We start from the raw sequence: 57,348 nt of genomic DNA on the forward strand, positions 1-57,348 counted from the left end.
CCGCCAGCGTTCGTCCTGAGCCAGGATCAAACTCTCCATAATGGTGTTTGATGACTCATTTCGTTGTATCGCTTTTCCATTAATCCGTGCGGATTAACGGGGCAGTTTCACTCGTTGTTCAGTTTTCAAAGAACAATCTTTTGTTGCGTGTCGGCAGCTGATTGTCAGCGGCGACTTTTATAATATATCACATTCGCCCACTTCATTGCAAGCACTTTTTTCGATTTTCGACATTTTTTTCGTTTGCCGAACGTTCGTTCAAGCGCACTGCAGAAGCGGCGAGTTATAATGTATCACATGGCGAATAATGAAGTCAAGGGAATCGCCCGCGTTTTTGTTTCCATATCAAAAAAGCGTCTGCACGTCGCTGAGCGCAACGATCGCAAACGCTTAGAAATAGAGTGAATCGTCAGTTGGCGAGCATATACCTCAATTCCAGCGCTCCCGTATCTCCTGGCTCGCTCATGACGGCTACCTCACGAATATATTCGCGCTGAACCAATTTTTGCAGTACGAGCGATAAATCGACATGCATGACGTTGATCAGGGAGTGGGACTGGAGCTCCGCTATGCTCCACGGCTCTTCCCGGCTCCCGAGTATATCGAAGAGCAGCGAGCAGCTTGTCTTCATTTTGTTCATGACGGAGAATTCGCATCCGAGCATGACCAGTTGCACTCTCTGCTCCAATGTCTCGGGGCTCACGGTGAGTTCTTCATACAGCTTGTATATGCCCGGATGAACCCGCTTCAGCTGTTTCCAAACCGTTAGTTCGGGATGACGCCCTTCCTCGATCAGAACGATGTGGGCCCAGTGATGCAGTGCGGTAAGCACATGACTGTACGCGTCCAGCAGGTTTCCGTCGAGCAAGTCTTGCTTCGCTTGCAAATACGTTCTAAGGAAGCCGGCAAATTCAGTAAAACGCTTCTGCTCCCGCATCGAATCAGGAAACTGAAGCAGCCGCTCACGAACGTTATTCAAATAGCCGTCGCGATCCAATAAGATCTCCCCCCGAACAAGCCATTCAATGATATTTCGGTTCTCTCCGCCGGAAATCCATTCGTTCAGACCGACGGAATCGATCTTGCGCACGAGTACGCGCTCTCCTTCGATTTGGACATGCTCCGTTTCATTGATCGCACCGTCCTTATCCAGTATGACGAGTACCAATAAATCGAGGCCGTCGATTAAAGGATTGTAGGGGTATGGATTTTCAACTACGGCGATTCCGACCAGGCCGGGTTCGTCGCGATAGCTGTCCGCGAAATGTGCTTTTATAGGTTTCACTTGATCCTCCATATAGCTAATCGCATTTTAATAAGCTATAATAATAATCTACAGTTTTAATCTTTTCGACAAGTTGAGTCACATTCCTGCTTGCGTAAGCAGAAAAACAGCCGATATTCATAAGCCAATAGTAACAGGAAGGGTTTGAAGGCATGACTAAATTCTTTTTTAAATCCGCCAAAATCAATGAATTCCGCCTGTGGGGACTCGTATTCACGCTTGTAGGCATGGGCGTAATGATACTTGGCACCGCCGGCATCGTGTTCTGGGGGCAAGCCGGCAAAATCATCGCCGCCATCTTCATGGTCATCGGCATGATCTCCTTATTGATCAGCGTGGCCGTTTATTTCTGGGCCGGCATGATGTCGACCAGCGCCACGATGCTCCAATGCCCCGAATGCGGGCGCCAGACCAAGATGTTGGGCAAAACGGACCGATGCATGTATTGCAGGACGATGCTAACGCTCGATCCAGCCCAAGCGACGGAATGCACGGCCGAACAACAAGCGTGACCAAACGAAAAAAGCAGCGTTTCCGCAACTGGAGTGCCCGCGGAAACGCTGCTTTTTTTTATATCCTGGATAAATGTATTATGGCCGTAATTTAATGGCGTCATCGATCGTTTTCCAAATCGAGGACGTTTGAAACGCGCGCTGCCAGGTTGCAACCCCGGCCAAATCATATTTTCGAACGAGCGCGACCCGCGCCTTCATGGACAAGTCGTCCTCAATCCATATGCGATTCCTTGCATCCGCTTCCGCATACTCGACATAGTTTTGTCCCGCTGCCTGGTCGACGACGGGCTTAAGCTTCTTCTCCGCGACGATTTCCTTGATCCTGTCCATCCCTACCGCTTTGGAAGAGACCTTTATGCTTCCGTCATCCGCCTTTTGCTCCGTCCATATTCGCGTATATAGGGGCATACTAAGAATAAGCTTGCTTGCCGGTACGCCGTCCTCCTCCAAAATTCGGGTAATCGACGTCTCCGTCCAAGGCAGAGAGGCGACCGAGCCCGCTTTCGGGCTGGAAGCCCAATGCTCGTCGTAGGCCATCACCATCATATAGTCGACGATTTTGCCAAGCGCGGCGCGGTCCAGGAATAGGGACCACATCTCGCTGTTTGATTTCGGCGTCACGTCGATGGAGACGACCAGTCCTTGTTCGTGAAGCAGCGGCGTTAGCTCGCGCACGAACTGAACGAGGTTTTCCTTATCGGCCGTGTACACATTCTCGAAATCGATATTGATGCCCTGCAGGCCGTACACTTTGGCGAAGCCGAGCAATTGCTGGATCATCGAGAACCGGGTCTCGACGGATGCGAGCGCCTTCGTCGTCCGCTCCGGTTCAAATCCGTTGCTGAACAGCGCCCAGATCTGCAAGCCCTGCTGATGCGCCCATTTCACATAGGCGGGATCGGCCTTTCCTTTGATTGTGCCTTGGCCGTCGGCGAGCTCGAACCAGGTCGGGCTTACAACGTTCACACCCTGCATGGGGGCAATCTTGGTCGTATCGATCTTGCGCTCGTATACCGCTTCCCACGTTAAATTGATTTTATTGCCAAGCACCTTCCATGCAATGAACGGGGCTTCCCGCTCCGGTTCGGGAATTTGCTCGATCGTGGTCAGCTTTACGTCCTTCTTGTTCATGAAGCCGGTCAGCCCGCTCTCTCCTTGCACGAGCAGCCAGCCGTCCTGCTCCTCCCATATTCGCACCGTCTGCGAGGCGGGGGTCCTCTCCATAAAAGGAGCCCGAATCGTCGGGCCGGTCCGGAGGGCGGCCCCCTTCTCCTGCACAACCTCGGCCAGCTGGATCGTCTCTCCCGCTCCGAGAAGCGTCACGGTTCCGGAATCTTGGGCGAGTTCGGCCTGCAGGCCGTAAAGCTCCTTGAGCGGGGCAGCAGGAATATATACCGTGTCGTTGCCGGTCTCTGCCGCGATCGTCAAATCGTAAGGCTTCTGATTAATCGTTGCGTCGAGCGAATTCGTCTTTAGATGAAGCACCTTGTTCGCCGTCGTGAAGATGACGGAGCCCGAATCCGGTTCATAGCGGATAGGCTTGTCCGCCCCAAGCACCTGTTGGACAACGTCAAGCGGAAGCTTTACTTCATTATTTTCAAGGATGGCCCCGAGCTCGGCTTCCTTCCCGTGAACGAGAATCGGATATTCCGACGAATAGCCCGGGCTAACCTGTTCTCCGTTCGGAATGAACCGCATATAGCCATACCATGCAAAAACGGCCAAAAAGGCGATTATAAAAAGAAAAAACAACCCTCGCACGCCTGCTCCTCGTCTTCGGCGCGGCGCGCGGTTGTACATCGTTTCCAATTCATCACGCTCCCGTTTGAATAAAAAACGTGCTGATTAGCGCATGACGCTTCACGGCACGTTTCGGATAAGCTTGTTATTTCCCTGTCGCGTTGCAGCTCGCGCATATCCCGTATATCTCCATGCGGTGCCCTTCGACGACAAAGCCGGTCACCTGAGACGCGGCGCGCTCCACCTCGAGGAGCGGCGGGTAATCGAAGTCGACGATCGAGCCGCAGTTTTTGCAAATGGCGTGGTAATGATCGGATAAATCCGAGTCGAAACGGCTGGAATCATCCCCGTAAGTCAATTCACGCACTAAGCCGGCTTCAACGAATAAACGCAGATTGTTATATATGGTCGCAACGCTCATACTCGGGTACGCCGGGGAGAGCGCTTTATGGATTTCATCTGCAGTCGGATGCGACATCGAGTCCATCAAGTAGCTTAAAATGGCGTGACGCTGCGGGGTCATCCGGACGCCGTTCATCTTCAGTTGCTCCAATGCTAGGTTAACGCTGGCCCCCATATCCCCTCACGCCCTTTCGTAGTAGTTACGACTATTGTACGTTCTCGTTTAAAGATTTGTCAATGAAAGCGCCTCATTGTACGGGCCCAAAACGACGGATCGTAATACTGTTCGTCGCGTTGATTTGTACGCGGTAAGTGCCTGCGCCCATTGTGCCTCTTACGGTTTTCTTGCTGGCTTCGAGCGGCAGATCGGTCGTGATATTGCCGAAAGTTACCGATCCGTACACCGTATAGTCCCCGTCTTCCGGCATCGTCAGGCGGATCTCGCCGACCGAGCTGTCCAGATCCCAATTGCCTCCGACCGTGTCGCTAATTAACTCGATGCCGCCATTGAGCGTATCGGCTTTCACCGAAGCTCCCGCGCTTTCGATTTTGATTTTGCCGTTCTTGGTCCCCGCTTCGATATCGTCCCGTATCCGTTTAAGGTCCAAGCTTCCGTTAAGCGTGCTGGCATAAAGCTTGCCCTCGATGTCGGCGGCGGCAATGGCGCCGTTCTTCATTTCGACATTGGCGTCTCCGTCGATCTCGCTGGCGCGCACTTCGCCGATGTTTCCTTTCACCGTGACGGGACCGATAATGCCGCTGACCGTTACTAAGCCGCTGCTGCTCTCGATCGCAAGCCCACCGGGCAGCGCCAGGCCGGCGACTTCCACCGAACCGTTATCCGCATCTATCGACATCTTCAGGGCAGGCTTCTCGACTTCGCCCGGATCGGGCGTAGCGGGCAGTTCTCCATCCGCTTGATCCTCGGTCACTTCGGACAGCTCATTCCCTTCCGTTGCCGAAAGGCCGTCCAGGCGATGATCCTCGCCCGGCGATTCGGCTTCGAGCGGCGGCGGCTCCGATTCGATAGGCGGCTCTTCGGTTTCTTCAATGTGCAGGCGATCCGAGAGCGACATCGGCACGGTTACGATCATATTCATGCGCGGCTTTTTGCTGCCGTTCGCTCCGTAGTCCTTTCCCTTGGCATCGAGCGCGACTTCGGCGCCGGGATTGATCTTGACGGTCGATTGCTCCGCCACCTTGTCGGCCTCGGTCTTGTCCGGCAAATCGACCCATACCGTCGTCTGCACCTCGATCTCCTGCACGTCGCCGGAGCGAACGGTGATATGGCCATTCGGATTCGTAATCCCGATGAGAGACACGTCATCCTCCAGCGGCACCTTCATGACCGGCTTATCGTACCGAAAGCCCTTCTCCTCGCCGTAGTCCGCCGCCCCGTTCAAATCGACGTTGAATTGATCGAGCCAACGGAAAGGGATATCCGCGTATTGCGTTACGACATAGGCGGTCATCGTAATGACGAGCGCAATCGCTCCTCCCGTTACGTCCAGCCTTAATTTTTTTTCGGCCCCTTTAAATCTTATGCTGAAAACAATGACTTCAAAGCCTAACATAATAAAAATAACCGGCCACCATTGTCCAAGCAGCGAGATGTCGTTGCGTCCTTGAATCTGATCCCACAGCAGCAGCCCCCCGACCATCAGGACAAGCGCCGCTGCCGTAAACCTGCCTAGCTTAAACATAGACACCGATCCTTTCCGCGCCTGAAGCAGCAGCCATACTGCGGCAATGATAATAAACGGCCCGACGCTCAGCTCCGCGAGCTCGTTCATCCACGGGAGCAGCGCCTCCGGCGGCTTCACCAGCAGAAGCAGGGCGAAGCCGGCGAGCGCCAGCAAAATACCGTGCGCAAGACCGAAAGCGACTGACTCCTCGGCCTCCGCCTCCATGCTTTGCAGCGAATCGAACACGCTGATGAAATAGAAGACCGGAAGCATGATGCCCAAATAGACGATCATCAGCAAATGCCTGCCGCCATCCGAATCCGCCAGCCTCACGATCGCCGTGAGATCAAGCAAATAGGAGGCGATCAGCAGTAGGCCCTTCGGATGCTGACCCGCATACATATGCCCGGCCCCGGGCAGGCCGAAGGCCAATAATACGGCCAGCAGCCTGCTTTTTCGCCGTTTTATTCCGAGCTTACCCAACGTACGCCCTCCAAATGCTTAATTTGATCGAGTATAGAAAGAAGCGGCTCCGATTTTTTGGATTTCGGCAGCGTAATATAGACCTGAAGCATGACCTGCTCTTCTTCCCCTTCGTCCTTGCACTCCTCCAGCTGGATTTTCCGAAGCACGATTTTTTTCTCCGCCAACAAAGCATTCAGGCCGCGCATCGTACGGGATACTTCGCAAGCCTTGATCTTGATCAAATATTCTTTCTTGGCGCTGATATAGCGTTTCTCCAGCTTGTTGAACGCCCACAGCGTAACGAGCACCATGATCGTCGTGACGCCCGACGCGAAATAAAAGCCCGCGCCGACGGCCAGCCCGACGGCGGATACAACCCATAGCGAGGCCGCGGTCGTAAGCCCCGTTATCGACTTGCCGGTAAAGAGGATCGTGCCCGCGCCCAGGAAACCGATGCCGGTAATGACCGCCGCCGCGAGACGGGCGGGGTCGACTCTGACGTTCGGCTCATCCACGAATGCGGCAAAGCCGTACATCGATAAAAGCATGAGCAAGCATGAGCCCAGACAGACAAGGATATTCGTCCGGAAACCCGCCGCGTGATTGGACTGCTCCCTCTCGAAGCCGACGAGTCCGCCCAGCAAGACGGCGAGAAGCAGCCGAATCAAAATGTGCAGCTCGCTGATGTCCCACGGATTTTGCAACGAATTCATTAGCATGCGACCCCGACCTTTCTCATCCATGTCATTGTATCATATTTGTATGCGCCAATCCGAGCCCGCACGCCATGTCCCGTTCGGGACAAAATAAAAACGCGGCTCATCTGCGCGCGATGAACCGCGTTTCTTCTTACTTAAGGCGCTCAAGCAGCAGCTTGTTGACGAGCGCCGGATTCGCTTTCCCTTTCGTTTCTTTCATAATCTGGCCGACGAGAAAGCCGATCGCCTTCTCTTTGCCGGCGCGGTAATCCTCGACGGATTGCGGATTCGCTTCGACGATTTGATTCACGATCGCCGCGATCGCACCTTCGTCGCTAATTTGGACGAGTCCTTGCTCTTCCACGATTTGCTTCGGAAGCTTTCCGGTTTCGAGCATCGCTTTGAAAACTGTTTTGGCGATTTTACCGCTGATCGTGCCTTTCTCAAGCAAGCCGATCATCTCGCCAAGCCCTTGACCCGTAATCTTCACGTCGGTCAGCTCGAGCCCGTTCGAGTTCAAGTAGCCGAGCAAATCGCCCATGATCCAGTTCGATACCGCTTTGGCGTCCTTCGTGTACGATAAGCTCTCCTCGAAGAAATCGGCCAGCTTCTTGGACGAGGTGATCACCTCCGCATCGTAGGAAGGCAAGCCGTACTCCGCCGTATACCGCGCTTTGCGGGCGTCCGGCAGCTCCGGAATCGTGGCGCGGACGCTTTCTTTCCATGCCTCGCTAATATGAAGACGGACAAGGTCAGGATCCGGGAAGTAGCGGTAATCGTGCGCCTCTTCCTTGCCGCGCATCGGAAACGACTTGCCGGCTGCATCGTCATACCGGCGCGTCTCCTGGACGACTTCTCCGCCGCTGTCCAAAATTTCCGCTTGGCGGAATTGCTCGTACTCAAGGCCGCGCTGCACGCCGCGGAACGAGTTCATATTCTTCAGCTCGGCGCGCGTTCCGAACTCCTTCTGCCCGTATGGGCGAAGGCTGATGTTCGCGTCGCAGCGAAGACTGCCCTCTTCCATCTTCACATCGGAGACGTCGCAATACTGCATGATGGCTTTCAGCTTCTCGAGATAAGCTTTCGCCTCTTCGGGGGTGCGGATATCAGGTTCGGATACGATTTCGACGAGCGGCGTGCCGACGCGGTTGAAATCGACGAGCGACGCGTAGCCGCCCTCGACGTGAGTCAGCTTCCCCGCATCCTCCTCGAGATGCAGACGGGTAATGCCGATGCGCTTCGTCTCGCCGTTCACTTCGATGTCGATCCAGCCGTGCTCGCCGATCGGCTGATCGTATTGCGAAATTTGGTACGCCTTCGGGGAATCCGGGTAAAAGTAGTTTTTGCGGTCGAACTTGCTAATATCGGCGATTTGGCAGTTAAGCGCCATCGCCGCTTTCATCGCGTATTCGACCGCCTGGCGGTTAAGCACCGGCAGGACGCCCGGATGGCCTAAGCATACCGGGCATGTATGGGTATTCGGCGGCGCGCCGAAAGCCGTGGAGCAGCCGCAAAAAATTTTGCTCTTCGTATGAAGCTCTACGTGGACTTCCAGCCCGATGACCGTCTCGTATTTGTTCGGTTCAGACATTCCTATCGTTCCTTTCGTAACGTGAATAACCGCTTAGAGCTGCGGGCGCCGCTTATGATGCTCGGTATGCTGCTCGAAGGCGTGGGCGGCACGAAGCACCGTCGGCTCGTCGAACGCTTTGCCGATAATTTGCAGACCGATCGGCAGTCCGTCGGCCGAGCCGCACGGCACGCTGATCGCCGGAACGCCCGCCAGGCTGACCGGGATGGTGCAAATATCGTTCAAATACATCGTAAGCGGATCGCCTACCTGCTCCCCGATCCGGAAAGCCGGCGTCGGCGCCGTCGGTCCGATAATCAGGTCATATTTGCCGAACGCTTGGTCGAAATCCTGCTTGATCAGCGTCCGCACCTTCTGCGCCTTCAAATAGTAAGCATCGTAATAGCCCGAGCTGAGCGCGTAGGTGCCAAGCATGATGCGGCGCTTTACCTCGGGTCCGAAGCCTTGGCTGCGCGACTTGCGGTACAAATCGATCAGACCCGACGGGTTATCCGCGCGGACGCCGTACCGCACCCCGTCGAAACGGGCCAGGTTCGAGGAAGCTTCCGAGGAAGCCAGCAAATAATACGTCGCGATCGCATATTCGGTATGCGGCAGCGAAATTTCTTCCCATGAAGCGCCAAGCGATTCGTACACCGCAAGCGCCTTAAGCACCGCTTCCTTCACGCGCGGGTCGATGCCTTCACCCAGGTACTCCTTCGGAACGCCGATGCGCAGCCCCTTGACGTCTCCCGTCAAAGCCGAGACGTAATCCGGAATTTCGACGTTCGCGGACGTCGAATCGCGTTCGTCGTAGCCCGCGATCGCCTGAAGGACGTAAGCCGAGTCCTCGACGTTCTTCGTAAGCGGCCCGATCTGGTCGAGCGACGACGCGAAGGCGACAAGGCCGAAACGAGAGACGAGACCATACGTTGGCTTCAAGCCGACGATGCCGCAATAAGCGGCGGGCTGGCGGATCGAACCGCCGGTGTCGGAGCCGAGGGAGAAGTAGACTTGCCCCGCCGCGACGGAAGCCGCGGATCCGCCGCTCGAGCCGCCCGGCACGTAATCGGTATTCCATGGATTGCGCGTAGGATAATAGCTCGAATTCTCGTTCGAGCCGCCCATCGCGAATTCGTCCATGTTCAGCTTGCCGATCGTGACCGACTGCGCCGCCTTCAGCTTGCGGACGGCGGTCGCGTCGTAGATCGGATCGTAGTTGCCGAGAAACTGGCTCGCGCAGGTCGTCAGGAGCCCTTCGGTCACGATATTGTCCTTCACGCCAGCGGGCAAGCCGAACAGCAGTCCGCGCTCGCCGCCTTCTTTTAACTGCTTGTCCAGCTCGGCGGCCTGCCGGCGCGCGTTCTCTTCGTCCAGCGTAATGAACGCCTTGATCGCAGGCTCGGTCTCCCCGATTCTCGCATACGATGCGCCGACCAGATCCGAAACCGACAATTCCTTGTTGTTAAGCTTGCTATGTACATCCTGCAGGCGCAAATCAAACAGTGCCAACAGTAGTTCCTCCCTTCATCGTCAACCCACTCGTATTATTCAAGCACCGCAGGCACTTTAAATTGGCCGTCCTCGTCGTCGGGCGCATTCAGCAGTACCTTCTCGATCGGCAGAGACGGACGATTGTCGTCTGCGCGCATCACGTTCATAATCGGCAGCACATGGCTTGTCGGCTCGACGCCGTCCGTGTCGAGGCCGTTCAATTTCTCCGCATATTTCAATATGGCGTTAAGCTGCTCCGTAAATTGCTCCTTCTCCGAATCGGTCAGCTCCAGCCGCGCCAAGTTGGCGACATGCTCCACGTCCTTGGTCGTAATGCTCATCGGTGTCCCTTCCTCTCCAAGCGTAAACGGCCGACGGTTCGAACGGCGGCGGGCCATGTCCGAGAGCCCTGCCCCGTGCTTTTATTCCAGCCGAAGGTCCGTTTCGCAATGAATATTAGTCATTCTTCCTATTATATCGCACATACGGGACGAACATCAATGTAATCGGAGCTAGTCTCAGCAAAAGAAAAAGACCGCGCCGCTGTCAGTCTGCTGACTAGCGAAACGGTCCGCGATAAGTCCGCCGAACGTTAAATCCACGCCTTCAAATTCACCTGGCGGATAAAATCGGCCGGGCTGAGCGGCTCCTTGGCTGCGGAATCCTGCTCGGGCTCCGGTTCCCCGCCGTTCATAATGCGTTTGAACAATGCCTCGTTGTGGGTAGCCAGCGCATAATCGATCAGCGCTTCCCGCTCGATCCGGTCTACCTCGTCCTTGATCAGTACCTCTTCGAGCTCGACGTCCTCGTCCGGAATAAGAAAGTTGCGATTCGCCGAAGGCACGCGCAGCACGTAATCGAATACATTGTCCGCGTTGCGGTCGTAAGCAATTATATAGCCATATTCCCCGACGGGAAGGTTTTGTTCATACTGGTCGGCCACTATGACGACCTTTGTACCAAGCTGTAGCATCGTCCTCAACTCCTGTTTCGCTGCCGCTATTTCTATCACTATTATCCTACTAAAAAATGATAGCGGTGTCCAATCGAAGTAGAGGTCGATATCGGAATTTCTCCTCAATCGACTGCGGGGCTCCTGCCAAGCAGCGCCGCGGATGCCGCCAAGGCGAGCGCAATGAGGAGCGCGGTTGCGGAGACCGCCCACCAAAGCTTATCCGGGTTCCTTACGCCATCCGCCGCAAGTTGATAGGCATAACCACTCAGCGCTCCCGGATTCCACCCGAGCTGCTTAGGGAAAAGGCCGGACAAGAGCGACAGCGCCGCAGATAGGCCGAGGGAGGAGAAAGCGGCCGCGGCCGGGCTTCGCAGCATCGTGCCGAACAAGAGCGTCATCGTCGTCGCGAAGGAAAGCCATAGCCCATACGCTAGCAGGCTGCCGAGCACCTCGCCCGGTGCAACTTCTCCGATAAGCAGTCCGGTATAATACCAGGATGCAAGATAGCCGGCGCTCAGGGAGCCCCAGGTTAAGAGCAGCATGGACGTCCACTTCGAGCCGATGTAGGACAGCGTCGATACGGGCTTCACCAGTATAAGCGAAGCGGCTCCGCTGTTCCGCTCTCCAGAGACGACGCCCATGGAGGCAAGCGCGAGAATGAGCATGCCGAGCGTGCCGAACTGCCGGAGCGTCTGCGCCAGAACTTCGGAGCCGAGAGGCATCGGAATATCGATGACCGTCCCGTCCGGCAAATTGCCCGCCGACTCGAGCAGCAGAGGCATATAATAGATCGAAACCGGCTGCATAATGCCAAGCAGGACGAATACGAGCGGCACCCAAAGCAGCTTGAAGCTGCGGACCAGCTCAAGCAGCTCCTTCTGCACCATCACCAGGTAAACGGGCAAGCTGGCCGTTCTCATGCGGTCACCACCTTCATGAATAAATCCTCGAGCGACGAATGGCCGACTTCCAGCCTGGTCAGCTTAATCCGATCCTTCGCGAGCCGCTCGAGCAGCAACTGCCGGGCCGCGTCCACTTCCCTTACCGTAAAACGGACGGAACCGTCCTGTACGTGAATCGCTTGAATCAAGCCAGCCCCGGCCGGCTCGCCTGCCGCATCGCCGAAATGCGTCTCGCAGCTTTGCAGCCATCGCTCGGACGCCGCGTCCCGCTCGAGCCGAAGCTCGATTACCGGACTGCGGTGCTCCGCGCGGATCGCGGCGACCCGGCCTTGCAGCGCGATTTGCCCGTCCCGGATAATGATGACGTCGTCGCATAGTTCTTCGGCATCATGCAGGACATGGGTCGAGAACAGCATGGTCGTCTCTCGCTTCAACTCGCGAAGCAGTTCCAGCACCTCCCGTCTGCCAAGCGGATCGAGCGCGGATACAGGTTCGTCCATGACCAGCAGCTTCGGCCGGTGCATGAGCGCTTGAGCGAGTCCCAGCCGCTGCTTCATGCCGCCCGAATAGCCGCCGATCCTTCGCTCCGCCGCGCCGGACAATCCGACGAGCGCCATTAATTCCTTCGCCCGCTCCCTTGCCGCCTTGGCTGGCAATCCGCATAACCGGCCCGCGTAAACGGCGTATTCGAACCCCGTCATCCAGTTGTAAAATGCGGGGGATTGCGGCAAGTAGCCGATCAGCCGGCGCTCGTCGCCGGAGCTGCCCGTGCCGCTGAAGCGCAGCTGGCCCTCCGTCGGTTTTAACAGCCCCGTGATCATGCGGATGGTCGTCGTTTTTCCCGCTCCGTTCGGGCCGAGCAGCGCGACGCAGCGCCCCTCTTCGATGGCGAAATCCAGTCCTTTCACCGCATGGACGGCGCCGAACGACTTTGCCAGCCCTTTCACTTGAAGCAGCGCTGTCATGCCTCGTTCCTCCTCCCGGCGATAAAGAAGGCAATCGGACCAACAACGTTAAGGAATAAAATAATCAATATCCACATCCATTTCGGCCCCCTCGTCTGCTCCGCTTTGGCGCAAAGCGCAAGCGCGATTACTGCCAGGACCAGCTGAATAGCAAGCATCGGCGCAATAATGGCCAGCACGCGCGACAATTCCAATGGCTCGTTCATGACGACTCCCCCTCCGGCAATTTGCGATTTATAATTTTTACCGCTTCTCCCGCTTCCCGTTGCCTGTACCCTTGCGAAACCATCCGCTTCTGACGAACACGAAATAAAAGACGAGCGGCATCGGCGTCTGAATCAATCCCCATATGCCCCAAAACCACGGCATGCTCTCCCGTTTCCGGGCGTCGATAAATAACCACGTGGACTGGGCGGTCAGAACGCAGCCAAGAACAATCCAGCCCCAGAGCGGCATTGCGTTCAGCTCTTCCATTTGCTCCACGTCCTTCTTCCGAAATTACAGGCGACGAAGCCGGCTCCGCCCGCCGCTGCCGCGACCTGCAAGGCGGCGAACCAGATCCAGTTCCGCTCCAGCACCCACGCCATCGAACCGAATACGAAGCAGGCCGTCAGCCAAAACAGCGTCAGATCCCTCCACAGCCGCTTCCGCGCTTCGCGCTTCCTCGCTTGCACAAGCCGTTCGAACGCGTCAAGCTCCGGGACGCCCGGCGAGTGGCTTGCGTCGAATCGGGCGATCGCGTCGCCCATCGCCTCGTCGAACCACTGCTGATCCGGATCGTTTGCACTATGCTTCTTCATGTTTCGCTAGCTCCTTCCGCAGCTGCTTAAGACCGTTATGCAACCTTGATTTTACGGTGCCGACCGGAACGTCCAGCATGGCGGCGATTTCCTCTTGTGCGTAACCGTAGTAATATTTGAGCAGCACCGGCATCCGGATTTCGCCGCTCAATTCGCCTAGCGCTTGAAGCGCCTCCGGCCATTCATCCATCTTATGCAGCGTTTCGTAGCGGATTGCGCGCAGCGACTGCTCCTCCCGGAGCCAAGCCTTCTCTCGCTCCTTGCGTCTGATCCGGTCCGCGAACAGCCGCGACGCAATCGAGAGGAGCCAGGTCGAAAACTTCGCTCTCCCTTGGAAACCCGAAATTTTCTCAATGGCGCGCAGCATCGTCTCCTGCGTAATGTCTTCCGCCTGCATCTTGTTCATCGTCATCTTCAGCGCGTATTGGTACAGGAAGGAATAATGCTCCCGCAGCAGCTCCGAGAGCGCCCGGGAATCGCCACGAACCGCTTTATTGATCAGCTTCGCTTCGTCATGCACGGGCGTATATGCCCCCTTTATTTTGTAGCGGTTATCGATAGGACGTCCGGAGGCGCCGTTTCGTTCACTCCCGGCTTAAACTTTTTTTGCGCAATGAAAACAGCCGCAGAAGAACTCCCATCTGCGGCGTCTTTGCCTCGCTATTATTCCCTACCATGGCTGCGGCTGTACCACCGCCATACCGGCTCCACGTCGGCGCGGTCCAGACAAGCCACGCTATAGTCGAAAGGACTGCCCAGCGCATGCACGGATAGAGACAGCAGCTTCTTGCGCTGCTGCCGGGACGAGCGGTTCACCCGCATCGTGACGATTTGCGGCCGCCTGATCAAATAGGTTGATCTGGCAATGAATCGGCGGCGCAGCGTCAGCTGGCCGTTCGCGAGCAGAACGCCCGCAGCGCCGTGGCAGCTTAGCCGCCAAGCGGCGACAAGGGGGATAAGCAGCAGCGACCAGAGGCCGGCTGCCTTGAACAATACAATGAGCGCGACGCATAGGATCACGACGATCAGCAGCGCGATTCTCATATAATAGAGCAGCGCGCGCTTCGGCGCTCCCTTCAGCTCCTCGCTCGCGGGAAGCTTCAGCTGCGGCACGAAATCGGCCAGCGCTCCATGCACGTCCGCCCTTTTAATGAAAGGATGCAGCATAAGCTGCTCCTTCTTATCCGACGAAATGACCTGCAGCTGGATCTCCGCGTAGCCGATCGCCTGGCGAAGCATGCCTTCCTTCACAATGACCGCCTGCACCTTCTTTGGGTCGAAGACGAACGATTTTTTCTCCAGCATCCCGTAGGACACCGTAATTTGCCTGCCGTCTCGCGCGACCGAAAAGCCGCTGTACTTGAGCAAATACAGAACGACGGACAGCAACCAGGCAAATACGAGCCCGATCAGCGCAATCGCCGCGATCAAGAAATAGCTCGGCATCAAGCTAACCGAGTCCTCGACCACTTGCTCGAAAAAGTGTTCCGGAAGCATCGCGTCGATGAAGTCGTCGGCGAAAGAATATAAACCGGCGACGAAAGCGGCCACGAGACCGAAATTCATCGAGGTTGCCGCCGCTTGAAGCAGCTGCGCGGAGGTGAGACGGAATGCCGGACCGTCCGCGGCGACAACCGCAGTCGCAACGAGTCTAGTGTCGTCTGCGGCGTCTGCGCTGTCTGTCGGCCGCTCCCCTGACGCCGCCGTAATCGGCTCCGGCTTAACCGTCTCCGCTTCGCCTGACCCGGCCATGCGCTGCGCATGGCTTTTGAGCATTTGTTGGATGCGGGTTGCCTCCGCGAGGGAGAGCGCGGGCAGGACCCCGTCCGCCTTCTTGTTGCCGCCGGGCGTCTCGATCTTGACTTGGGCCACACCCAGCAGCCGCTGAATGAGCGGCTGCTCCACATTGACCGAATGGATGCGGGCGTAATAAATCGTCTTCTCGTCGCGGAACAGCGAGCCTCTGCGGATGATGATCCGGTCCGTCTCCAGCCAGAACCCGAAGCGTTTCCATTCGATGAAGCTGAACACGAGGATTACCGCCGCCAAAGCGGCCGGCCCCGCATACCAATACCAGCGCAGCTCCGACCACTCGATGCCTTTGAATAAAGCGATCAGCAGAAACGGAAGAAAGCCTTGAATCGTGTTCACCAGGCCGAAGAGGATATAGACGGGATGAAGCTTGCGGCGCTCACTCATCCTGATCATCCACCTTAGCCAGAGTGCCGATCCTGCGCTTGAGCTGCTGCGCTTCTTCCAGCTTCAAGCCGCTGATCCGGTGCGTCGTCGCGGCGGTTACGATCGACACGCTCGCCAGTCCGTATTTGCGCATCATCGGCCCGCTCTCGAGCTCGACGTGCTGGACCCTGACCATCGGCACAAGCACATTGCTCAGAAAGACAAGCCCCTTCTGGATTTCGAGTTCCTCCTCGAACAGCTCGTACAAAAATCTGGCATGCTTCATCTTCGGAATAATCCACGTAAACAAAATGAAGGTTACGATGAATAGCGCAAGCGCGATCCACCCCGGCCAAAGCGTCCAATCCCATATCAAAGCCATTGTAAAGTACGCGGCTATGACGGCAAAAATTAGGCCGTGCGTAATAAGGCTGCTAATTCGGTATACCTTTATATAGTCGCGATGAAGCCGCTTCGTCAGCTCCCGATCCATATGGATGCCTCCCCTTCGTTATGGCAGCACGATAAGCCCCGTCTTGGAACGGGTCAGCGCTCTCGGTCCTTGCTCCGTTATCAAATAGCTGTTCTCGATGCCCACGACGCCTTCGCCCGGGAACGTAAACTTCGGCTCCACCGCGATGACCATGCCGGGCTCGAGAGGGATGTCGAAACCTTTGGCGAGAACGGGCCATTCGTCGATCTCAAGTCCGATGCCGTGCCCTAGAAATTTGGCCTGATCGGGTCCGAAGCCCATAAAATGGTCGGCAAGCCCCTCCGCCGCGCAGCCGGCAAGCGCATCCTCGTATAGCTTGGAGCATAGCGCGCCCGGCATCATTTGCCGCTCGGCAGCCTGAATGAGCGTCTCCGATACTTCGTACGCCTTCATGAGATGCGCGGGAAGCGCGCCGATGACGGCCGTACGCGTCTGATCGATGACATAGCCGTCGATGCAGCAGCCGACGTCGAGCAGAATCGGCTCGTTCCTGCGAATGATGGAGCGGCTTACGCTTTGCGGCGACGCCGCGCCGAGGCCGAGGCCGCCCGCGGGACCGTCGAAATAGGACGGTACGGCTGCGGCCGCGCCCGAGATCACCATCCCGGTCGCGATTTCCTGGTTGTAGCCGCGCATTCGCATCAAGCCGATATGTCCCCGGCGCCGAAGCTCATATTCCACGCGCGCCATCCAATCAAGCTCGCTCACGCCCTCGCGCAGCTCGTGGAGCGACGCGTCGAGCGCTTCGGCGACGGCCTGCGCAGCCGCTTCGATGCGGCCGATCTCCCACGCCGATTTGATCATCCTCTGCCTGCGGATATAGGCCGATCCGTCGATAAGCTCGCATCTTCCGGATGAGGTGAGCAGCTCGCTCAGCTTCAGGAAGGTCTGGGCGGGAAGCACGTCCAGATCCGCCGCCATACGGACGGATCCGGCTTCCGATTGCCCGAATAACGCCCCGTAATCGTTCCGCAGCGTTTGCCCGAAATGACGAAAAGCACCAAGCTCCGCTACCCGCACCGCCGTTTCCAGCTTCGCGCGCTCCACGCTGCGCCGCACGTAGAAGGTAGCCTCGCCGATGCTCGGAATAAATAAATACCCGGTTTGCATGGACCCGCTGTAATAATATAAATCGACGTTTTGCGTCATGAGGAAAGCGTCGATGCGACTTGCCCGCATCTCCGCCTGCAAGCCCCCGATCCGCTGCCGTACCAGGTCGGCCGGAATATCCGCCACGATGTTCGCCACTTTCGATGATCAACTCCTATATCATTTCTCTCCTCCTATTACACCAATTTTCCATTTTTCCGTCAACCTGCCGTTAGCTCCGCCGCCCCCTTTATATGCCACTCGATCGGATCCAGCAGGCCGAAGGCCCGCGGATAGACGACATGCGCGATCAGGACGATGCCCGGACGCTCCAATGTCGCTTCGTATTGAAACGCTTCGTTCCGATACGTATACGGAAAATCGCGATCGTCGTTTATAATCTCGAAAACGACGATTTGGACCGGATGCTTCAGGAAAGACTGCGGCAGCGGCTCGCCTGCAGAGTCCAGTAGCAAATTCGCCCGCAAATAACGGATCGCCTCCGCTTCCGCCCGGTCCGGCGCGATCCGAAGCTCCCCTTCGCCGAGCGCTTCGGAATCAAGCTGCTGCGCCGCCGCATGCGCAGCCCGGTTCAAGGCATGCTTGCCGAGAAACAAAGTCCGCATGGCCAGCTCCTCTTCCACCTGGAGCAAATGTGACGAAATCCATACGGACATCATAATGACGATCAATAGCAGCTTGTGCACCCGGGTTCAACCGCCTTTCTTTGTCTACGGCACGTATTCGCTCATCTTCATTCCGGTTGCCTTCATCCTTTCGCTTGGCGACGGAGGCGCAAGTCCGATCAACCGGTCGATTTCGAACAGATTTTCATACGGGTAGCTCATCGTCAATGCGATGCCTACGCCGCGCGGCACGGGCGCGTACGGATTGGACGCCTCGGCGCCGCTCGTCGTGGACAGCTCGAAGACAATATCGTCCGGCCGCATGCCGAATCGCGCGAGCCGCTCTCTTGACTGCTCCTGCATCGCGGCGCTGATGAAGCCGTAGCTTCCGCTCGCGCCGACTTCGAGCAGGTAGTCGACCTCCTGCTGCAGCACCGCCTGCCTGACGATAAGCACATGCTTGTAAATCGGCGAGAACATGAGCCAGCAGAGCATGGCCGCGAACAATACGAAGACGAGCAGCTGCTTCATGGACTCATGCTCCTGATATGGTCGCTGACCGCCTTGCCCGCTTCATGGACTTGCCGGTTCATCCCCGTCTCGCCCGCCGCGACCGCTTGGTAGATCACGATAACGGTTATGAGCAGCAGCATCGCGATAAGAATGCTTCGCAAGAAGCGCCACCTCCAATTTCATTGCGCTTGCTGCCCGTCCATTACGGAAGCAGCTGGCCGATTTTCGTATTCGCCGCCGAGCCTTGCGATTCGATCTGGCTCCGCGTGCCCGTCGTATCCTGGGCGATGATCGTATTGAAGAGTACGATGACGACGACAAGCATCATGACCGTCATTAATATGTTGCGCATGCATGACACCTCCCTTCATGAACAAGACTCGCATTCACCCCAGCGACTGGAACAGCTTCTGCCCCTCCCGCACCCACGGATAAATAAACACCTGGAACGTGTACAAAATCGGAATGCCGGCGATAACGAACAACACGTAGGAAGTCGACTCCTTGCGGCTTTCCTTGGCAAGCTCGATTTTTTCTTTGTAATCGCCGATCCTGGCCTTAAGCAGCTCGTAGTAGTGTCGGCTTTCATGAAGCCTAAGCGCATCGAGCGTCTCGACGAAGCTTAGCGCCTCGTCGGTGCCGATCCGCTGCTTGAACCGCTGCAGGGCGCCGCCCGCATCGTGATACCACTCGGCCAGCAGCGTCTCCAGATCGCCGCGCAGCACCCGCGCGTACGGCACGCAGCGCTGCAGCTTCGCATGAATGTGAAGCGAGGAGTCCGACAGGTATAGCAGCTGGTTGCTGACGACGAATATTTCCTTCGTAATCTGCAGCGCGCGGACTTTGCGGAAGGCCCTCAGCCAATTCAGATCGACGAAGATCAGCAGCATAAGCAGAAGCAAGCCGGGGCCGACATAAGTTACGGGCAGCAGATCGCCGATCCGTTTATGCAGCAGTCCGATTATAATGACAAGCGCGCCGGCCGCGGCGAGCAGCAGTCTCCTGGCCATCACGTACCAGGCGGCGTCCGACGTCACGCCGCATCCGGCAAGCAACAGCTCCCTCTCCAAGTAGAATGGGGCTGCCCGCTCGATGCGAAGCAGCTTCAGCCAGCGATCCGGCGCTTGCTTCGTCCGCCAGTTCCACACGGCTAGATGCTTCCACCTGGCGGCGCGTCTCGGCAGCAGCTGCAGCAGGGCATAGGCGGCTACAGCACCGAACACGAATTGCAAAAGGAATACCGCAAGCCGGATCGCGGTTTCGATCCATGCGTACATGCGCAGCCCTCCTTCACATTTTTTTGCGCGACAGCCACAGCCCCATCAGGAAGGAGGCGAATATAAGCACCGCCGCGTTGAGCAGCATGTCCCTGCCCTGCGGATCCATGATGTAATAGTAGTAAGAATTGTCTCTGTTGTACCGGAGGTTGATGCCGATGAACAAAGCAAGGAACAGCAGCGGCGAAAAATTGGCTACCCGAATTTCCAGCAGCCGGTTCCTCTCCTGCTCGTTCGCTCTTCTGGCTCTGCGCATGTCCGTCAGCAGCTCCTTCAGACTGTCGGTAATCGACACGCCCTCCGAGAGCGCCACTCGAAGAATATTCGCGAAATAATCGGCCCACAGATGGCCAAGCGACGCGGACAGCAGCCGCAGGCTCGCTTCATCGTCCCCGCGTACAGACAAGTTGCGGTACAACTGCTCGAATACCGATTGCATCGGCCCAAGCAGCCGTCTCTCCTCCACCGCGCGCTGCAGCGCGACGCGAACCTGCCGCTCGCCCGTAACGACGTAGCATTGATAGAACAGCTCAACCGCCGGCAAAAAATCGATCTGCGTCTGCATGCGCCGATGAACGAGCATCGCTCGCAGCACCGTGTACGGCATCGCTCCCAAAAGCCCGCCGAACAACAGCGTGCCTTTCGCGCTTTGAAAGAAAAAGCCGCCCGCCGCGATCCCGGCAAGCATAAGCAAGCCGGAGAGCCACGCGAAGGAGCCAGGCGTCAATCGAAGCCGGAGCGCCTCCATTAATTCCGACAAGTGGCGGTACGGCCGCTCATACCGCTTAATCCGTTCCGCAAGCCGGTAGCGCCAGCCGGACTTCGCCCGGTACGTTAGCTTGCTTCGAAGTTGACGGTCCCGAGCCCAAACGAGGAACAAATGGTAAGCCGCAATAAATAATAAACAAAACAGCAAGACGGCGGCGGCCGCGGTCGATAGCTTACTCATGCAGCGCACCCGTGCCGGCCAACTTGGCGGACGCCCTGGCCGACGGCCGGGACGGATAAACCCAATCGTCCAGCGCGGCGTTATAGACCGCCCAATCCTTCACGCGGGCCTGCCCGTTCTCCCAATACAGCTCTCCGAGCCGGCTGACGACTCTTCGCCCGTTCAAATAACGCATTTCGATACCGAGCTCGGCGACGTACTCCGTAATTCGTTTGGCCAGCCTTTCCGCGTTCATGCCTCTTCCGTCGAGCATGCACATGTCGGTGATCGCTTCGGGCACGTCCTCGAGCCTGCCTGCATGCACCGTCGTCATGCTGCCCGAATGTCCTCTCGTGCAGGCGCGCACGTAAATATTGGCGTCGCTGTCGCGAATCTCGGCATGGATGATGCGCTGGGGCGATTGCCTTAAGGCCAGCTTGAACGCCTGATCCGATCGATGGATCGGATCGTCCTCCTCCGACTCGTACTCCACGACGTTTTTGGCCGGAAAATCGCGTCCAAGCATCATCTCGAATCTTCCTTCGATCGTAATGATCCGCTCTTCGTCAGGAAGCTCTGCGATAAGCGCCTTCATCAGATTCGTCTTGCCCGAATTGGTCGCCCCGATGATAACGATATTGAACCTTGCGTCAAGCGCCGCCATCAACATTTCCTTCAGGCGCGCGTTCATCGTCCGGTAGGTCGGGGAACATAAGGCGTCCAGGCTGAAGCTCTTTACCGTATAGAATCGGATCGTGAGCGTCGGGCAGGCCGTGAAGCCGAACCCGGTCATTGTGACGCGCGAGCCGTCGCGCAGCATAACCTCCGCCCAGCGCTTCCGCGGGTTAATGCGGTCATTATTGTAGAGCACCAGATTTTGCTGGATTCGCTCCACCTCGCGCACGCTGTCGAACCGGTATGCGGACGGCATCGTCTTGCCGTCCCGAACGATGAAGATCCGCTCGCCAACCACTTGGATTTCCTCCAGGCCTTCCTTGTCGGCAAGCACCAATTCCAGCACGTTAAGTCCGATCACTTCGGCAAACAACGCTTCCGCCAGCGATTGATAAGGATGCTGCAGCCCTGCGGCTTCATGAATGCGAAGGCGGATCAGTCGGTCCGTAATAACCGCGAGCACCTGCTCCCTTTCCTGCGCGTAGCCGAGTACGGCGCGGTTCAACGTTTCGCCGTAGCGCCTGCGCTCTTCCTCGCCGAGCCCGTGCGGCGCGCTCAAGTAAGCTCGCATATCGTCGGCCAGCCTAGCGAATTCGCCGCCGCCCGCTTCCGCCGGCACATCGTGCGCCGCCGCCTCTTCCTCCCGCCGCAGCCGCTCCGCCTGCATCCGCGCCGCGAAGCCGGCCGGCGAGAACCTGCTCTCCCGCGCAATCATGAGCTTGTCCCGTTGCGATGGACCAGCAGCTTGCGATACCACGGCTGAACCGCAAGCGCCGGCCGCCCCCGCAAGCCGTGGCGCTGCATGAGCGCTTTGGCAGGCTCCTGCATGGCGTTCTTGCCCGCCGCGTCCGCACGCAGCCAGCCCGCGTAGGCTCCGTTGTCCAATTGACTGAAGATCGGCTCGCTTAATTGGAATTGTCCGAGCTGCGACGCACCGAGTTCTTTGCAAATATGCTTCATTTGATACCCTCCGTTCCTCCAAGGACCATTGATCGTGATCAAATCGTATTGCTCGGGCGTTACCCCGAATAAAGGCGATACTTGCCCGATCCAGCGGCGTCCGTCCTCTTGGAAGTGGGACAAGGACGGGGTCGTGACGAGGACGCGCGAGCTTGCCCGGCGGACCGAGCAAATCGTCGCCGCGTTGTCCCAGTAAGCGCCAACGTCCAGCACGACGAGCGCGAACGCCTGCTCGGCGGCCGAGAGCAGATAATCCGCTTCCTCGGGCGTGAAATATTCGGCCTGGTCTCGCATAAGATTGCCGAACAGCACCTGCAAATTCGGCATTCCTTCCACGGGATGCGCCGCTCTTCGAAGCATTTCCGCAGTCAGCGTCCCGGAGCGCAAATCCGGGCGGAGCTTGTCCAGCGTCACGGCCGGCTCGTCGACCCCGATGTACCGGTGGATCTTGGCGCTCTTCAAATTAAGGCATAAGTACCCGACCGGCCTGCCGCTCATCTCCGCCATGCGGAAGGCCGCCGCGAACGCGGCCGCCGTCGTTCCGATGTTCGGTGTCGTGCCGATGAAGGCGACAAGCGGCGATGCGGCTCCGTTCACGGCGCATTCGCCTCCTCCGGCGCAGGCAGGTCAAGCGATTCCGGACTGTAAGCGACGACAAGCTTCGTCTCCCCGCTTTTGCACAAGCCGTCGATGCGCAGCCATTGCGCCTCCGTCAAATTCAAATTCAAATATTCGATCATGCCGTTCGCGTCGCGCCTGGACGCATACATTTGCTCTTTGTCGCCTTCGGCGAGCGATAGCAAGTTCGGATTCTCGACGTCGTCGATTTCCAAATTGCCCGACGTCTTCACCGACGAGACGAGCACCGCCTCGTCGAAGAGCCTCGTCGACGGGGACGCATCGCCCGACGCGTACAGCAGCACCTTGTCTCCCGCCCGGATGCCGTTGGAAATGGAGCGGATGTACTCCTTCGGAATTTGAAAGGTCGATTCGCTACGCTTCGGCTGCAAATAATACCGGTCCACCTTCCAATTCAAAATCGGTTCGCCGCGCCCAAGAGGGATAATCGTCTCCTTTCCCGCGGCCTGCTCCGAATCGACGAGCATTTCGGGAACGAAGGCCGCTTGGGGCATCCTTTTGTAGGTCAAATCGCTCTCGGCGAGCCGCTCTCCCGCGCCGATGAACCGCTTCGGCACCAGCACCTCGACCGTCTCCTGCTGCTCGATCTGGATTCGCTGCAGCTTGTACATGCCGTAGACGAGGCAGCCGGACAGCACCGCGGCGGTCAAGCTGATGATAACATTTCTTCTCCTGTTCATTGCCACTCCCTTCCGAGCATAAAAAAAGAACGCACCTAAGGCCATCTAAGGCCTCGCCTGTGCGTTCTTCGCAATAATAATGCTCTCGTATATTAGTTCAAATCCTTAATTGAGTTCATAATAGCAAATAGACATTTCGTTTGTCTATCCCTTTTTTTACAAATGGCATCAACTTTCCGTTAAAATCGACAAAAAAAGCCATTTAGCACAATAAAGGGATGCTCCTTCCATTTGCCAAACAGCTTTTTTTTAAAAATCGATTAAGCCTACGCTGATCAATAAGGCGTCGTCCACCTTGCGCATCGTTTCGTCGTCCAAGTGCGTAATTTTGTCGGTAAGGCGTTGCTTGTCGATCGTACGTATCTGTTCCAGAAGCACGACGGAATCCCTGTCGAAGCCGTGCGCGGCAGCGTCCATTTCTACATGGGTGGGCAGCTTCGCCTTCTGGATCTGGGCCGTAATGGCCGCCACGATCACCGTCGGACTAAAGCGGTTTCCGATATCGTTCTGAATGACCAGCACGGGGCGAACGCCGCCCTGCTCCGATCCGACAACCGGCGATAAATCCGCAAAAAACACATCTCCGCGTTTTACGATCAAGCTCTACACCCCGCTTACGAGACGGCCTAACGTATGGTCTGCTTCTTCCTCCGCTTGAAAAGCTTCCGAGGCCATGTTCAGGTTGATTTTCGCCATTTCCATATACCCGCGCTGCATGGATTCCCGGATTTGACGTTTTTTGCGTTCCACCAAATACAGCTTCATGGCTTGCCGGATAAATTCGCTGCGGTTGGAGTTTTCCTTGGCAACAATCCCGTCAACCTCCTCCAGCAAATGATCGGGCAGGCTAATCATGATCCTCTTGGTATTTTGTACATTGGCCACCGAACTCGCACCCCCAAAACTTTTCCATTCCCCTAATACACATTATGACATTTAATTGCCGCCGCTATACATCAACATATCTATGATCGTCGTATATCATTTATGCTGTATGTTTTCATGTATAGCCTCTACAGAACTTCCGCCATACCTATTTCGTGCTTTTTGCCGAAAATCCTCTTCTCTTACGCAAAAATTGCGATTTGAAACAATTTCCAGCCGATGTCGGCTCAGGCAAGCGGATTGCTGACAGCGGCAATCGCGCCGTCCTTCACGTAGACGCGCGGAACGCGCGCGGCAACCATGCACGTCACCTCGTAATTGATCGTGCCGAGCTGATCGGCCAGCTCATCGGCCGTAATGACCGCGCCGCCTTGGCGCCCGATCAGCACGACCTCTTCCCCGGCCTCGACCGGCTTTCCTTCCGTCCCGTCGACATCGAGCGCGATCATGCACTGATCCATGCAGATCGTACCGCGTATCGGCATCTTCACGCCGCGCACGAGCCCGTACGCCTTGCCCGTAAGCATGCGGCTGTAGCCGTCCGCATAGCCGATCGGAAGCGTTCCGATCCGCTCCTCGTCCGCCGTAAAGTAGCGGGTGCCGTAGCTGATTCCCCAGCCCTTCGGCGCTCGCTTCGTCATGACGACCTCGGTTTTAAGCGTCATAACCGGCTCAAGCTCGATCCGCTGCGCATTGACCTCCGCCGACGGATACAGGCCGTACATGCTGATGCCGAGCCTTAGCATGCCCTCTGCCCATTCCGGCGTATCGATGCCGGCAGCGCTGTTGGCGGCATGAACGATCGGGACCTTGAAGCCTTGCCGCTCCACGCAGTCGATCGTTTCCCGAAACCGGTCGTACTGCAGCTTCGTGTAGCTTTTGTCGGCCTCGTCCGCGCGGGCGTAGTGCGTGAACAGTCCTTCGATCTCAAGCTGGGGCACGCGGAAAGCCTTCTCGATGAAAGCCGCCGCCGCGTCCGTCCCGATTACGCCGAGCCTTCCCATGCCGGTATCGATCTTAATATGCGCCTTGAGCTTCCTCCCGGACGCTTCGGGCAGCCTGGCCGCGGCGGCCAAAATATCGTCTCGGAACAGGCTGATCGTCACGTCGTTATCCCTGGCGACAGACAAAGCATCCGCAGCCACGAATCCTAGCACGAGAATCGGGGTACGGATGCCTGCCCGCCGCAATTGCAACGCCTCATCCAAAAATGCAACGCCCAAGTAATCCACGCCGAAGCGCTCCGCCTCGCGGGCAACCTCCACGGCGCCATGCCCGTACGCATTCGCCTTGACCGAAGCCATCAGCCTGCATCTACCCGGCATCGCGCCGCGGAACGCTTGTAAATTGCGCCGCAGCGCATCCAATGATATTTCAGCCCTGGTCGGGCGATAAAACGAATCCAAGCCGTTCACCTTCTCCTCGTCTGACAGCCACTTCCGCTAAGGTTCCGAGCAGCAAACATCAATAGAAACAATGTTAAACGCTGCCGCAACGACTGTCAATGAAGGATGCCCCGGATTTGGCTAGTACGTCTTGGTAATTCGCCTGTTAGCCCGCTTTATTTGCCGATTTCGCCCTGTACCGACTGGGCGATTTTGTACATCTCGGTCTCGGGCAGATCCGCGCTCGCCAGACGGAATTGATGTCCTTCGTACGTCCAGATGAGCGTCTGCTGCTCTTCGCCCGAGATGAGCTCGCCCCACGTAAAGCCAAGATCGACCATCATGCCCGGCGTAAGCGATGCGGCCACGTCCTTCGGCTCCGTCTGAACGAGCGTGTAGCTGTACTCGCCCGTATAACGGATCATGAGGCCGGGGTTGCCGCCGAATACGATATCGACCATATCCTGCTCGGATACGCCTTCCGGCATGTAGCTCGGCTTCATGGCCGCAAAGTCGGAATCCGCTTCCGCCTCGGCCGATGCGTCATCCTCCGTCTCCGCCGCATCGTTGCCTTCGCTTGCTTGATCGTCGCCGTCGACGGCGCTGTCGTCCGCCTGCTCGTTGCCGCCGGCGTCCTCATTGCCTTCCGGCGCTGCCGCATCGTCTTCCGGCGCAGCCGAATCGTCTCCCGCGTTGCCGGCCGCCGCGTCGCCTTCCTCCTGCTCGGGCAGCGTCATGGTCGGCTCGTCGGTCGACTGGCTGGAAGGCTCCGCCTTCATATTCGCTTCCGTCTCGAATACGGCTTTGTCGAACTTCGGTCCAAACTCGAAGCTGTCGAACTGCACCTGCACCATGACGGCGGCGTTCGTGTCGCTTACTTCCACCTGCACCGGCTTGTAGTCTGTTTTGTCCAGCCATATTTTTTGGCGCGCGAGCGAGCCGTTGTTATAGTTTGCCATTACGTCGAAAACATACGCGTCGTCGTTCACGACGAATTGCCGCGAATTGTCGACCAGAATGCTCTGGATCAACGTTTGGTACAAGTAGACCTGGCCTTGGTTTTGCGGCCAATCGCTTTGGAAGCGGAACACTTTGTTCAGCTTCGGCGTGAGCACGAAAACGCCGTCGTCGTTGCGAAGCACGATTTGCGTAATGTCCTTCTCCTCATTCGTCAGCTTGATCCGGTAATAATGCGGCTTTTGATACGAAACCTCCACTTTGTATTCGAGCGGCTGCTGGCTCGTATTCAGCGTCATCGTCCCGCTTCCCTGATAGCTTTCCATGCTGTTGACAACCTTGTCGAGATCCTTCACCACGGACTCGGCGTCCTTCGTTCCGCAGGCGGCCAACACGAGTGAAAAGCATAATAAAATTGCCGCGGTCCATGTCATGCGACGCATGTGATCATCCCCTCTGAACAATAGTTTTTTACTGGCTGATAACATGTCTATGAGGGGACTTGACCAATTATGCGGACTGGCATAAGCTTGGCTAAATTTAAAAATTCGCGGCAAAAAGGCCGCCTCGTCATCAAGGCGGCCTGCTTGCTTCCTAGGGGATTAATTAACCGATTGCTTGTTCAAAAGCCGTTTCAATTCTTCGTCGACGCGCGCGTTGCGGCGCTCCGTCTGCTGATCGGATCCGAAGTCATGCGGGGCGTACGCGCTCTTCGACAGCTCGCGCTGCGCTTCCCATTCCATCACCTTTTGCTCGATCCGCTCGAAGCCCTTCGAAGCTTCACTGCCATTCAGCGCGTGCGCCGAATGATTCCCGGCCGGGCCGCCGCTTTGCCTTACGCGGGCGACAAGCTCCGTGCGTTTGCTTTGCAGGCGGGTCTTCTCCTCCTTCAGCGTTTCGATGCGCTGCGCAAGCTCGGCTGCTGCCTCGCTTGCGATTTGCAGCAGGCGAGTCTTCTCCTCTACCTGCTCTTCGTACAGCAGCTTCGCCTCCAGAGCAAGTCTGGCGTCCGCTTCCCGCAGCTCCGACGCCGCTTGCGCGGCTTTGCCTTCGTAATAAGCGGCTTGTTCCTTCAATTCGTCAAGCTTTGCCTCAAGCATGCGAGCTTGTGCTTGCTGCTGCGGCAGCGCGTGCTCTGCCTTCGCGATTTCCTCGTCCAAATCCCGCAAATAATGATTCAGCATCATCACCGGATTCTCGATCTTATCCAGCATCTCATTGGCCGCGGCCTTCGTCATGCTAACAACGCGTTGCAAAATACCCATTTTGGTCAGCTCTCCTTTTATATGTGTGATAAGCGATACGAATTAGTAGTGATCGACGAATCGGAAATCGGGGTTCGCCTTAGGGACGATCAGCGTGGCGATGAAGTAGATGAGGGCCACGGCTCCGAAGCTGAAGAACGAGGCGATGACGACCAACAACCGCACGATCGTCGAATCGATTCCCAGCCACTCCCCGATCCCGCCGCATAGCCCCGTTAACTTGCTGTCCGTCGTCGAACGAAACAGTTTTTTCATTGTTCAATCATTCCTTTCTTGTCTCTTAAGCTATGTCCTTATTGTAAAGAGAGGCGGCGGCCTGCGTAACGGTCCCCGGTCGGTTTTGGAAACTGGGCTTAAGGCGGGGGGCGGCTGCGACGTCTGGCGGGGAGACGAGGCCGCGGGGGGAGAGGGAATGTCGGGTTGCCTTTCTTTAGAGGCAGCATAATAGAAAAATATCCTTGTTGAAATTCGTTAATCATGTTAAGTTCTATTACACAAATTTCCGAAATCCGCTCTGACTATCCGTTATTCCCGTCAGTAACGCGTTGTTTACTTTTCAATTCAGGTTAAGGAGCGATACAGATGACAAGCGCGAACAATTCGGCAATTCCGAAAGAAAAGCTCGTTCTAGCCAAAAAATATCCGATCCAGGTCGACGACACGATCGGGGTCACCTCCTACTACCAGAAGCTTCATTGGCACGACGTCCTCGAAATCAACCTGATCAAAGCCGGAACGGGCTACTACATCATCAACGGCCGGACGTTCGAGTTTCAGCAAGGCGACATTCTGCTCATTAATTCCAACGACCTTCACTGCGCCTACGAGACGAAGGATTTGGTCATGCTGGTCGTTTCGTTCGACGCCGGCTGGTTTTTGAACAGCCTTCGCACCGATCCCGCCATCCTATCGCCTTTCAAGGAAATGGGGGTATCCTATACGAACTTGCTGGATCGGGACAATCCGCGGATCGGGCTTCTCCGCTCCCTTCTTCTGGAGCTTCAGGATGAACACCTCCGGCAGGAAAGCTCCTACGAATCCGTCGTCTTCGCCCTCATGCTTCGCTTCCTGGCCACCGTCAACCGGCATTTCCGCACCGAGATCCCCGGCCGCACGGCATTGGCGGTGAACGCCCGGCAATTGGAGAAAATCCGCGTCGTCATCCATGCCATGGAACAAAATTACGCGCACGCCTGGACGCTAAGCGAGCTCGCCTCGCTCGTCTATCTCAGCCCTTCCCGCTTCAGCGATTTGTTCCGGCTTGCCGTCGGCATGCCGCCTATGCTTTATTTGATCCATATCCGCCTGGAAAGCGCCGTCGCCATGCTGGAGAGCAACACGATGAAAATCACGGATATCGCCCATGAATGCGGCTTCCGCAGCCTGTCCAATTTCAACCGCTTGTTCAAGAAGCACATCGGCGCCCCTCCTAAAACCGCAAGAAACAAGAGTAGCTAATCAACCCGTAAGATAGTATCAGTGTTTGAGAAATTTGATGAAGAAAAGCGGTACTCGCCTCGTTACAATGGAGAAGGAAGAAACGGTGACATGCATCTAACTCGATTGTTCGTAAACAGGAGGGCCGATCCTTTAGAAAATTCTCGAAAATCACAGGCACAGCCGGAACGTCTGGCTCGACCAATAAATCCACTATTCCTATAGGAGAGATCATATTTTGAATTATTATTTGGGAATCGACGGCGGTGGCAGCAAGACGCTGGCCGTCGTTTGCGACGGGGACGGACGGGTGATCGGGTGCGGCGCAAGCGGCCTTGGCAATCATCAAATCGATGCCGGGGCGGCCGAGGCCAATATCCGGACCGCCGCGCTTCAAGCGATGGCAACGGCGAACGTGAAGCACGAGGATATCGCCTATGCCGTGTTCGGGCTGGCGGGCGCGGACCGCGAGGCGGATTTTCGGATTTTGCGGCCGATGATCGCGAGCATGGGCTTTGCCGGCTGCGATATCGTGTGCGATACCGTGATCGGCCTTCGAGCCGGAACGAAGCAGCCGGACGGTGTCGTCGTCATTTGCGGCAGCGGAACGAACAGCTACGGGATCAACCGGCGGGGCGAAAGCGTGCAATGCGGCGGCTTCGGCTACGCATACGGCGATTTCGGCGGCGGAGGCGATCTGGCAGTCGAAGTGTTCCGGACGGTAATCCGGGCTTGGGAAGGCCGGGAGCAGCCTACGCGGCTTTCGGAATCGACGCTTGAATTGCTCGGTTATGGTTCGGTCGAACAAATGTTTCATCATTATCTGGACGTCGGAGGCCGGCCTCCCCTTGCGCTTGCCAAGCTGCTATTCGAAGCGGCGGAGCATGACGAAGCGGCAAGGCGGATTTTGCGGCGGCAGGGCATGGAGCTGGGGTTAGCTGCAAGCGCTGTCATTCGGAGGCTCGGCATGGAGAACGACGCGTTCGACTTGGTTCTGATCGGCAGCGTCCTCACGAGAAGCGACAGCCGCTTCGTCGTGCCGTACATCGAAGAGCAGGCGAGGCAAGCCGCGCCGAAATGCGAACTGAAGACGCTCGCGATGGAGCCCGCGGCAGGAGCCATCCTTTTGGCCATGGAAAGAACGGGCCGGCATGTCGAAGAAAGCGTATACCGGCACTTAAATGCGGAGTTAGCCGTCAAGGAGGATCGGAAGCAATGGACGCTCGATTGAAAATTGCCGTCATCGGCGGAGGCTCGTCCTATACGCCCGAGCTGATCGAAGGATTTATTCTGAACCATAACGCTTTGCCCGTGGACGAAATCGTGCTCGTCGACGTTCCCGAAGGGCGGCACAAGCTGGAGGTCGTAGGCCGGCTCGCGCAGCGGATGGTGGAAAAGTCGGGCCTCCCCATCGACGTAACGATGACGCTCGATCGTCGCTCCGCCCTCAAGGGAGCGGCCTTCGTGTCGACGCAGCTCAGGGTCGGGCTGCTCGAGGCTCGGGGCTGGGACGAGACCATCCCGCTCAAGCACGGCATGATCGGCCAGGAGACGACCGGCCCCGGCGGCATGATGAAGGCGCTGCGCACGATTCCGGTGCTCCTTGACATTTGCAAGGACATGGAGGAGCTTTGCCCGGACGCTTGGCTGCTCAATTTCACCAATCCGGCCGGCATGGTGACGGAAGCGATCCACAAGCATTCCCGCATCAAATCGATCGGCCTGTGCAATTCCCCGATCGCGGCATACAAATGGCTCTCGTCCTTGTACGGGGTGCCAACCGGGCGCATCCGCTGCGAATTCGCGGGTCTCAACCATCTGCATTGGATCAGCGCCATAACGGTCGACGGGGAATCGAAGCTGGAGGAGCTGCTTGGCGACGGCGGCGGCTATTCGGCCGGCAACGTGCCGCAGCGCGCATGGAACCCGAGCCTGCTGCGCTCGCTCGGGGCGATTCCTTCCTATTATTTAAAGTACTTCTATCTAAGGCGCGAGATGCTGGCCGAGCAGCGGGCGGCCGCCGCAAGCGGGGAAACCCGCGCCGAAACCGTCAAGCGGCTCGAGGACGAGCTGCTGGCCATCTACGAGGATCCGAATTTGTCCGAGAAGCCGAAGCAGCTCGAGCAGCGCGGCGGCGCTTACTATTCGGAGGCCGCGGTGAGGCTGATGAATTCGCTCTACAACGACGCGAGGGACGTTCAGACGCTGAACGTGCGCAACCAAGGCGTGCTCGGCTTCCTGCCGGACGACGCCTGCATTGAGGTCAATTGCGTCGTGACGAAGGACGGCCCGATTCCGCAGCCGGTCCACTTGGTGCCGGCTTCCGCCATAGGACTCATCCACGCCGTCAAAGCTTACGAGCAGCTCGCGATCGAGGCGGCGGTCACCGGCAGCCGGGATACCGCCTTGCTCGCGCTGGCCGCGCATCCGCTCGTCGATTCCGCGAACGCGGCGGAGCGGATGCTGGACGAAATGCTGGAGAGGAACAGGGCGTATTTGCCCCGCTTCTTCCGAGCAACGCCATAGGCAACAAACAAAAGGGCGCCCCGTCAGCGGCTTGAACCGCTGGCGGAGCGCCCTTCCCCTTACCAGGCGTTTACGCCAAGCCGGTCGAGCGTCTCCCGAATGAACGCCGGCTCGTCCTTCGGCGAGCGCGAAGTGACCAGGTTGCGGTCGACCGCTACCTCCTCGTCGACGAAACGGCCTCCCGCCGCTTCGACCTCGCCGGATATGGAGGAGTAACCGGTCACGGTCCGTCCGTTCAACACCCCGGCTGCCGCCAATACTTGCGGACCGTGGCAAATCGCCGCAATCGTAATGCCGGCTTGGTCGGCTTCGCGGACAAATCGCTGCACGTCGGCGTCGTTCATCAGCTTGGAGGGCGATGAGCCGCCGGGGACGATGACCGCCGCGTAATCCCGCGCGTTCGCTTCCTTGATGCCCAGATGGGACGTATAGGCGATCGTTTCTTGCTTGCCCTTCAATTTGTCGTTCGCCTTCAGGCTGATGATGACGGCCTCGTGGCCGTTTTTCACCATTTCGTCATACGGGTTCGCCATCTCGGAATCCTCGAAGCCGTCCGCGAGCAGGAAGGCGACCTTCTTGCCTTTCGTCATAGCGCTCACTCCTTTCTATCAAGGGATTACCCTAATTATGGTTAACTGAAACATCCTTTTATTTTCCCGGATCCCCCGAATCCTATACGGTTAAGGCGAAGGCTCGGCGAAAAATTGCTGCTGCACCAGCTTGCCGTACAGCTCGTGGCTCTCCATCAGCTGGGCGTGCTTGCCCTGCCCGGTTATTTCCCCTTTTTCCAGCACGATGATTTTGTCCGCGCCGCGAATGGTAGACAGCCGATGCGCGATCACAAGCGTCGTTCTCGCCTTCATGAGCTGCTGCAGCGCTTCCTGGACGAGCTGCTCCGAATCGCTGTCAAGATGCGCGGTCGCCTCGTCCAGCAGCAAAATCGCCGGATCGCGCAGAATCGCCCTCGCGATCGCCAGCCGCTGCCGCTGCCCTCCCGACAGCTTCACGCCACGTTCGCCCACCTCCGTCTCGTAACCGAGCGGCAGCGATTCGATAAAGCCGGCCAGGTTGGCCCGGGCGGCCGCCTCCTTCATGCGGGCTTCGTCCGCACCTTCGAGCCCGTACGTCAAGTTATGGCGGATCGTGCCGGCCATCATCGGGCTGTCCTGCGATACGTAGGCGATTTTGCTCCGCCAATCCTCGAGCCGCAGCTCTCCGATCGGCTGTTCCCCGTACCGGATCGTGCCGGAGACCGGATGATAGAAGCGCTCGATGAGCGAGAACAGCGTCGTCTTGCCGGTGCCGCTCGGACCGACGAACGCCGTCACCTGTCCCGGCTCGGCGCGGAACGAGATACCCTGCAGCAGCGGCCTGTCTTCCGAATAGCCGAAGCCGACCTGCTCGAACGCGAGCGCCGATTTGGCGAGGCCCCACGTACTCCCCGCGCCGTCCATGGCCGCCTTCTCCGGTTCCGGCTGTTCCTCCGCTTCGTCCAGCAGCTCCCGGATCCGGTCCGTCGCTCCCATCGCTTTCTGGAATTGCGTGAAGAAGGAGGCCATTTGGGTGAACGGCATGACGATCTGGAACATGTACAAAATAATCGCGACTAGCGCGCCGCCGCTTAGCGAGCCCTGCGCCACCCTGACGCCGCCGTAGCCGATGAGCAGGACGAGGATCAGGAGCATCACGCTCATCATGAGCGGCGTCACGACCGATACGATGCGGGCCTCTTGCAGACCGAACGCGAACAGCCGGGTAATGCGAAGATTCCCCTGCTTCCGCTCGAGCGGTTCGGCCAGCGACGCCTTCACGAGGCGGATGTCGGACAGCACGCGTCCCAGATCGCCTTGGAACAAAGCGGTTTCGTCCTGCATCGCCTTGGATACCTTGAACATCCGCGTGCCGAGCGGCCATAAGATCAGAAGCGCGGCAGGCACGGCGACCAGCATGAGCAGCGTCATTTTCCAATCGATGAACAGCAGCAGCGCGACGCCGCCAATAATGGAGACGATGCCCCCGACGAACGAAATGACATGTCCGATAATAAAGTCCTTCACGACGTTCGTGTCGTTCGTCACGCGGCTCATCGTCTCGCCGGAATGGTTGCGGTCGAAGAACGGGACCGGCAGCCGCAGCACGCGCTCCCATACTTCGCGGCGGATGCCCGCAATGATATGCTGGCCGACGTAAGACATCGCGTACACCGAGAAGCCGGACATCGCCGTCTGCACCAGAAATACGGCGCCAAGCCCGATTACGGTCATCGTCTGCAAGCTGGCGGCGGACAGCTCGTCGACCAAATTTTTCGTCAGCAGCGGAATGAGAAGCGACAGCAGCGTCTCCCCGAGCCCGAGCGCGACCGCAGCGGCGATCAGAACGTTCGATGGGCGATGCCTCGCGATCAACGAAAAAAACTGCGATACGTTAATGGCAGCGGCCGGCTTCCCCGCTTCGGCGTTATTGTTCATGACTCTTCCCCTCCATCATTGTCCGATAAGTGCCTAAGTGCTCAAAAAGCTGCTGCAAGAAAGCTTCTTCTTCCTTCGCGAACAGATTCGGAAACAATACGGGATCGACGCCGGTTGCCGGATCGCCGAGCGCCTCCATCTGCGCAAGCTCCTGCTCGCTCAGTCCGCTCATGACCGGGCCGATCAGCTGCTCGAGCAGCGCAGAGAGCTCCCATCCGCACGCCAGCACCTCTTCGTCATTCAGATGCCTGCCCTCCCTGTAGTGCTCCTTCAGCCGCGCGAGCAGGACGGTCATGCGCCGCTCCAGCTCCAGCCTTTGCTCCTCGGGCAGCTTCTCCATGAAGATCGCCTCCACCATCGATGGCGGCATCTGCCCGGACAGCCAGCGCTTCTGGCGCTCCTCGTGCTGCAGGTTATGGATCAGCAGGAGCAGCAGATCGTTATCGACCTTGCCCGCGCCTTCCAGAATGCGCCGCATGCGCCCGATCGTTACGAGCACCTGCTCCAGCTGCCGCTTCTTCTGCTCCAGCAGCTCAAACTGCATGGCCAGCGTATGCTGCAGTTCCTCCTCCGGCCGCTGCAGGTAAGCGTTTATGTCCTCCAGCGAGAAATCCAAATATTTGAGCGTCAAAATTTGCTGCAGCCGCATCAAATCCTTCTCCGTGTAATAGCGGTGCCCGTGTTCGTTCCGGCTGGACGGCGCAAGCAGCCCCTTCCGGTCATAGAAGCGCAGCGTTCGCTCGGTCACCCCGGTCAGCTTCGCGAACGCGCCGATCGAATACAGTCCTCCTTGTTCCCCGACCATCCTCATCCCCCCAAAACATTGATGCCGTCCTTGAAAAAAATATAACCCTTGACGTTGCGTCAAGGGCAAGCAAAATTTTATGAACGTTTTGTTGCAGAGCATTCGATAACGGCTATCGCTCGAGATGGACCTTGTACGAATACCGGTCCGAGCGGTAATAATTGCAGCAGTATTGAATCGCCTCGCCCGCGGCGGTATACGTGGTCCGATGGATGCGTAGCAGCGGCATGCCGGATTTGATGTTCAGCTGCTGCGCCTGTTCCTTGCTCGCGACGACGGATGAGATGACTTCTTCGGCGTGGCTCAGCTTGTAGCCGAGCTTCTCCAGGACGGGATAGAAGGCGATTTCGTTCAAATCCTCGCCTTCATAGAGCTTGCCGATCTTAAGCGGCCAATACGTCTCTTCGATCGAGATCGGCTCGTCGTCCGCGAGCCGGACCCGTTTGACGAAATATACGTCCGCCTCGCCCTGCAGCTTTTCCTTGATCGTCTCGGACGATTGCACGACGCGCGCCTCGATCAGCCTGGCGCCCGGCTCGAACCCGAGCATCGAAATCCGCTCGGTGAAGCCCATCAGCCTTCCGAGCACCGGCTCGATCTTCGGCTTGCGCACCATCGTCCCCCTGCCCTGCTTCTTCTCCAGCTTGCCTTCGGCGACAAGCGAGTTGACGGCCTCCCGGACCGTCGTCCGGCTTACCTGATAGTGCTGAATCAGCTCGTTTTCCGTCGGAATGAGCGTTCCGTTCTTCCACTCCCCCTCTTCGATCTTCGCCAGCAAAATTTCCTTCAGCTGGTAATAGAGAGGGATCGGAGACTTGGCGTCGAGCGTTTTGGCCGTGTTCATATGCGTTACCTCCAAACGGAGAATCGTAATCGTCATTCATCTCTTCATAATGACGTATGTAAGCTTCAAAAGCAATACCCGCACCTAGCAAACGATCCCCCGGAGGCGGCCGGAGGATCGTTTCGAGATAAGGGAAGGCAGCGCTTGGCGGCTATCCTTCCCCGTATATATAGGTTCTAACGCCCTGGAGCAGATCATCGGTCCACTCCGTCTTTCCGAATACGGTATGGAATCTGCGAACGTCGCGGTTATACGCCTCGACCGTCCGCAGCGTCCGCTCGATCTCCTCCCAAGCGACGCCGATTCGATCGGGCTCGTACATGACCCGCGCTTCGTCCAATGCCCTTCGCAGCTCGATATGGCGGCTGTCCGCCATGTGCCTCGCCTGCAGGAAGGAAGCGATGACGATGCCTAGCGCCACCGTCTCGCCGTGAATCAGATGCTTCTTGGTCACGAGCTCCAAATTCCACGAAAACAAATGCTCGGAGCCCGAGCCGATCGGCAAGCGTAAATTCGCCATATAGAGCTCGGAGGAGATCCGCGTGTTCTCCATTAGCGCGCGGATCCCGGCTTCCGTAATCGCCCCGATATCGCTCGCGCCGGCGATAGCCGCGTTCACGATGCCGGTAATTTGCCCGGCGATCTCCGGTAGGAGCGGTTCGCCGATGCCGGAACGGGAGCTGATGACCCAGTCGTTCAGCGTCGTTTGCATGTAGAGCAGGTCGCCGTATCCCGCCCGGTTGAACCGGGGATCGGCCATCTGGATGAGCGCGGCGTCCACGACGATTTTTTTCGGATAGCCGTCGACCTTGAAGCCGAACGGCCCGCCGCCCCGGCGGATCGAGATGAAATCGGTAAACGGCGCGTTGGTCGACGTAATCGACGGGATCAGGACGGGAACGGTGCCTTGCCGGTAGGCAAAATATTTGGCCGCGTCGAGCACGGTGCCGCCGCCAACGCCGACGATAATCGGCTTCCCGGACGCTTCCTTCTCGAGACGCCGGGCGTAGACGCCGTTCAGATAATCCTCGTCGAGCGAATCGATCTCGACGACCTCCCGCGGAGGCTTGCTCCGAAAGCGCGGCTCGCACAGGCGCCACGCCGGGTCCGTCGTAACGACGATATAATCGCCCAGCCGCGATAATTGCTCTTCGATCTTGCCGTATACGGTTTCAACATGTCCCCTCATAGGGCAGCAGCCTCCTACTATAGGTTGCGTCAGCCCGCGATGAAAGGGCGGATCGCCTCTTCGTCCACTTCGACGCCGAGCCCCGGTCCGGACGGAACCTCCATGTACCCGTCCTTGACGATAAGCGGATTTTTCAAAATCTGATTGCCGAGCGGATTGTCCTGCCACCAAAATTCGCTGATCAGGAAGTTGGGAACCGCGGCGCATACGTGGGCGGTAGCCGCGAATTGAATATAGCTGCCTTGGCTGACGTGCGAAGCGAACGGGAGGCCGAACCGGTCGGCCATGTCGGCGATTTGCTTGCATTCGAGAATGCCGCCGGCCTTCAACACCTCCGGCAGGAAAATGACCCGGCCGCCCCGCTGGAAGACGTCCTTGATCAGGCCGCCCGTCCATAGAATATCGTTCGCCACCGGAATGGTGACGCGCTGCGACAGCTCGATATAGCCCGCAAGATCCTCCATCGGAAGCGGCGCCTCGAACCAGAAGACGCCGCGCCGCTCCAGCTCGCCCGCCAGCCTGAGCGCCGTTTGGAAATCGTATATGCCGCCGGCGTCCACGAGAATCGCGTACGAATCCCCGACGGTCTCCCGTACGATGTCCACGCTCCTCAAGTCCGGTTCGATGCCGGCGCCGATCGCGATTTTGACCGCCTTGAACCCGGAATCGACGACCTTCCGCGCCAGCCCCACCAGGCGGGCGATATCGGCGTCGTTCCACACGGCCGGCAAGCCGGGCAGGCCGGAGGCGTAGATGCGGATCTGATCCCGGAACGCCCCGCCGAGCAGCGAGGAGATCGGCAGGCCCGCGTACTTGCCCTTGATGTCCCAGAGCGCGATTTCGACGCCGCTGATCGCGTCCTGGTAGTAGCCTTGGATATGGCCGCGGATCCGCATCAGGCCGAGCAGCTTCTCCTTGATCGGCGCGATGTCGAGCGGATTGAGGCCGATCAGGTTCGGCTTCACGACGTCCTCGATGATCGCCTTGGGCGCGCCCGGCGCCACGACCGCCTTCGATTCGCCCCAGCCGACGAGGCCTTCATCCGTCGTGATTTTGACAAGTAAGGTCGTCAGATCCTGCGTATAGTGCGGCTGGGTTCTCATTCGCAACGGATAAGCGATCGAATAATCGCGGAAAAATTCATCCTGCGCTTCCTCGCGCAGGTGACCGGTCGTCGCCCAGTAGGCCTGCTCTCTCGGAGCCCGTAAAATAAAGGTCTCGATGCTTGCGATCTTCATGCTTCGTTATCCTCCTGTTGCGCCGAAACGGCGGATTTGATGATCAGCACGTCCAATCCGCCGATCTCGGCTTCGCCGGTTACTTCCTCGCCTTTGATGACATCGAGGCCCGGATAGTCGAGCTTGACCGTTACCGGCTTCCGGTTGACATTAATGAAGAACGTGAACCGGTGCTCCTTGTTCACGCGGTGCGTGACGTAGATCTCGTCCGGAATCGGAGCCATCCTGATTCCGCGTTCGCCGGCAATGTCGTTCAGCAAATGTTCGATCAGCTCGGTGCTGCCCATTACGCCGACGTAGTAGACGGTGCCTTCGCCGAACCGGTTTTTGGAGATGGCCGTCCGGCCCGCGTAAAACTTCTCCGTATAAGTGGCGACCGTCTCCGCCGTCTTCGTCTCCAGCATGTCCAGCCATACTTTGACCCGGTATTCCTTGCCTTTATACGCAATCCCGTTCGAATAATGGTCCGGAAGCACCTCGAATTCGTCGATGGCCACGCCGGCAAGCTCGGTCAGCAGACCCGGCCACGGCGTCACGATCGTCGTGTTCGCCCATGTTTTCATGCCGCTTCTCGCGCCGATGACGAGGCAGCCGCCGTTTTTGACATAGGCCTCCAGATTTCGTTGAATATCTTCATTGACCATGGCCATGGACGGCGCGATGACGAGCTTGTATCGGGACAAGTCCGCCTGCGGCTCGACCAGGTCGGCCGTGACGCCGTTTCGGGCAAGCACCTTATGATAGTCCATAATATGCCTGCGGTAATCGAAGTTCGTATACTGCTTGTGCGCCTCGTAGCCCCATATTTGATCGTAGCTGTGAATAATCGCGACAGGCGCCTCCACCGAGGCGTCGACCAGCTCGCCGCCGAAGCCGCCAAGCTCGGCGATCATTTGCTTCATTTCGTAATACGCCCTTCTCGGCGTGCCGTCATGCCGGAATATGCCGTTCGGGTTCTGCTCCCAGCTGAACCGGTTCGAGCGCCAATTATAGAACAGGACGCCGTTCGCGCCGCGGGCGATGTCCTGGTAGGCCCACAGCCGGACCAGACCGGGCTCGATGGCCAAGTTGTAATTGCTGTAGTTGAAGTAGCCGTTCTTCTGCTCCAGCACCCAGAACTTATCGTTCGAAGGCTTGACGCTCCGGTGCAGGTCGTGACCGATGCAAATGTGATGATTGTCGGAGTCCACGTCGGGATACGAGTCCCACCCCATGAAGTCGAGCTTCTCGGCCAGCCTGTTCAGATCGAGGAACAAATACCAATAGCCGAGCGAATTGTGGGTAACGAAATGATGCGGCGCATATCCTTTGATGATATCCGCTTGTCGTGCGACGTGATTGACCGTCGAGTCCGACGCGAAACGGTAGTAATCGACGACTTGGCTCACCGAAATCGTCAGCTGATCGGCTGAAGGCAGCTTCACCTCGTCCCAGCTCCGGTACTCCTGGCTCCAGAACACGGTACCCCACTCGTCGTTCAGCCGCTCCAGCGTGCCGTAGCGGCTGCGCAGCCACGCCTGGAAGCCGATCAAGCATTCCTCGCAATAGCAGTGCACCGCCCGAAGCTCGTTGTCGATCTGCCAGCCGATAACCGCCGGGTGCCGCGCGTAGCGCGAAGCCATCCGGTCGACGAGCCGCTCCACGTAGAAGTGAAGGGCGGTGCGGTTATGGCAATGATTGCCCCGTTCGCCGTGAATGCGGCCGAACTTGTCGGTTCGAACGACCTCGGGATGCTTGTGCCGCAGCCATACCGGAGACGCTTCGATCGGCGTCGTAAGAATAAGGCCGATTCCCGCTTCGCCCGCCATGGCCATAAACTCGTCCAGCCAGCCGAAATCGAATTTGCCGTCCTCCGGCTCAAGCCTCGACCACGCCAGGTCGGTTAGCCGCAGCACGTTCACGCCCGCTTCCTTCATATACTGCACGTCGATCGGCCATCGGTCCTTCGGCCAATGCTCCGGATTGTAGTTGGACCCTACGTAAATTTTTCGTTCCATCGCTTATCCCCCCGGCCTCTATAGATTGAAAACGACGATGCGTTCTTCGGTCATTTCCGCTATCGCGTATTTCGGACCTTCCTTGCCCCAGCCGCTCTGCTTCACGCCGCCGTAAGGCATATGGTCCGCCCTGAACTGCGACGCGTCGTTAATCATGACGCCTCCGACATGAAGCTCCTTCGCCGCCCGGAAGGCGACGTCCAGGCTTCGCGTGAATATGCCCGCCTGCAGGCCGAACCGGGATTTGTTGACGGTGCGGATGCACGCGTCCAAATCCGAATAGCCGGTAATCGTAACGACCGGCGCGAATATTTCTTCGCAGACAACCTTCATTTCGTCCGTAACGCCCGTCAGGACGGTCGGCTCCATCAGCGCGCCTTCGCGCTTGCCGCCGCATTCGATTGCAGCGCCCGCCTCGGCCGCTTCCCTCACCCAGGCTTCCGCCCTGGCCGCTTCCTTCTCGCCGATCATCGGTCCGACCTGCGTGGAAGCGTCATACGGGCTTCCGGTCTTCAAAGCGCGGGCCTGCTCGACAAACCGGCTCACGAAGCGGTCCTTGACGCTGTCATGAACGTAAATCCGCTGAACCGAGATGCACACCTGTCCCGCGTTCGCGAAGCTTTTGGCGACGCATAGCGGCAGGGCAAGCTCCAAATCGGCGTCCTCGTGGACGATGACGGCCGAGTTGCTGCCCAGCTCCAGCAGCACCTTGCGCAGGCCGGTATTTTGCTTCAGCTGCAAGCCGATCTCGGGACTTCCGGTGAACGTGTACAGCGATATCCGCTCATCCCGAGCCAGCCACTGTCCGATCGTGCCGCCCGGGCCGACGATGACGTTCAAATACCCTTTCGGCAAGCCCGCCCGCTCCATGAGCCGCGCAAGCTCCAGCGCCACGAGCGGCGTTGCGCTCGTCGGCTTCAGCACGACGGCGTTGCCCGCGGCTATGGCGGGCGCCACCTTGTGGGCGACCAGGTTCAGCGGCACGTTAAACGGCGTGATCGCGCAGACGACGCCGACCGGCACGCGGATCGTGAACGCCATCCGGTTCTCCGCGCCGGGGGCGCTCTCAACCGGAATCGTCTCGCCGTGAATCCGCTTGGCCTCCTCCGCGGACACTTCGAATGTAAACGCTGTCCTTTCGATCTCCACGGCGGCCTCGCCGATCGGCTTGCCCGTCTCCCCGGTCATCAGCTCGGCGAGCTCCCGCTTGTTTTGGAGCAGCAGCTCGCTCGTTCTCTTCAAGATCGCAAAGCGGTCGTAGGGCGATAGTTTGACCGTTTCGAATGCCTCTTTCGCCGATTCGACCGCTCGCGACACGGTTGGCTCATCCGCCGTCGATACGGTCGCCATCACCGTCCCTTTGTATTTGTCGCATACGTCCAGGCTTTCGTCCGTCGTAATCCATTCTCCGTTAATATAGAGCGGATAGTGGCTGATTGCCATTGCTTCATCCCTCCTGATTCTAGCATAGATCGGGCCGGGCGCCCCTATTCGTTCGGTTCTTTCTCCCCGCCGCCCGATTCGTGCAAGCCTTCTGCGGAACTATACGCGTACCAGACGCCATGCTTCATTAAGAAGCCCTTCGTCACGCCGCTATGAAGCTCGACCTGCCGCATGTACTCGCCCGGATCGGCCGTATTCTCGACAAACATGCCGAAGTGCATCGGAATGGCGAATTTCGGCTGGATATGCGAAGTCAGCCGGACGGCGTCCGCGATATTCATGCAGCCCAGCCTGCCGTTCATGCAGCTCATCATCAGCTCGGGGCGCTCCTTGGCGACCTCGATCAGTTCGTCCGAGTAGACTGTGTCCCCTGTCACGTACACGTTGCACTCGCCGATCGTCAGCAAGTAACCGACGCTGTCGTCGGTATGGACCGCCAGCACCGCCCGAATCGCGATGCCGCCGATCGTCCGCGACTCGTTCCGTCCGATCGGGACAAGACGCCCGCTCGCGATGCCAAGCCCCCGCAGCCGGTCGATGCAGGCCGGCGGCCCGATGAACATCGCGTCCGAATTGTTCGCGGCGATAGCGGGCATCGAATCGTCGTCCAGATGATCGCGATGCTCGTGCGTAAACAGAAAATAGTCGCCCCGTATCCGTTCGGCCGTCACCGGAGCCGGAATAGCCCGGTGATACCCGACGAACCGGGAGCAAATATCGGAGAGGTACGGGTCGATATGATAGACCGCACCCGTCGCGTCCTTGAACGAAAACCCCGCTTGCCCGGTCCACGCCAGCGCGAAGCTGCCCGGCGCGGGCTTCAAACTATGCTGCGTCTCCGCAAACCCCGTCAAGATATCCGCCTCCCCCGGGCGCCGGCCGCCGCCAGAAACTTCTCGGCTTGCCGTCGCAGCCCCCGCCAGTCTTTGCTTGCCACAAATTCGTCGCCCAGCAGATGTACGCCGAGTCCGATCGCGTTCACCCCGGAGAGGAACAGCTCCTCCACCATATCAAGCCGAACGCCGCCGGTGGCCATCAGCGGAATGTCCTGCAGAGGGCCTCGCAGCTGCTTGATGTATTCCGGACCGACCACGTTCACCGGAAAAACTTTGACGATATCGGCGCCGCACTCCCGCGCATGGATGATTTCCGTTGGCGTGAAGGCCCCGGGTATCGAATGCAGGCCGAGCCGCTTCGTCGTCCGGATGACCTCTTCGTTCGTATTGGGCGAAATGATGAATTGGCCGCCCGCTTCCGACACCTCGCGCACCTGCTCCGCCGTCAATACCGTGCCGGCCCCTATCCGCACGCCGTCGCCCGCCAGCTCCGCTAGCAGCCTGATCGCATCGATCGCGCCCGGCGAATTCATCGTCACTTCGAAATGGCGGATGCCGGCCTCCGCGAGCGCTTTGGTCATCTGAAGGCAATCCTCCGCTTGAACGCCGCGGTAAATAATGACCATCGGACTTTCGTATAACTCCTCCAAAAAACGGTTACGATGATTTCCCACTCTGTCTTCGCTGCCTTTCTACGCATATTTGTAAGTTTTACAGCCGCGGCTCCTTGAAACGGTTCGAAAAAAACGCATGAGCCAGCAAAGCCGACGGATGCTGCAGCAGTATCGCGATCATGACGGGCACCGCCACCGCGGGAGGAAAATAGAGCTGGGCCAGCACAAGTCCCGCCGTGTAATTACGGACGCCTCCCGAATACGTGTACGCCACCTCCATGCCGCTCGTTATTCCAAGGCAAAAAAGGATCGTCCAATTGAGGACATAGCCGGCAAGAATAACGGCGCCGATCAAGATGGCCGTCTTCATAAGCTGATCGCCGATTTGGCCGATAATTCCCATCACGGCCGCCGCATTCAGCATGACGATCAAATAGAGCGATGCCTTCGACGCGAGCGACGCGGCCAGCTTGAAGCCGCCCGTCCGGGGGACGAAATGGCCCAGAACAATGCCCGCCGCGCAGGGGAGAAGCACTAATTTCACCAAGCCGGCCACCAGGCTTGCCTGCTCCGTCACGCCGATTTGCGATCCCCATGCGAGCGTCAGCGCCCCCGGCACGAGAAGCGGCGACAGCAGGGTGCTCAGGGACACCATCGAGACGGCCGCGCCGACGTGGCCGCCGGTTAAGGCGACCCACGCGATCGAAGTAATCCCGATCGGCATCATCATGGCGAGAAGGACGCCTTGCCGCAAGCTTGCATCCAGCTCGACCAGCTGCAGGACGAAGTAGCAAAGAAGCGGAAAACCGATATGCGCGATGAGCAGTACGGCGAGCGCCGGCCTGGGATGTCGGAAGATTCCGAGTAAATCCTCCTTCCTCAGCCCCATCGATGACAGCAGGGTCAGCAGCATGAACAAGTACTGCACCAGCCACGACGCGTCATGCAGAGGCCGATGAAGCAAGCAGCCTGCAAGCATGAACAAGGGCAGGATGAGCACGATGTAGCGGTCCAATTTCCGATTAAGCGTCGACATGCCGGACGTCTCTTCCCATCGCAGCGGTTATGATCCGATAGACGTCTTCCTCCTCCCTTCGGTACGCGCATAACGTACAAATCGAACGATCGTTTAACCACATAACATTATAACATCATGATCTTTTGAACTAAGCGTAATTCATCTCTACCCCGCTGTCAAGAATAAAATGAGGAATGAAAGCCGACCGAACGTCATATCGTTTCTTTGCGGGCAAAAATGGAATGGAACGGCACCTATAACGTTCAAAATCGATAATACAATCTGAATTCGACAATTAACTTTATAATTTTTATAAATATTTAGGACAAACCTATCCAATTTCGCGTTTTTTGAGGTTAATTTTTACAAATAAGGGTTGTAATCCAATGAAAACTCTATATAATGAATTTTGAACATAAGGTTGCATCAACCGATCGAAGGAGAGAAACGAATGGAAAACTACCAACAGCCTCCGGCTTATCCGCAACACGACGGGTACGGTTACAATCCGAATCAGCCGGTCGCTCCGGTCATTACCGTCAAAGAATGGATGCTCACGATGCTGATCATGATCATTCCGATCGTGAACATCATCATGATGTTCGTATGGGCGTTCGGCGACGGCAATCCGTCCAAACAAAACTATTTTAAAGCTTCCCTGCTATGGGCGGCCATCATACTCGGATTATACGCCATCATCGCGATTATCGTTTTTGCCGCGGCAGCTTCGATGTCGTTCAGCTAAGCAGAACGAACGAAAAAGACGAAAACGGAAGCCCGAAGGAATCCCTTCGAGCTTCCGTTTTTTTTCTTGACGCTATTCGACCGCGCGGAAACGATATACCCGGCTGGCGAAGTCGCCGTGGAATTGCGGAGCCGCAAGGCCGGCGTACATCAGCTCGTCGCCGCCGTATGCGGCGTCCTGGCCGTCAAGCTTGTAGTCGCGGTTCGGATCGAGCCCCTTCAGGCGCAGGCGGCCAAGCTTCGGATTCGGCTCCTGCAGGACGGAGACGTAGACGACGAACGCCTCGCTTTGATCCTTGGAGACGAACATCCATGCCGTCTCGTTGCCCTCGAACGGGCTGAGCAGGCGGTAGAAATCGCCGAACTGCACGAGATGGCGCACTTCTTTGTAGAGCGCGACCTGTTCTTTAACAGTCTCCTTCTCCTCGTCGGTAAAGCGGGTCAGGTCGAGCTCGTAGCCAAAGTTGCCGGACAGCGCCACGTTGCCTCTCGTCTCGAGCGAGGTGATCCGGCCGACCTGGTGATTCGGCACGGCCGACACGTGCGCGCCCATGGCGCTTACCGGATAGACGATGCTCGTGCCGTATTGGATCTTGAGGCGCGATACGGCATCCGTATTGTCGCTCGTCCACGTCTGCGGCATGTAATACAGCATGCCCGCGTCGAAGCGGCCGCCGCCGCCGGAGCAGCTCTCGAACAAAATATGCGGGAACGCGGACGTAATGCGCTCAAGCACGTCGTACAAGCCGAGCATGTAGCGGTGAGCGGTCTCCCGCTGGCGCTCCGCTGGCAGCAGCGCCGAGCCGATTTCGGTCATGTTCCGGTTCATATCCCACTTCACGTACGTAATCGGCGCGCTGGACAAAATGTCCGAAACCGCCTTTACGATATAATCCTGCACGTCCTTGCGCGACAGGTCGAGAATGAGCTGATGCCTCGCCTGCGTCCGTCTGCGCCCTTCCACGTGCAGGCACCAGTCCGGATGCGCGCGGTACAGCTCGCTCTCCGGCGAGATCATCTCCGGCTCGAACCAGAGCCCGAACTGCATGTCGAGGCGTTTCACCCGGCCGACCAGATCCTCCAGCCCGCTCGGCAGCTTGCTGCGGTCCACGAACCAGTCGCCGAGCGAGGTCGTGTCGTTGTCCCGCTTGCCGAACCAGCCGTCGTCGAGCACGAACAGCTCGATGCCGAGCTCTTGGCCGGTGCGCGCGATCGATTCGATTTTGTCCGCATTGAAGTTGAAATACGTCGCTTCCCAATTGTTCACGAGAATCGGGCGCGTCTTGTCGCGGAACGTGCCGCGAATGAGGCGCGAACGGTATAAGTCGTGGAAGCTGCGGGACATGCCGCCAAGGCCCTCGGAGGAATGTACCATGACCGCTTCCGGCGTCTGGAACCGCTCGCCCGGCTCCAGCCTCCAGCTGAAGTCGAACGGATTAATTCCGATGAACAGCCGAGCCGTATGAAATTGGTCGACCTCGACGCCGGCCGTGAAGTTGCCGCTGTATACGAGATTTACGCCGTACACGTCGCCGTGATCCTCCGTCGCGCCTTCCGACAGAAGCGCCACGAAGGGATTTTGCATATGGCTGCTCGAGCCCCTGCGGCTCTCGACCGACTGCAAGCCGGGCTCGAGCTTGCGCTTATGCGCGTAACGCTCGCGCGTCCATGCTCCGGACAGCTGGAGCATTTCGAAGCGGTCATGCGCGAAGTCCAGGCTCAGACTGAAAGCACGCTGCAACTGCAGCGTATCCTTGCCGTTGTTCACGATTCGGGCCGAGCGCGCAATGGCGTCGAACGACTCGAACACGGTATACGAGAGAATAACGGCAAGCCCGGTCGGCTCGTCCTTCAGCGTCACTTCCAGCGTCTGCGCTTCCTTGCCGCTCTCGGCATAGGTCGCGGGCAGTCCTTCCAGCGCCGGCTTGCCGCTTACGATCTCGTGCGATGCGTAGCGCAGATCGGTAACGGTCGTTCCGTTCGGAAGCATGACCTGGTAAGCGGGCATCCGGAAGTCCGAATTGCCGTATCCCGGATATTCCTGCGGAAGCGTATCGAGCGACAGCGCGAGCTGGTCGAGCTCCGTGCTCGGGGAGAACGAGGCCCGCTCCTTCAGCTCGAGCAGACGGTCGAGCTGCGTGCCGCGAACCTTCCGTCCCCAGTACAAATGGGGGAGATAGCCTTGCTTCGTTACATGAAACACATAGCTCGTATCGCGAGCCTGCAGATGGAAGACGGAACGCTGTTGATCATACCGAATAGCCAAAATAAATTCCTCCTTGATTTGCGTAAATGAATGTCAACGTTGCTGCTTAAACCCGCTGCCGCAGCTCTCCCTCACGATCAGGGTCGTATTCAGCGTCATGTGGACGGCCGCTTCCCGCCCTTCGATCCGCTCCAGCAGAAGCTGCACGGCAGCCCTGCCCATATGCTCCGTATGGACGCGCACGGTCGTCAGCGGCGGATTGAGGAAGGCGGATATTTCAATGTCGTCGAAGCCGACGATCGCCATGTCTTCCGGCACCTTCACGCCGTGCTCGTGCAGCGATCGCAAGGCGCCTACCGCCATCGGGTCGCTGCCGATAAAGCAGGCGGTCGGACGCGGCTCTCTTGAGAGCAGTCCGTTCATCGACTCGTAGCCGCCGTTCGACGACCAATCCGCCTCCATGACGAACCGTTCGTCGTAGCGGCCGGCCTCCCTCAGCGCCTTCTCGAAAAAAGCGCGGCGCGGCTCGACCCCGGCGATATCCGCATCCTGTCGGCTAAGCCGGTGCACATGGTCGCTTCCGCCCACGTAGCCGAGCCTCGTATGTCCGAGCCCAAGCAGGTGGCCGACCACCGCTCTCGTCGCCTGCTCGAAGTGAAGCTGCACCGTGTCGAAGTCATTCAGCTCGCGCGAATGATTGACGAATACGAGCCTGCCGGCATGCGGGTACACCTGACTTACGTCATGCTCGTCGATCGAACCGACGACGATCAAGCCGTCCAGCTCGTGCAGCGGCTGGATATCCGCGCGGCCGTTGCCGCGAAGCACCTTCACGATGCCGATCCCAAGCTCCTCGCAGCGGAATTCGATGCCTCTGCGGATGGCCGAGAAGTAGGGATCGCTGTGCTCGTCCTCCAGCGTCGACCACATGAGCAGGCCGATCTGCTGGCGGGACAGCTTCTCTTCCTTCTTCATTCTTTTCAATCTCGACGGTTTATACCGCAGCTGCTCGGCAATGCTGAAAATGCGTGCCCTCGTTTCCTCGCTAACCGCTAGCGTCGCGTCATTGTTAAGCACCCGGGATACGGTGGCAGCTGAAACGCCGGCCTGTTGCGCAATATCTTTGATCGTAGCCATGCCATTTCACTCCCCCGTATTTTTAGTTAATAAATTTACTGAACAAACTCATTCTAACAGACAGCCGTCAAGATCTCAAGCGCTCGCCCGCCTTTAGAATGGCATTCGGAATAGCTTTGAATGGATTTCATCCAATCAAACGGCCAGTTCCGCACCCAGACCTGCGTTTTGATTGGAGACTATACAGGCAAAAGCGAACAATAACCGCTATTTAGACCCTCAGGAAGCGTTTTGGCTGTACGTTTTCCATTCAAAGATCCGCCCTGAATTGTAATCAACTCATTTCGCTGGATAAAGTACAGGCAAACATGCGGACAGCCGGCTTGAGGGTCGTTGAAAGCGGCAGGGGCGGCGGCCCGCGATTATCGCAACAACGTCAGCGTCGCACACAAGTAACAATAAAAAAAACGCCTCCCCCTCAAGGGGAAGGCGCAGGGCCGTTCAAGAGCCCGTTGCCCGGTGCTCCGTATAGATTTGGGCGAATTTGGCCGCGGGTACGGGCGGGCTGTAAATATAGCCCTGCACCGCGTCGCAGTTATGCTCGCGGATGATGCTCATTTCGTCCTCCGTCTCGACCCCTTCGGTCACGACCTTCAGGTTCAAATGATGCGCGATGACGATGACCGACTTATAGATCATCTGCTTCTTGAAATCGCTGACGATGTCGCTTATAAACGATTTGTCGAGCTTGAGCGTATGCAGCGGAATGTTTTGCAGGTAGCTGAGCGACGAATAGCCCGTGCCGAAGTCGTCCAGCGACAGCTTGACGCCGAGCTGTTGAAGCTCGTGCAATATTTTGAGCGTATGCTCCGGATTGTCCATGAAGATCGACTCGGTAATTTCCAGCTCGATCTGCTCCGGCCGTATGCCCGCGGCCGCGATCGCCCGCTCGATCGTATGTACGATTTGCTTCTGCTGGAACTGAATCATCGACATATTGACGCTCACCGACAGCAGCGGCAGCCCCATCCGTTCCCATTCGCTTATTTGCATGCACGCCTTCCGCAGCACCCACTCGCCGAGCGGAATGATAAAGCCCGTCTTCTCCGCCAGCGGGATGAACTCAAGCGGCGATACCATGCCGAAGTCCGGATGCCTCCACCTAATGAGCGCCTCTGCGCCGTAGATGCGGCCCGTGGCGACGTCGATTTTCGGTTGGTAGAACAAGGTGAACTGCTCTTCCTCCAGCGCTTTGAACATGCTGTTCTCGAGCATCAGCTCCTTCTTCGGCACGTCGTTCATCGAAGGGGAGTACAGCTTGCACGTGTTCCTCTCCTTCTTGGCCACGTACATCGCGATATCGGCTTCCTTCACCAGCTGATCGCCCGTGTTCGGCGTAAGCTCGCGGTGCACGCTCATGCCGATGCTTGCCGTCATATAGAAGATCCGCTCCCGCAAATAAATCGGCTCGGCGATCGTCTCGAGGACATCCTCGGAGACGAGCTGCGCTTGATGGAGATGGGGGATGCGCCCCATCAGCGCGATAAACTCGTCGCCGCCGAAGCGGAACACCTTGCCTTTGCCGCCGACCGCGTTCGCGATCCTCATCGCCACCTCCTGAAGCAGCTGGTCCCCTAGCGCGTAATCGAGCGTATCGTTGATCAGCTTGAACCGGTCGAGATCGATGAAGAGCAGCGCCATGTGCCCGTCTTCCTGCGCCGTCTCCTCCATGGCCTTCGCCTCGAACAGGCGGTGGTACGCGTAACGGTTAGGCAAGCCCGTCAGCAGGTCGTGCGTCGACTGGTATTCGATCAGGCTTTCCGCTTTTTTGCGCTGATCCATCATATCGTTGAAATGCTTCGCCATCGACTCGAATTCGTCGTTCGTTTCGATGATCAGCCTGCCGCGTTCGCCGCCGTCAAGATCCTCCGAAGTCGCCCGCACGACCTTCTGGATGTTGACCAGAATGATCCGCTGAACGAGAAGCGTCATCATGACCGTCAAAAAAACCAGCGCCAAGACGGCAATGACGATCGATTCCTTCAAGCTTTTATAATAATCCGACAGCATGTTATTCTTCGGAATGACCGTCTCGATATGCCACAGCGAATCCTTGATCGCGATCGGGTGAAACATCCGGAGCACGTTCCCTTCGCCATCGTCGCCCGGCGTATAGGCATGGCGCGGCTCCGCCCCTTTCAACGCTTCGAGCGCGCGCTCGTCCGACCACATTCGATAAGGCTGCATAATAAGCTCCGCATTGCCGCCGCACGCCAAATACTTGTTTCCGGCCGTAATGATGTTAGCATATCCGCCCAGCGGCCGAACCGCCTCGATGTCCTCCTGCACGCTGGCCAGCGAAATATCCGCGCCGACGATGCCCAGGAAGCGGCCCTGCCCGTCCAGAATCGGCTTCACCAGCGAGGTCATCAGGACGGACCGGTCGACGATTCGATACGCGTACGGCTCGATCAACGAGAACCGTTTGGTCCGCTTCGGAACCTGATAGTAGCTACCGAGCTCCTTGTCCTCGTAATCCGTCAGCGGATACATGCGGATTTCTCCGTCTTCGTGCACCGCGTAAGGAATGAAGCGCCCCGTCCCGTCGTCGTAGGCCGTTTTGTTCCGGTTCGCGGCATCGTTGCCGTCGAAGGCGTCCGGCTCCCAGAGCGTATAGACGCCGAGCAGCTCCGGATGCTCCCGCAGCGATTGCCGCAGCATGTCCGCGACGAGTTCGCGGTCTCCCCTGTTGTCGCTATGCATTTGACGAAGCGCCGCTTCGAGCGAATCGATCATCGCGGCCGTCCGGTCCATCGATTTGGAAAAACGGTAGATGTACTCCATCGATTGCTGCCGGGCGAGCAGCTCGCTTTCTCGCAGGTTTGTATCGTAAAGCTTCATAAGATGAGCGGTTACCAACGCGCCAAACGAAAGAATGACAAGCAGGCTCAGCGAAAATATTAATTTTTGGGCGATGCTTAGCCTCATCCTTCTCATTGATCGGTCAGCCCCTTGTCTTGGCGAAGCGAAAAACGACGTAATTTGCCAAAATACGATATGAATCTAGTATACTTGACACTCACATTCAAGCACAATGACAATAATAGGCCGATTTGACTATATAATTCGACAAAAACCTACAATCTCTCCGTTGAATGGATAAAGCAAGGGTCCGTCGTTCCCATTACATCCGCATCCAACCGGTAAGTTATTCCACAAGCGTAAACGGCTGACGCTACGCACGAACCGCTAGCTGCATCTTGCTCAGCTCGGTTCTGTGCCGCCCTTTGGCGGCATAAGCTCGTTTCACGATGAAATAAATGCGATTTTATAAGTGCGAAAACTTACAAATTTTTATATTTTGAAAAAATAGAAAAAGGCCGCTTACCGGCATGTGCTGCCTCGGAAAACGGCCTTCCTATGTTCGGCTTACACTTCGTTTTTCTTGTTCGTTTGCTGCTTGTTGTCCGCATCTTCCTTGTCGGTGCGATGCTTGCGCTTTTCTTTGCCCCCGTGCAGTTCAAAAAGCTCCCGGCGCAGCTGATCCGCCGTCTTGCCCTCGGTCTTGATGCCGTGATCGTCGGCGATTTTGCGCAGGCGCTCCAGGCGCTTCGCTTGATGCTGAGCCTTGAAGGCTTCCCATTTGTCCTTGTTGGCCGCCTTCGCGGCCTCGACTTCCTTCTTCAGCTGCTCGGCGGTTTTGCCTTCCGTGCTGATTCCGAAGTAGGTTGCGATCTCCTTCAGCTTCTCGAGACGGTACGCTTCGAAGTCCTTGCGGGTCATTTTGCCTTTGTGATGCATATTGTCGCCCGCTTCGCCCGATTGCGGATGCCATGCCGCGGACTGCGCCGCTGCCGCGGGCGCGGCCGATGCCATCAGCGCGATCGCCAAGACCGGGATGATCCACTTTCTTATCATTTGCCGCCACACCTTCCTATCGCATTCGTGATGAAGAGGCGGGAATCCGCCCCATCTGGATTATTTTACCCATCACCTTAAGCGAATAGACATCCGACGGCAATTTTCGACAGCGTCCGCAGCGCCTCTTTCGCGTTCCTCAAGCTTGCTCTCCCGTATCCTCCAGCCGCTCCAGCTCGCGCATCAGCTCGTCTTTATCGAAGTGCTCCCCGATAAATACCGCGACGTCGTTCACCTGACCCTGCGGCTCGATCCGGATGAAATCGGACTCCTTGTACGCATATTGAAACAAAAAACGGCTGGGCGTATCCGAGAACGTCACAATCCCCTTCGCCCGGTATATCTCATCCGGCAGCCTTGCCAGCAGGGCTTCGAACGCCGTGCTGCTGATCGGCCGCCGCCAGTAGTGCGTGACGACCATAACGTGGTCGTGCGCATGGGAATGGCCGCCCGCCTCATCATGCCCCGAAGGCCGATTACGCGTCGGCCGCCCCGGCATCGCATGCCCGTCCAGCCAGCTCCAATCGTCGATAGCGCAGCGGACCGTCGCCGTGACAGGCGCATGGGCGTTCAGCTCCCGCAGCTGCTGCTGCGCTTCGACGAGCTGCTCCGGCTCCAGCTTGTCCGCTTTGTTGAGCAGCAGCAGCGTCGCGCAACGGATTTGCTCCCGCATCAGCTTGTAGGTGCGTCCCTTGCCCCTACGGCCGCGTTCCAGCAGCTCGGGGCCGTCGACGACCGTAATGACGCCGCGCAGCTCGATCGCCTTATACATGGCCGCATCCGTTACGCCGTCCAGCGTCTCCATCGGATTCGCCGCTCCCGTCGATTCGATGAATACGATATCCGGCCGGTGTTCGTCGATCAGCCGGCCGATCTCCAGCCCCAAGTCGCCGCGAATCGTACAGCAGATGCAGCCGCTCAGCATTTCCGCCATCGGCACCTCGCCGCCCAGCAGCTGTCCGTCCAAATTCGCGTCGCCCAGCTCGTTCATGATGACGGCCGGCTGCAAACCTGCGGCCTTGCAGTAATCCAGCAGCCTCCGAAGCAGTGTCGTCTTGCCGCTTCCCAGAAATCCCGACAACAAAAAGACGGGGGTCGCTTGCCTATTCTCGTTCATCGGATCGTCTCCCAAACGGTTGATTTGATAGAGCTTATCCTTCCATTATATCGTAACGGTTACGTTCTTTCATCCTTTCGCCGGCGGCCGAGCCGCGGACAAACGGCAAATACGGCAAATACGGCAAATACGGCAAACCCCCTAAATGGCTTAGGGGGTTATTGGCGCTATTTAAGTTTAGTGGAAACGCGTTTGCACCGATTGGCAAGTAAGCCGTGTTGAACGATTACCAGCAGATCGAGCGGGCAATGATGACGAGCAGAATGAAAAGAACCAGAATGACACCAACGCTTGTAAATGCACCGCCAACTCCAGTTCCGCAGCTTCCAACGCCCGCAACCGGGTAATTTGGTCCGCAGCCACCGGCGCCGACGCCTCCTACTCCATAGCTCATTTGTTCATCTCCTTCGTGTTAAGGTACAGGATCCTATTCCTTGCGACCTCTAACGTATGGGCTGTTCGGAAACATGCGCTCCTCGCCCATGTTTCGCATCGTATCCTGCAACGGTCGGTGATTGGATTCCGGTTTGATTAGAACGACCAAGCGCGCGAGATGATGACAAGTAAAATGAATAGGACAAGAATTACGCCGATACTCGAGCAGCCGGTGCCTAAGCCGCCAACTCCAGGGCCGCAATGACCGGCTCCTACTCCGCCTACGCCATAGCTCATTAGTTCATCCCCCTTTAGTTAAGGTACACGATATCCTATGATTGATAGTCGAAAGTGCATGGGCTTCCGCAGGAAATGAGCATTTGCCCAAGGCCTGCCTTGCCGAGCGGCCGCCGTTACTTCGCCTGCTTGCGGTTCTCGCCCGATTCGTCCTGCCCGTCCTCTCCGGCAGCCTTAGGAAAGACGGCGCCCGAGCGCAGCTCGCCTTCGATCATCTGCAGCACCGATTTCGGAATCAACCGCTCCCAGCCGGCGCGGTAAGCATTGGCCGTGATCGATTGCCAGGTCCGGTAAATAAGTCCGATCGTCACCGCGTAGAAGAACAGCCCGGGCATGCCTAGCACGCCGTCCAGCAGCGAAGCGAACATGGGCAGCAGCAGGACGAAGGCCGTCCGGAGGATGCCCATCCGCCCGTATTCGGCCGCGTGCGCGCGATCCTTCCAAGCGGCCGCGATGCCCGTAATCCAATCGAGCCCCGTCGCGGCGGCAAGCAACAAAAGCGGAGGTAACCTGCCCTCTCCGTAGATCGCGGCGGCCCAGCCGGACAGCGTGTCGTAAATAGCGGCGAAATTTTCATACATGTTCATCATCCCCTCTTCTTCTTTTTTTGTGCATTTTTAGGTATTTTAAATACTCTTAAAACCGTGAGGCTTCCTGACATAAGAAGTATTGAAAATACTGATTGAACGAATTATAATTATTTTAAAGTATTAAAAATACTTCTTATGCGGTTTTCAAGAACATGTGTTCTCATTTATTGATTGACTTCATTTTATTAGGTATTATAAATACCGTCAAGAGACTAAAGCTTCATCATTTCCATTCCAAACGGAGGTCGCAAGTCATGTCACTAGGAGCACGAATCAAGCAGTTACGGATCGAACGGGGGCTCACCCAGCAGGATATCGCCTCGCGGCTGGCAATGGGCCGCTCCAATTTCGGCCATATCGAGAACGACCGGGTCGTCCCCTCGAGCGGGGATTTGCAGAAGATCGCCGACATCCTGCATTCGACGACCGATTATTTGCTTGGGCGCGGCGGCGCCGGAAGCGCAATCCCCGAGTGGGCCACGTATAAGGACAAGCGGGATTTCAAAAAGCTGCTGGAGGAGGACGGGGAAATCATGTTCGACGGCGTTCCGCTTAGCCAAGACGACCGCAGACGCGTCATGGACGTGCTGACCGGCCTGTTCTGGGAGGCCAAGCAGATGAATAAACGCAAGAAAAAAGGCGGCTCCGGCAGCCTCGTTCAAGGCGGCGGCGATGCCGAAGGGTAGGTGCCGCCATGGATAAACTCATTATGCGGCTCATCCGAAAATACAAAACCAACGATCCGTTCGTCATCGCCGAAGGACTAGGCATCCATATCCGGTACGCGGATCTGGGCGAAGGAACGCGCGGCCTCTATTTCAAGAAGCTGCGCAGACGGTTTATCGTCATCCATGAACGGCTGGACGAGGATTGGCGGCGCTTCGTCTGCGCGCATGAGCTCGGACACGACCGGCTTCACCCCGGCATCAACCGGTTTTGGCTGGACGAGCAGTCTTTTTTTGACGCGGGGAAGTTTGAGCGGCAAGCGAGCAAATTCGCCGTCAGACTGCTGACGGCGGGCGATTCGCCGGCGCGCAGCGAGACGCTGGAGCAGCTGCTGATGCGCAACGGCGTGCCTAAAGAAATGCACAGGTTTTATTTTTAGCCCGCAAGAGGCATATACATCTCTTATGAAGGAAATTCGGGGATAGGAGATGAGGAAAGTGACCGTAGGTCAAATGCTGCGCAGTCTTGCCGCCGGATTGCTGATCGGCATCTTCGCGCTCGGTTTGCTGCCGTTCCTGATCGTCTTGAACGGAATGGAGCTGCTTGGCCTGGCAGAGCTCGAAGCTTCGCCGCTCTACATGCTGCTCGGCAGCGTAACCGGAAGGTTCAAGGCGATGACGGGAGGAAAGAGCGCGAGGGAGCCGGACGACGACGCTGGCGGCGGGTCTTGAAGGCATGCAAACAAGCAAAATCGTGACTCTCCACGGAGGAAGGTCACGATTTTTTGCGTTATTCCAGGTTGACCGGCAAAAAGATCGTGAAGACGGTCCCTTTGCCCGCCTCGCTCTGAACCTCGATCCAGCCCCGATGGGCCAGGATGTTCTGCTGCGCGATCGCGAGTCCGAGTCCGGTCCCCCCGCTTGGACGGGTCCTCGAATGGTCGGCTCTGTAGAAGCGGTTGAAAATATGCGGGAGGGCTTTCTCGGAAATGCCGATCCCGTTGTCTTCAATCCGAATTCGGGCATACTCCCGCTTCTGATCGGATCGATATACCCGGTCCAAACGAAGCTCGACCGCTCCTCCTTGATCCGTGTAGTGGATCGCATTCGCCCATATGTTGTACAGCGCCTGAAGAATACGATTTTTCTCCGCCATTACTTGAATGGAGTCTTCCGGTATGCGCATGGATGTCCGGATTTGCTTCTCTTCCGCCAAAAACCGGGTTTTATCCTCCAATTCCTCCAGCATCGCCGCGAGCTCCACGACTTGCGGACGAAGCTCCGTCATGCCCGCCTCCAGCTTGGATAATTCCAGCACCTCGTGAACGAGGCGAGATAAGCGCAGCACTTCATCCAGAATCGAAGCTTGCTTGGCCGGAGTCATGCCCGCTTCCGTCTCTTGGGCGAGCTCGATCTCCCCTTGGATGATCATGAGCGGCGTTTTCAGCTCGTGCGCGACATCCGATAAAAACTGCTTCCGGGTCCGCTCCGCGCCGGCAAGCGAATGGTTCATCTCCTGAATCGCTCTGGCGATCGCCCCGAACTCGTCCTTCCTTTGCACCGGAAATGAAGCGGAAGTGTATCCCTGTTTGACGGCTTCGATCCCTTTGATGATTTTTCTTATAGGGCTTGTCAATCTCCAGGATAGCAGAACGATGGTAAGCAGCGCGGCTATGCAGGTGAACAGCAGCGATGCCGCGGCGATATTCGGAAGAATGCGGTACCACATCGTTTTGAATTCATAGGTTTTGTACTGCCTGTCATTCATGACATACAGCCTGCCGACCTTTTGTTTGCCCTCGTATAGCGCAAGCAAATAGCCGTCATTCCGAAGTTCGTCCACGCTCAATGAACCTAGCCGGTATAGGGGCTTTCCGTCGATCACGAGGGCGATTTCGGCGAAGGCGCCGGCGTGCTC

59 protein-coding genes (1 of these 59 only partly in view) are annotated in these 57,348 nt (G+C 57.6%); 8 read left to right on the forward strand and 51 right to left on the reverse strand.

The window, feature by feature from the left end; genetic code table 11:
- Positions 1-409: 409 nt before the first annotated feature.
- Positions 410-1,285, reverse strand: a complete 876-nt coding sequence (locus tag IDH41_RS20120; protein ID WP_190864208.1) for a nucleotidyltransferase-like protein — start codon at positions 1,283-1,285, stop codon at positions 410-412.
- 152 nt (positions 1,286-1,437) lie between these two features.
- Between IDH41_RS20120 and IDH41_RS20125 the strand changes: the two genes are divergently transcribed.
- Positions 1,438-1,797 (forward strand): YgzB family protein, encoded by a 360-nt coding sequence (locus IDH41_RS20125; protein WP_190864210.1) that lies wholly within the window; start codon positions 1,438-1,440, stop codon positions 1,795-1,797.
- Positions 1,798-1,875: 78 nt separating this feature from the next.
- Here the strand turns inward: IDH41_RS20125 and IDH41_RS20130 are convergent, their stop codons facing one another.
- The 32 genes from IDH41_RS20130 to IDH41_RS20285 form a co-directional block, all read right to left on the reverse strand.
- Complete coding sequence (locus tag IDH41_RS20130) at positions 1,876-3,600, reverse strand: glycosyl hydrolase family 18 protein (RefSeq protein ID WP_223829895.1); 1,725 nt, start codon at positions 3,598-3,600, stop codon at positions 1,876-1,878.
- Between the two features lie 85 nt (positions 3,601-3,685).
- On the reverse strand, positions 3,686-4,117 hold the full coding sequence (perR, locus tag IDH41_RS20135) for a peroxide-responsive transcriptional repressor PerR (RefSeq protein ID WP_190864214.1): 432 nt from the start codon (positions 4,115-4,117) through the stop codon (positions 3,686-3,688).
- A 73-nt stretch (positions 4,118-4,190) separates the two neighbouring features.
- Positions 4,191-6,110, reverse strand: a complete 1,920-nt coding sequence (locus IDH41_RS20140) for a DUF4097 family beta strand repeat-containing protein (protein WP_190864216.1) — start codon at positions 6,108-6,110, stop codon at positions 4,191-4,193.
- The gene (locus IDH41_RS20145; protein WP_190864410.1) at positions 6,092-6,796 is read right to left on the reverse strand and encodes an MgtC/SapB family protein; all 705 of its coding nucleotides are present in this window, start codon (positions 6,794-6,796) and stop codon (positions 6,092-6,094) included. The genes IDH41_RS20140 and IDH41_RS20145 overlap by 19 nt, the downstream gene beginning before the upstream one ends.
- Positions 6,797-6,941: 145 nt before the next feature.
- Positions 6,942-8,381 carry an Asp-tRNA(Asn)/Glu-tRNA(Gln) amidotransferase subunit GatB gene (gatB, locus tag IDH41_RS20150; protein WP_190864218.1) on the reverse strand — a complete coding sequence of 480 codons (1,440 nt, stop codon included), beginning with the start codon at positions 8,379-8,381 and terminating at the stop codon, positions 6,942-6,944.
- 33 nt (positions 8,382-8,414) lie between these two features.
- On the reverse strand, positions 8,415-9,872 hold the full coding sequence (gatA, locus tag IDH41_RS20155; RefSeq protein WP_190864220.1) for an Asp-tRNA(Asn)/Glu-tRNA(Gln) amidotransferase subunit GatA: 1,458 nt from the start codon (positions 9,870-9,872) through the stop codon (positions 8,415-8,417).
- A 35-nt stretch (positions 9,873-9,907) separates the two neighbouring features.
- A complete protein-coding gene (gene gatC, locus IDH41_RS20160; RefSeq protein WP_190864222.1) occupies positions 9,908-10,195 on the reverse strand; it encodes an Asp-tRNA(Asn)/Glu-tRNA(Gln) amidotransferase subunit GatC in 288 nt (95 codons plus the stop codon).
- A 251-nt stretch (positions 10,196-10,446) separates the two neighbouring features.
- Positions 10,447-10,827: an ATPase gene (locus tag IDH41_RS20165; protein ID WP_190864223.1), complete on the reverse strand. Its 381-nt coding sequence runs from the start codon at positions 10,825-10,827 to the stop codon at positions 10,447-10,449.
- Between the two features lie 104 nt (positions 10,828-10,931).
- Positions 10,932-11,729: an ABC transporter permease gene (locus tag IDH41_RS20170; RefSeq protein WP_190864225.1), complete on the reverse strand. Its 798-nt coding sequence runs from the start codon at positions 11,727-11,729 to the stop codon at positions 10,932-10,934.
- A complete protein-coding gene (locus IDH41_RS20175; RefSeq protein ID WP_190864227.1) occupies positions 11,726-12,676 on the reverse strand; it encodes an ABC transporter ATP-binding protein in 951 nt (316 codons plus the stop codon). The genes IDH41_RS20170 and IDH41_RS20175 overlap by 4 nt, the downstream gene beginning before the upstream one ends.
- Positions 12,673-12,882, reverse strand: a complete 210-nt coding sequence (locus IDH41_RS20180) for a PLD nuclease N-terminal domain-containing protein (protein ID WP_190864229.1) — start codon at positions 12,880-12,882, stop codon at positions 12,673-12,675. The genes IDH41_RS20175 and IDH41_RS20180 overlap by 4 nt, the downstream gene beginning before the upstream one ends.
- A gap of 37 nt (positions 12,883-12,919) precedes the next feature.
- Positions 12,920-13,150 (reverse strand): sigmaY antisigma factor component, encoded by a 231-nt coding sequence (locus tag IDH41_RS20185; protein WP_223829889.1) that lies wholly within the window; start codon positions 13,148-13,150, stop codon positions 12,920-12,922.
- On the reverse strand, positions 13,138-13,476 hold the full coding sequence (locus IDH41_RS20190) for a YxlC family protein (protein ID WP_190864231.1): 339 nt from the start codon (positions 13,474-13,476) through the stop codon (positions 13,138-13,140). The genes IDH41_RS20185 and IDH41_RS20190 overlap by 13 nt, the downstream gene beginning before the upstream one ends.
- Complete coding sequence (sigY, locus tag IDH41_RS20195; RefSeq protein WP_190864233.1) at positions 13,463-13,996, reverse strand: RNA polymerase sigma factor SigY; 534 nt, start codon at positions 13,994-13,996, stop codon at positions 13,463-13,465. Before sigY ends, IDH41_RS20190 begins: the two co-directional genes overlap by 14 nt.
- A 143-nt stretch (positions 13,997-14,139) precedes the next feature.
- Positions 14,140-15,675 carry a PH domain-containing protein gene (locus IDH41_RS20200; RefSeq protein WP_190864235.1) on the reverse strand — a complete coding sequence of 512 codons (1,536 nt, stop codon included), beginning with the start codon at positions 15,673-15,675 and terminating at the stop codon, positions 14,140-14,142.
- A complete protein-coding gene (locus IDH41_RS20205) occupies positions 15,668-16,147 on the reverse strand; it encodes a PH domain-containing protein (RefSeq protein ID WP_190864237.1) in 480 nt (159 codons plus the stop codon). The genes IDH41_RS20200 and IDH41_RS20205 overlap by 8 nt, the downstream gene beginning before the upstream one ends.
- Before the next feature lie 18 nt (positions 16,148-16,165).
- Positions 16,166-17,395 carry a M24 family metallopeptidase gene (locus IDH41_RS20210; RefSeq protein WP_317890783.1) on the reverse strand — a complete coding sequence of 410 codons (1,230 nt, stop codon included), beginning with the start codon at positions 17,393-17,395 and terminating at the stop codon, positions 16,166-16,168.
- 62 nt (positions 17,396-17,457) lie between these two features.
- A complete protein-coding gene (locus IDH41_RS20215) occupies positions 17,458-17,943 on the reverse strand; it encodes a hypothetical protein (RefSeq protein ID WP_190864238.1) in 486 nt (161 codons plus the stop codon).
- 24 nt (positions 17,944-17,967) lie between these two features.
- Entirely contained in the window at positions 17,968-18,393 is a 426-nt protein-coding gene (locus tag IDH41_RS20220; protein ID WP_190864240.1) for a hypothetical protein, read from the reverse strand.
- Positions 18,390-18,536, reverse strand: coding sequence for a hypothetical protein (locus IDH41_RS20225; RefSeq protein WP_190864242.1), 147 nt, complete (start codon positions 18,534-18,536; stop codon positions 18,390-18,392). Before IDH41_RS20225 ends, IDH41_RS20220 begins: the two co-directional genes overlap by 4 nt.
- A 41-nt stretch (positions 18,537-18,577) precedes the next feature.
- A complete protein-coding gene (locus IDH41_RS20230; RefSeq protein WP_190864244.1) occupies positions 18,578-18,727 on the reverse strand; it encodes a hypothetical protein in 150 nt (49 codons plus the stop codon).
- A 34-nt stretch (positions 18,728-18,761) separates the two neighbouring features.
- Positions 18,762-19,652, reverse strand: coding sequence for a hypothetical protein (locus IDH41_RS20235; protein ID WP_223829890.1), 891 nt, complete (start codon positions 19,650-19,652; stop codon positions 18,762-18,764).
- Positions 19,653-19,665: 13 nt separating this feature from the next.
- A complete protein-coding gene (locus IDH41_RS20240) occupies positions 19,666-20,601 on the reverse strand; it encodes a hypothetical protein (protein WP_190864246.1) in 936 nt (311 codons plus the stop codon).
- Complete coding sequence (locus IDH41_RS20245; protein ID WP_190864248.1) at positions 20,594-21,970, reverse strand: ATPase, T2SS/T4P/T4SS family; 1,377 nt, start codon at positions 21,968-21,970, stop codon at positions 20,594-20,596. The genes IDH41_RS20240 and IDH41_RS20245 overlap by 8 nt, the downstream gene beginning before the upstream one ends.
- Positions 21,967-22,812, reverse strand: a complete 846-nt coding sequence (locus IDH41_RS20250) for a P-loop NTPase family protein (RefSeq protein WP_190864249.1) — start codon at positions 22,810-22,812, stop codon at positions 21,967-21,969. The genes IDH41_RS20245 and IDH41_RS20250 overlap by 4 nt, the downstream gene beginning before the upstream one ends.
- Positions 22,809-23,534 (reverse strand): SAF domain-containing protein, encoded by a 726-nt coding sequence (locus IDH41_RS20255; protein WP_190864251.1) that lies wholly within the window; start codon positions 23,532-23,534, stop codon positions 22,809-22,811. Before IDH41_RS20255 ends, IDH41_RS20250 begins: the two co-directional genes overlap by 4 nt.
- Positions 23,535-23,783: 249 nt before the next feature.
- A complete protein-coding gene (locus IDH41_RS20260; protein WP_028609438.1) occupies positions 23,784-24,134 on the reverse strand; it encodes a type II toxin-antitoxin system PemK/MazF family toxin in 351 nt (116 codons plus the stop codon).
- Positions 24,135-24,137: 3 nt separating this feature from the next.
- Positions 24,138-24,419: a CopG family ribbon-helix-helix protein gene (locus tag IDH41_RS20265; protein ID WP_028609437.1), complete on the reverse strand. Its 282-nt coding sequence runs from the start codon at positions 24,417-24,419 to the stop codon at positions 24,138-24,140.
- 227 nt (positions 24,420-24,646) lie between these two features.
- The gene (gene alr, locus IDH41_RS20270; protein ID WP_317890784.1) at positions 24,647-25,834 is read right to left on the reverse strand and encodes an alanine racemase; all 1,188 of its coding nucleotides are present in this window, start codon (positions 25,832-25,834) and stop codon (positions 24,647-24,649) included.
- A gap of 146 nt (positions 25,835-25,980) precedes the next feature.
- Positions 25,981-27,204: a LolA family protein gene (locus tag IDH41_RS20275; RefSeq protein WP_190864255.1), complete on the reverse strand. Its 1,224-nt coding sequence runs from the start codon at positions 27,202-27,204 to the stop codon at positions 25,981-25,983.
- 159 nt (positions 27,205-27,363) lie between these two features.
- The gene (locus IDH41_RS20280) at positions 27,364-28,026 is read right to left on the reverse strand and encodes a PspA/IM30 family protein (protein ID WP_190864257.1); all 663 of its coding nucleotides are present in this window, start codon (positions 28,024-28,026) and stop codon (positions 27,364-27,366) included.
- 42 nt (positions 28,027-28,068) lie between these two features.
- On the reverse strand, positions 28,069-28,281 hold the full coding sequence (locus tag IDH41_RS20285; RefSeq protein ID WP_190864258.1) for a PspC domain-containing protein: 213 nt from the start codon (positions 28,279-28,281) through the stop codon (positions 28,069-28,071).
- 327 nt (positions 28,282-28,608) lie between these two features.
- Here IDH41_RS20285 and IDH41_RS20290 point away from each other — a divergent pair, with 327 nt between their 5' ends.
- The 3 genes from IDH41_RS20290 to IDH41_RS20300 all read left to right on the forward strand — a co-directional run bounded on the left by IDH41_RS20290 (position 28,609) and on the right by IDH41_RS20300 (position 31,989).
- Entirely contained in the window at positions 28,609-29,484 is an 876-nt protein-coding gene (locus IDH41_RS20290) for an AraC family transcriptional regulator (protein ID WP_190864260.1), read from the forward strand.
- 217 nt (positions 29,485-29,701) lie between these two features.
- Positions 29,702-30,694: an N-acetylglucosamine kinase gene (locus IDH41_RS20295; RefSeq protein ID WP_190864262.1), complete on the forward strand. Its 993-nt coding sequence runs from the start codon at positions 29,702-29,704 to the stop codon at positions 30,692-30,694.
- A complete protein-coding gene (locus IDH41_RS20300; protein ID WP_190864264.1) occupies positions 30,679-31,989 on the forward strand; it encodes a 6-phospho-beta-glucosidase in 1,311 nt (436 codons plus the stop codon). The genes IDH41_RS20295 and IDH41_RS20300 overlap by 16 nt, the downstream gene beginning before the upstream one ends.
- Positions 31,990-32,048: 59 nt before the next feature.
- Here the strand turns inward: IDH41_RS20300 and IDH41_RS20305 are convergent, their stop codons facing one another.
- The 11 genes from IDH41_RS20305 to IDH41_RS20355 all read right to left on the reverse strand — a co-directional run bounded on the left by IDH41_RS20305 (position 32,049) and on the right by IDH41_RS20355 (position 44,459).
- Positions 32,049-32,579, reverse strand: a complete 531-nt coding sequence (locus IDH41_RS20305) for a type 1 glutamine amidotransferase domain-containing protein (RefSeq protein ID WP_190864266.1) — start codon at positions 32,577-32,579, stop codon at positions 32,049-32,051.
- A gap of 90 nt (positions 32,580-32,669) precedes the next feature.
- On the reverse strand, positions 32,670-34,457 hold the full coding sequence (locus tag IDH41_RS20310) for an ABC transporter ATP-binding protein (RefSeq protein ID WP_190864268.1): 1,788 nt from the start codon (positions 34,455-34,457) through the stop codon (positions 32,670-32,672).
- Positions 34,447-35,262 (reverse strand): MerR family transcriptional regulator, encoded by an 816-nt coding sequence (locus IDH41_RS20315; RefSeq protein ID WP_190864270.1) that lies wholly within the window; start codon positions 35,260-35,262, stop codon positions 34,447-34,449. Before IDH41_RS20315 ends, IDH41_RS20310 begins: the two co-directional genes overlap by 11 nt.
- A 112-nt stretch (positions 35,263-35,374) precedes the next feature.
- Positions 35,375-36,106 (reverse strand): GntR family transcriptional regulator, encoded by a 732-nt coding sequence (locus tag IDH41_RS20320; RefSeq protein ID WP_190864272.1) that lies wholly within the window; start codon positions 36,104-36,106, stop codon positions 35,375-35,377.
- A gap of 151 nt (positions 36,107-36,257) precedes the next feature.
- The gene (locus IDH41_RS20325) at positions 36,258-37,295 is read right to left on the reverse strand and encodes an iron-containing alcohol dehydrogenase (RefSeq protein WP_190864274.1); all 1,038 of its coding nucleotides are present in this window, start codon (positions 37,293-37,295) and stop codon (positions 36,258-36,260) included.
- 29 nt (positions 37,296-37,324) lie between these two features.
- A complete protein-coding gene (locus tag IDH41_RS20330; protein WP_190864276.1) occupies positions 37,325-38,533 on the reverse strand; it encodes a mandelate racemase/muconate lactonizing enzyme family protein in 1,209 nt (402 codons plus the stop codon).
- A complete protein-coding gene (locus IDH41_RS20335) occupies positions 38,530-40,530 on the reverse strand; it encodes a beta-galactosidase (RefSeq protein WP_190864278.1) in 2,001 nt (666 codons plus the stop codon). Before IDH41_RS20335 ends, IDH41_RS20330 begins: the two co-directional genes overlap by 4 nt.
- An 18-nt stretch (positions 40,531-40,548) precedes the next feature.
- On the reverse strand, positions 40,549-41,973 hold the full coding sequence (locus tag IDH41_RS20340) for an aldehyde dehydrogenase family protein (RefSeq protein ID WP_190864280.1): 1,425 nt from the start codon (positions 41,971-41,973) through the stop codon (positions 40,549-40,551).
- Positions 41,974-42,017: 44 nt separating this feature from the next.
- Positions 42,018-42,827: an MBL fold metallo-hydrolase gene (locus IDH41_RS20345; RefSeq protein ID WP_190864282.1), complete on the reverse strand. Its 810-nt coding sequence runs from the start codon at positions 42,825-42,827 to the stop codon at positions 42,018-42,020.
- Positions 42,824-43,483 carry a bifunctional 4-hydroxy-2-oxoglutarate aldolase/2-dehydro-3-deoxy-phosphogluconate aldolase gene (locus IDH41_RS20350; protein ID WP_190864284.1) on the reverse strand — a complete coding sequence of 220 codons (660 nt, stop codon included), beginning with the start codon at positions 43,481-43,483 and terminating at the stop codon, positions 42,824-42,826. The genes IDH41_RS20345 and IDH41_RS20350 overlap by 4 nt, the downstream gene beginning before the upstream one ends.
- A 37-nt stretch (positions 43,484-43,520) precedes the next feature.
- Positions 43,521-44,459 (reverse strand): bile acid:sodium symporter family protein, encoded by a 939-nt coding sequence (locus tag IDH41_RS20355; protein WP_190864286.1) that lies wholly within the window; start codon positions 44,457-44,459, stop codon positions 43,521-43,523.
- A 433-nt stretch (positions 44,460-44,892) separates the two neighbouring features.
- Here IDH41_RS20355 and IDH41_RS20360 point away from each other — a divergent pair, with 433 nt between their 5' ends.
- A complete protein-coding gene (locus IDH41_RS20360; protein ID WP_223829891.1) occupies positions 44,893-45,186 on the forward strand; it encodes a hypothetical protein in 294 nt (97 codons plus the stop codon).
- Positions 45,187-45,258: 72 nt separating this feature from the next.
- Here the strand turns inward: IDH41_RS20360 and IDH41_RS20365 are convergent, their stop codons facing one another.
- The 6 genes from IDH41_RS20365 to IDH41_RS20390 form a co-directional block, all read right to left on the reverse strand.
- Positions 45,259-47,451: an alpha-galactosidase gene (locus tag IDH41_RS20365; protein ID WP_190864289.1), complete on the reverse strand. Its 2,193-nt coding sequence runs from the start codon at positions 47,449-47,451 to the stop codon at positions 45,259-45,261.
- A 33-nt stretch (positions 47,452-47,484) separates the two neighbouring features.
- Positions 47,485-48,528 carry a LacI family DNA-binding transcriptional regulator gene (locus tag IDH41_RS20370; RefSeq protein ID WP_190864291.1) on the reverse strand — a complete coding sequence of 348 codons (1,044 nt, stop codon included), beginning with the start codon at positions 48,526-48,528 and terminating at the stop codon, positions 47,485-47,487.
- A gap of 441 nt (positions 48,529-48,969) precedes the next feature.
- Positions 48,970-51,465, reverse strand: coding sequence for a bifunctional diguanylate cyclase/phosphodiesterase (locus IDH41_RS20375; RefSeq protein WP_190864293.1), 2,496 nt, complete (start codon positions 51,463-51,465; stop codon positions 48,970-48,972).
- Between the two features lie 432 nt (positions 51,466-51,897).
- Positions 51,898-52,386 carry a hypothetical protein gene (locus tag IDH41_RS20380; RefSeq protein WP_190864295.1) on the reverse strand — a complete coding sequence of 163 codons (489 nt, stop codon included), beginning with the start codon at positions 52,384-52,386 and terminating at the stop codon, positions 51,898-51,900.
- A gap of 139 nt (positions 52,387-52,525) precedes the next feature.
- Positions 52,526-53,503: a CobW family GTP-binding protein gene (locus IDH41_RS20385; protein WP_190864297.1), complete on the reverse strand. Its 978-nt coding sequence runs from the start codon at positions 53,501-53,503 to the stop codon at positions 52,526-52,528.
- A gap of 788 nt (positions 53,504-54,291) precedes the next feature.
- Positions 54,292-54,756 (reverse strand): phage holin family protein, encoded by a 465-nt coding sequence (locus IDH41_RS20390; RefSeq protein WP_190864299.1) that lies wholly within the window; start codon positions 54,754-54,756, stop codon positions 54,292-54,294.
- 263 nt (positions 54,757-55,019) lie between these two features.
- Between IDH41_RS20390 and IDH41_RS20395 the strand changes: the two genes are divergently transcribed.
- The 3 genes from IDH41_RS20395 to IDH41_RS20405 are packed head-to-tail and all read left to right on the forward strand — an operon-like array spanning position 55,020 to position 56,162.
- The gene (locus tag IDH41_RS20395; RefSeq protein ID WP_190864301.1) at positions 55,020-55,451 is read left to right on the forward strand and encodes a helix-turn-helix domain-containing protein; all 432 of its coding nucleotides are present in this window, start codon (positions 55,020-55,022) and stop codon (positions 55,449-55,451) included.
- Positions 55,452-55,459: 8 nt separating this feature from the next.
- Positions 55,460-55,870 carry an ImmA/IrrE family metallo-endopeptidase gene (locus tag IDH41_RS20400; protein WP_190864303.1) on the forward strand — a complete coding sequence of 137 codons (411 nt, stop codon included), beginning with the start codon at positions 55,460-55,462 and terminating at the stop codon, positions 55,868-55,870.
- Between the two features lie 58 nt (positions 55,871-55,928).
- Entirely contained in the window at positions 55,929-56,162 is a 234-nt protein-coding gene (locus IDH41_RS20405; RefSeq protein ID WP_190864305.1) for a hypothetical protein, read from the forward strand.
- Between the two features lie 58 nt (positions 56,163-56,220).
- On the opposite strand, the gene IDH41_RS20410 is transcribed toward IDH41_RS20405, so the two are convergent.
- Positions 56,221-57,348, reverse strand: partial view of a sensor histidine kinase gene (locus IDH41_RS20410; protein ID WP_190864307.1) — the 3' portion only. It continues 213 nt past the right edge of the window; 1,128 of the gene's 1,341 nt are visible here — the last part of the coding sequence; the start codon falls outside the window, past its right edge; it ends in the stop codon at positions 56,221-56,223.

Source organism: Paenibacillus arenilitoris, assembly GCF_014705655.1.
Classification (GTDB): domain Bacteria; phylum Bacillota; class Bacilli; order Paenibacillales; family Paenibacillaceae; genus Pristimantibacillus; species Pristimantibacillus arenilitoris.

Coding starts and splice junctions, on each gene's coding strand:
- IDH41_RS20385 (WP_190864297.1), bottom strand. CDS start 53,503: ATGAACGAGAATAGGCAAGCGACCCCCGTCTTTTTGTTGTCGGGATTT.
- IDH41_RS20170 (WP_190864225.1), bottom strand. CDS start 11,729: ATGAGAACGGCCAGCTTGCCCGTTTACCTGGTGATGGTGCAGAAGGAG.
- IDH41_RS20290 (WP_190864260.1), top strand. CDS start 28,609: ATGACAAGCGCGAACAATTCGGCAATTCCGAAAGAAAAGCTCGTTCTA.
- IDH41_RS20360 (WP_223829891.1), top strand. CDS start 44,893: ATGGAAAACTACCAACAGCCTCCGGCTTATCCGCAACACGACGGGTAC.
- perR (WP_190864214.1), bottom strand. CDS start 4,117: ATGGGGGCCAGCGTTAACCTAGCATTGGAGCAACTGAAGATGAACGGC.
- IDH41_RS20275 (WP_190864255.1), bottom strand. CDS start 27,204: ATGCGTCGCATGACATGGACCGCGGCAATTTTATTATGCTTTTCACTC.
- IDH41_RS20255 (WP_190864251.1), bottom strand. CDS start 23,534: ATGAACAGGAGAAGAAATGTTATCATCAGCTTGACCGCCGCGGTGCTG.
- gatB (WP_190864218.1), bottom strand. CDS start 8,381: ATGTCTGAACCGAACAAATACGAGACGGTCATCGGGCTGGAAGTCCAC.
- IDH41_RS20230 (WP_190864244.1), bottom strand. CDS start 18,727: ATGCGCAACATATTAATGACGGTCATGATGCTTGTCGTCGTCATCGTA.
- IDH41_RS20390 (WP_190864299.1), bottom strand. CDS start 54,756: ATGTATGAAAATTTCGCCGCTATTTACGACACGCTGTCCGGCTGGGCC.
- IDH41_RS20130 (WP_223829895.1), bottom strand. CDS start 3,600: ATGTACAACCGCGCGCCGCGCCGAAGACGAGGAGCAGGCGTGCGAGGG.
- IDH41_RS20235 (WP_223829890.1), bottom strand. CDS start 19,652: ATGTACGCATGGATCGAAACCGCGATCCGGCTTGCGGTATTCCTTTTG.
- IDH41_RS20185 (WP_223829889.1), bottom strand. CDS start 13,150: ATGGAAGAGCTGAACGCAATGCCGCTCTGGGGCTGGATTGTTCTTGGC.
- IDH41_RS20315 (WP_190864270.1), bottom strand. CDS start 35,262: ATGGTCGGGGAACAAGGAGGACTGTATTCGATCGGCGCGTTCGCGAAG.
- IDH41_RS20305 (WP_190864266.1), bottom strand. CDS start 32,579: ATGACGAAAGGCAAGAAGGTCGCCTTCCTGCTCGCGGACGGCTTCGAG.
- IDH41_RS20325 (WP_190864274.1), bottom strand. CDS start 37,295: ATGAGGGGACATGTTGAAACCGTATACGGCAAGATCGAAGAGCAATTA.
- IDH41_RS20240 (WP_190864246.1), bottom strand. CDS start 20,601: ATGAGTAAGCTATCGACCGCGGCCGCCGCCGTCTTGCTGTTTTGTTTA.
- IDH41_RS20335 (WP_190864278.1), bottom strand. CDS start 40,530: ATGGAACGAAAAATTTACGTAGGGTCCAACTACAATCCGGAGCATTGG.
- IDH41_RS20395 (WP_190864301.1), top strand. CDS start 55,020: ATGTCACTAGGAGCACGAATCAAGCAGTTACGGATCGAACGGGGGCTC.
- IDH41_RS20370 (WP_190864291.1), bottom strand. CDS start 48,528: ATGGCTACGATCAAAGATATTGCGCAACAGGCCGGCGTTTCAGCTGCC.
- IDH41_RS20320 (WP_190864272.1), bottom strand. CDS start 36,106: ATGAACACGGCCAAAACGCTCGACGCCAAGTCTCCGATCCCTCTCTAT.
- IDH41_RS20380 (WP_190864295.1), bottom strand. CDS start 52,386: ATGATAAGAAAGTGGATCATCCCGGTCTTGGCGATCGCGCTGATGGCA.
- IDH41_RS20375 (WP_190864293.1), bottom strand. CDS start 51,465: ATGAGAAGGATGAGGCTAAGCATCGCCCAAAAATTAATATTTTCGCTG.
- IDH41_RS20310 (WP_190864268.1), bottom strand. CDS start 34,457: ATGAACAATAACGCCGAAGCGGGGAAGCCGGCCGCTGCCATTAACGTA.
- IDH41_RS20245 (WP_190864248.1), bottom strand. CDS start 21,970: ATGATTGCGCGGGAGAGCAGGTTCTCGCCGGCCGGCTTCGCGGCGCGG.
- IDH41_RS20180 (WP_190864229.1), bottom strand. CDS start 12,882: ATGAACGAGCCATTGGAATTGTCGCGCGTGCTGGCCATTATTGCGCCG.
- IDH41_RS20300 (WP_190864264.1), top strand. CDS start 30,679: ATGGACGCTCGATTGAAAATTGCCGTCATCGGCGGAGGCTCGTCCTAT.
- IDH41_RS20165 (WP_190864223.1), bottom strand. CDS start 10,827: ATGCTACAGCTTGGTACAAAGGTCGTCATAGTGGCCGACCAGTATGAA.
- IDH41_RS20330 (WP_190864276.1), bottom strand. CDS start 38,533: ATGAAGATCGCAAGCATCGAGACCTTTATTTTACGGGCTCCGAGAGAG.
- IDH41_RS20125 (WP_190864210.1), top strand. CDS start 1,438: ATGACTAAATTCTTTTTTAAATCCGCCAAAATCAATGAATTCCGCCTG.
- IDH41_RS20355 (WP_190864286.1), bottom strand. CDS start 44,459: ATGTCGACGCTTAATCGGAAATTGGACCGCTACATCGTGCTCATCCTG.
- gatC (WP_190864222.1), bottom strand. CDS start 10,195: ATGAGCATTACGACCAAGGACGTGGAGCATGTCGCCAACTTGGCGCGG.
- IDH41_RS20190 (WP_190864231.1), bottom strand. CDS start 13,476: ATGAAGAAGCATAGTGCAAACGATCCGGATCAGCAGTGGTTCGACGAG.
- IDH41_RS20200 (WP_190864235.1), bottom strand. CDS start 15,675: ATGAGTGAGCGCCGCAAGCTTCATCCCGTCTATATCCTCTTCGGCCTG.
- IDH41_RS20175 (WP_190864227.1), bottom strand. CDS start 12,676: ATGACAGCGCTGCTTCAAGTGAAAGGGCTGGCAAAGTCGTTCGGCGCC.
- IDH41_RS20285 (WP_190864258.1), bottom strand. CDS start 28,281: ATGAAAAAACTGTTTCGTTCGACGACGGACAGCAAGTTAACGGGGCTA.
- IDH41_RS20205 (WP_190864237.1), bottom strand. CDS start 16,147: ATGGATCGGGAGCTGACGAAGCGGCTTCATCGCGACTATATAAAGGTA.
- IDH41_RS20400 (WP_190864303.1), top strand. CDS start 55,460: ATGGATAAACTCATTATGCGGCTCATCCGAAAATACAAAACCAACGAT.
- IDH41_RS20340 (WP_190864280.1), bottom strand. CDS start 41,973: ATGGCAATCAGCCACTATCCGCTCTATATTAACGGAGAATGGATTACG.
- IDH41_RS20280 (WP_190864257.1), bottom strand. CDS start 28,026: ATGGGTATTTTGCAACGCGTTGTTAGCATGACGAAGGCCGCGGCCAAT.
- IDH41_RS20220 (WP_190864240.1), bottom strand. CDS start 18,393: ATGAAGCAGCTGCTCGTCTTCGTATTGTTCGCGGCCATGCTCTGCTGG.